Consider the following 57,671-nt stretch of genomic DNA (forward strand, 5'->3'; position numbering starts at 1 on the left):
CCTGCTCGGCGTCGCGTTCTGGGTGTCGATCGTCCCGCTGCTCTGGGCCATCGGCCTCGGCATTCACGCGCTCGTCGCGTTCACCGCGCACGAGGACGACTGGGCGGAGGAGGCCGAGCAGATGCGGTGGTGGCACGAGCAGCATCGCCGCAGGCACGAGGTGGCCATGGCGAGGGCGATCGGGAAGGACTGGCGCCCTGGTGCGGTCCCACGCCAGCGCATCGGCGCGGCGGAGGAGGGGGACCGCCGGGGCAAGCTGCGCGTCGAGACGGACACCGCGCGCTCCGCGGCGGAGCAGGCCGAGGAAGAGGCCGCGGTCGCGGTGAACAAGCCACAGCGGCGGCGGCGCTGACGTGGGGGCCGCGCCGCCCACAGCCTGATGAGGCGCCGGGCCGGCATGCGCTAAGCTCGCCTCCGGAGGGTCTATGTCCCAGCTGAACTTCATCGCCCGCTCGCTCGCGCCGCTCCAGGCGCTTCCGTCCTTCCTTCGCACGCGCGCGCAAAGCGTGCTGTTCCAGCGCATGGTGCCGTTCACCGGGACCGCCGGGGTCCAGTTCGACGAGGTAAGCTCGGATCGGGTGGCGCTGCGGCTCGCCAACGGGGGAAGGGTGCGGAACCACATCGGCGGGGTGCACGCCGCCGCGGCGGGGCTCCTGGCCGAGACGGCGACCGGCTTCGTCGTCGCCGTCAACCTGCCCGAAGACAAGCTGCCGCTCCTGCGCAGCATGAAGATCGACTACACGCGCCGCGCCCGAGGCGGCCTTCGCGCGGTCGCGACCCTCACGCCAGAGCAACGCCAGTCCTTTCTGGACCAGCCGAAGGGGGACGTGACAGTCGCCGTCACGGTGACGGACGAGAGCGGCGCGTCGCCGATGGAGTGCGAGTTCGTCTGGGCCTGGGTGACCAAGGGGGTGTGACGCCGCGGCGCGAGTGGTCAGTTGCGGCGGAGGCGCTCGATCTCGGCCAGCGCCTCGGCGAGCTGGCGCTCCAGGTCCGACGCGCGCTTGGCCTCGTCCGCAGCGCGCTTGGCCTCGTCCGCAGCGCGCCTGGCCTCCGCCTCGGCGCGCCTGGCCTCCGCCTCGGCGCGAAGCTCGGCCTCCTCGGCGCGGCTAGCCTCGTCCGCGGCGCGCAGCTCCGCCTCGTCCTTGCGCGCGAGCACGTCGTCGAGCATCACGCCGAGCCGCGCGATCAGCTCATCCGCCTCTTCCAGCTTCGCCGTCCCGCTGAAGAAGCGCAGCTTCGAGCCCTCCACCGCGAGCTCCAGCCCGAGCACCTGCGACGCGAACCGTCCTGCCTGGGGCAGGACGGGCTGGTAGCTCCGCGCCCTGCGCGCCGTGTCGGCCGGCGGGAGCCTGTACCCGCGGAGGCTCAGCCGGCGCCGGTCGAAGATGAAGTACTCGGAGATGCCGAGCCGGGCGTAACGCTCGACGTTGGTCTCGAAATCCTTCGTCAGGTTGCCCGCGTAGGCCACCTCCAGGACCAGATCGAGCCCCTTGCGCTCCGCGCCGACGACCCATTTCATCCTCTCGCCAGGCTCCACGTCGAGGACGGCGAGCAGATCCGGCGCGAAGGCAGGCTCGTCCGGGTAGAACACCGCGAGGTTCGAGGACAGGTAGACCCTCCGCCCGCTCCGGCGGAAATACGCGTCGAGCGTCGCGATCACCTGCGCCGCAGCCACACGGTGCGGATCGCCCTCGGGCGGTTCGAGCTCGAACTCGGACGGAAGCATGTCCACGACCCGCGCGCGCTCCTCGTCGGTCATGCGCTCCCACGTCGCCTCGGAAGGGGCGCGCGGGTCGTCGGGATCGAACGCGTAGCCGTGCTCGAGCGCCTGCCGCATAGGCCCTCATCCTAGCATTTCCCAGGATCCTCGGCCTGCGAGCGCGCAGGCGCAGGCCTCAGCGCGGCGCTCGGAGCGTCAGGAGAGCGTCAGGATCTCGCAGCCGTCCCGCGTGACGAGCACGGTGTGCTCGAACTGCGCCGAGAGGCTGCCGTCCTCCGTGACCATGGTCCACCCGTCGTCGAGCGTGCGGATGCGGTGCGAGCCCAGGTTGACCATCGGCTCGATCGTGATGGCCATCCCGGCGCGGAGCCGCATGCCCGCCCCGCGCACCCCGGTGTGCGCGACGTGCGGCGGCAGGTGCATCCTCCGCCCGATGCCGTGCCCGCCGACCTCGCGGACCACGCCGCACCCCTCCGCCCGCGCGATCTCCTCGATGGCCGCGCCGATGTCGCCGAGCCGCGCCCCGTCGCGCACGACGGCGATGCCCGCGTCCCGGCAGCGCCTGGCGACGTCCACCACGTGCAGCGCCTCGGGGCTCGGGTCCCCGATGAAGAACGTCGCGGAGGTGTCGCCGTGGTAGCCGCCGAGCTCCGTGGTCACGTCGACGTTGACGATGTCGCCCGGCAGGAGCACCTCGTCGCGCCGCGGGATCCCGTGGCATACGACGTGGTTCCGGCTTGTGCACACGGCCGCAGGGAAGCCCTTGTAGCCGAGCTGACTGGGGCGGCCGCCGCGCCGCGCTGTGTCCTCGCGCACCCACTGATCGATGTCCGCCGTCGTCACGAAGGGCTGGAGCCGCGCCCCGACGGCCGAGAGCGTCGCCGCCGCCGCGCGCCCTGCGCGCCGCATCGCCTCGCACGCGTGAGGCCTGAGGAGTTCCACGTTCATGCCAGGCGTATGCGCGCGCAGCGAGCGGCCATCCAATACCGTTTTGATCTCGGGTCCTCGCGCGCGGCTCCCCGCGCGCGGGGTTCGGGCTAGAATCGGCGCGTGAGCCTCTCGCAGATCCGTTACTTCATCGCCGTCGCCGAGGAGGGCCACGTCGGCCGCGCCGCTCGCCGCCTCCACATCGCGCAGCCGCCCCTCAGCCGGCAGATCCGCGGCCTGGAGGACGAGCTCGGCGCGCAGCTGTTCGAGCGCACCGCGCGCGGCATGCGGCTCCTGCCGGCCGGCGCGGCGTTCCTCGATCACGCCCGCACCATCGTCGCGCAGGTCGACGCGGCCGTCGCCGATGTGCGCGGCTACGGCGCCGCGCCTCCCCCGGGCGATCTCGACGCCGGCCACCGCCAGCGCGCCGACCTGGGGTAGGGTGCCTCGCGTGGAACCAGGGGAGCGGCATGGGCTACGACGCTGAGCTCACGCTGGCCGTCGATGCGGCGCGCCGCGCTGGCGCGCTCCTCCGCGCGGAGTTCCACCGCCCGGGCGGCCCACGCGGCGCCGGGACGAGCGCCGACGTCGACGTGGAGGTCGAGCTCCTGCTGCGCGACGCGCTCACCGGGGCCACCCCCTACGCGTTCCTCGGCGAGGAGACCGGCGCCCTGGACGGCGTGGACCCGTCGCACCGCTGGGTCGTCGATCCGCACGACGGCACCGCGTCCTTCCTGCACGGCTACCGTGGCGCCTCGGTCTCCATCGGCCTCCTCCGCGAGGGCACCCCGGTGCTCGGCGTCGTCTTCGCGTACGCCTATCCCGACGACGACGGCGATCTCATCGCCTGGGCCGAGGGCGCCGGGCCGATCCGGCGCAACGGCGCCGCCGTCTCGTCGTCGCTCGCCGGCGGCGCGCTCGATCGCTACGCCGTCGTGCTGCTCTCGCAGTCGGCGGATTACCTCCCCGCCCGCAACGCCCGCTGCGTCGCCCCCGCGCGGTTCCTCGCCCTCCCGAGCCTCGCCTACCGGCTCGCCCTGGCCGCGGCCGGCGAGGGCGTCGCCGCGGTCTCGCTCAGCCGGCCCCGCAGCTGGGACTACGCCGCCGGGCACGCGCTCGTGCGCGCCGCGGGCGGCGAGCTCGTCGACGACGACGGCGCGCCCATCACCTACACCGCGCAGGGTGACGGCGAGGTCTGCCGCCTGTTCGGCGGCGCCCCCGCGGTCGTGCGCGAGCTCGCGCGCCGCCCGTGGAACGCCGTCATCCACGGCCGCATCCCGCCGCCGCAGGGCACGTACGGGCTGCTGCGCCCCTCGCACAGCCTGCTCGTCGAGGGCGCTGGCACGCTCTCACGCGCCCAGGGCTGCCTGCTCGGCCAGCTCGCGGGGGACGCGCTCGGCGCGCTCGTCGAGTTCCGCACGGCGGAGGCGATCGCGCCGCTCTACCCGGACGGCGTCCGCGACCTCGCCGACGGCGGCACGTGGGGCACGCTGGCCGGGCAGCCGACCGACGACTCCGAGATGGCGCTCATGCTCGCGCGCTCGATCGTCCGCAAGCGCGGCTTCGTCGCGGAGGCCGCGCTCGACGCCTACGTGCACTGGTACGGCTCAAGCCCGTTCGACATCGGCAACACCACGGCGGCCGCGCTCAGGGCCGCCGCGGGCGCGCCGCTGCCCGGCGCGCGGCGCGAGCGCGCCCGCGCCGCCGCGAGCCTGACCAGCGAGGCGAACGGCTCGGTGATGCGCGCGGCGCCCCTCGGCGTCCTCGGCGCGGGCCGCCCGCGGGAGGCCGCGGCCTGGGCGCGCGACGACAGCGCGCTCACGCACCCCCACCCGGTCTGCTGCGCCGCCTCCGCCGCGTTCGTCGCGGCCATCGCGGCGGCGGTGGGCGGCGCAGGCGTCGAGGGTGCCTTCGCGGCCGCCCTCGACGAGGCGGAGGGGAGCGGCGAGCGCGCGGTCGTCGCCGCGCTCACGGCCGCGCGCAGCGCCCCGCCCCGGAGCTTCTCGCACCAGGCCGGCTGGGTCCTCATCGCCCTGCAGAACGCCTTCCACCAGCTCCTCCACGCGCCCTCGCTCGAGCGGGGCCTCATCGACACGGTGATGGCCGGCGGCGACACCGACACGAACGCCGCGATCGCCGGCGCGCTGCTCGGCGCGGCGCACGGCCGGGACGCCGTCCCTGACCGCTTCCGCCGCCTCGTGCTCAGCTGTCGCCCGCTCCCCGAGGCAGGGGCGAAGCACCGGCGTCCGCCCGAGCTCTGGCCGGTCGACGCGATGCTCCTCGCCGAGGCGCTCCTCGCCGCCGGCCAGCGCGCGCAGCCCGACGAGCGCGACTCGTCGGAGTTCTTTTGATGAGCTAAAAGCACAACAAATTCATTAACTTATCACCCATCCATGAGCCTCTTCAGGAGGATGAGGTTCTCCCCCGCGGCGCCGCGCGCAAGGGCGTGCAGGGAGCGCTCCCGGAGCCTCGCTCGATCGGCAGGCCGAGACGCCGCTCACCCCCCCGTGGGGCGCTCCAGGTGCCCGCCGAACTTGTGCCGCATCGCGGAGAGGACCTTCTCGGCGAAGGTGTGATCGTGGCGTGAGCGGAAGCGCGCGTAGAGCGCCGAGGACAGCACCTCGGCGGGGACGGCCTCCTCGATCGCCGCCATCACGGTCCAGCGGCCCTCGCCGGAGTCCTGCACGAACCCGCTGTACCCGGCGAGCTCCGGGCTCTCGGCGAGGGCGATCGCGGTGAGGTCGAGCAGCCACGAACCCACCACGCTGCCCCGCCGCCAGACCTCGGCGATCTCGCCGAGGTCGAACGCGTACCGGTGCTCCTCGGGCAGGCGCTCCGTGGCGGCGTTCTTGAGGATGTCGAACCCCTCCGCGTAGGCCTGCATGAGGCCGTACTCGATGCCGTTGTGGACCATCTTCACGAAGTGCCCGGCGCCGACCGGGCCGCAGTGCAGGTAGCCCTCCTCCGACGTGCTCTGCGCGCCGCCCTGGGCCTCCTGCCTGCCCGGCGTGCGCGGGATGTCCCCCGGCCCCGGCGCGAGCGTCCGCAGGATCGGCTGCACCAGGGCGAACGCCTCGGGGGCGCCGCCCACCATGAGGCAGTAGCCGCGGTCGATCCCCCACACGCCGCCGCTCGTCCCCACGTCGACGTAACGGATGCCCTTCGGGGCGAGCGCCCTGGCGCGGCGGACGTCGTCCTTGAAGTAGGTGTTGCCCCCGTCGATGATCACGTCGCCCTCGCCGAGCTGCTCGCCGAGCTCTCCGACGACGCGCTCGGTGGGCGCGCCCGCGGGCAGCATGACCCAGACCACGCGCGGCGACTCGAGCTGCGCCACCGCGTCGCCCAGGGAAGAGGCCGTCGCCGCGCCCTCCTCGCCGAGCCGCTTCACGCTGTCCTGGTTCAGATCGAACGCGACGACCTCGTGGCCGCCGCGCATGAGCCGGCGCGCCATGTTGGCGCCCATCCTGCCGAGTCCGATCATCGCGAGCTTCATCCGTCACGCTCCTGTGTGGGACCGCGGGCGTATCACAGCGGGCGGCGCGCGGCGCGCGGCGCGGTCGACACCGCTCCGGTCCGGGCGCTCCTCCGGCTGCGGCGGCTACCGGCGCGCCGGCTGCGCCTGCTGCCGCAGCGCGCCCACCGCGTGCTCGAGCGCGCTCTTCAGCGTGCTGAACACCGGGATCCCGTCGAGGCTGCCGCCGGACTCCAGGATGCGCCCGACCATCGCCGTCGGGACGCCGGAGACGATGCACTGGCTGCCGAGCAGCCTCGTCGCCGCGAAGATCCGCAGCAGGTGATCGATGGTCGAGGTGTCCGCCGCCTGCGCGCCGGTGAGGTCCACGATCATGAAGCGGGCGCCGTGCCGGACCACCGCGTCGAGCACCTCTTCCATCATGCGGGCCGCCCTCGCGCTGTCGATCGTGCCGATCACCGGCAGCGTGAGCACGCCGTCCCACACCTGGATGATCGGCGTCGACATCTCGAGCATCGCCTCGTGCGCCGCGCGGACCCGATCGAGCTGCAGGCGCAGCTCGATCTGGACCCGCTCGAGCTCGTCGTTCTGCTCGCGCAGCTGCGCGCTCGCGGCGGCGAGGTCGAGCGAGTTCTTGAGCGTCGTGTACGTGGCCCCGACGTACAGCGCGTACGTGGTCGCGCTCGCCAGCGCCTTCCGGTCGATCTGGCGCTGGTCTTCCAGGGCGAAGAGCATCGTGCCGATGGTCTTCTTGTAGACCTGGATCGGCACGTGGAAAACGACGTCGGGGTCGTCCGCGAGGAGCCACGCGCGCGCGCGATCCGCCTCGCGCGCCTCGTCCCACGGCCCCCTGAACCACGCGGGGCGCTGCGCCTCCAGCGCCGCGACCATCCAGGCGTCCACGACGACGCCGCCGCCCTCGGGCGCCCCGTACTCGAAGGTGCCGCGCTGGTACCTCGCCGCGATCCTGGCGCCGCCGCCGTCGTTGGCGAGCACGACGCAGAGCCGCTGGGACGGGACGATCCAGCGCGCGCTCGCGCAGACCTCTTCCCACAGCGACCGCAGGTCCGGCTGGTTGGCGAGCTTGAGGAGGATCTCGTTGAGGACGCCGAGGACGATCCATCCGCCGCCGCCGGCTTCGGGGGGCTGGCCAGGCTCTGGCGTCAGCATCAGCGATCGTCGGATCTCGGCACGGTGAACACTCCTCGCGCTCAGCGCGCAGCCGCATCCTACCGCGCAATCCGCCCGCGGTGGAGGGGCTCTTGCCCGCGGCGGCGGGCTGGGCTCGCGCGGCGCGGTGCACCCCGCGCGCGGCCGCTGCGTGCTACCGCTAGGGCATGAAGATCAAGGCACGTGACGGCAAGGTCTACGAGGTCGCGCCCGCTCCGCCCGGCGGCAGCCACGAGGTGCGGCTCGACGGCAAGGTGGTCGGCTCGTTCGTGCTCCTCCCCGACGAGACGCAGGTCACCGTGAAGAGCAAGCCCGCCACGGACGCGCTCCTCGTGGACATCGCCGATCGGTTCGTCGCCGAAGGCGGCGCCCCCATGGGGATCAGCTGATCCTGCGCCCGCCGGGCTCCCCGGCTGCATCCGCGCCGCCGAGCCTGCCCGCCTCGCCGCGGCCTCGCGCGAGCGCGCAGACCCGCCGCAGGGCTCCCGGACGTTGAAAGCCGTCGCGACAGCGTGATATGCACGGGCCGGTTTCTCGGGTCCAGACGCGCTGTCGAACAGGAGTCCAGATGGCCGACCAACAGCATGGCGAGCGCTGTCCCAAGGCGCCGCGAGGCGATCACAAGTACGAGGACGTCATCCTCGCGGCGGACAACGGCAAGCTCTACTACCTGCGCCGGGAGGACTACATCCGGCCCGAGAACGAGCTGACCGCGGAGAACTGCGGGCACTGTTACGACCGGGCGATGGAGCTCCTCAAGCAGGGCGTCGCGCTGGGCTGGATCCGGCCCCGACCGGGCAACCAGGCCTGCTACCTGGTCAACCTGGCGAGCCTGCGCCGGGTGACGCCGTTCGAGCCCGCGACGTGGAGACAGGAGGGGCCGGATCCCATGCAGGACCTCCTCGCGGCCTCCGAGTGGGCCGACCAGGCAGCCACCCACGCCACGGCGGCCGCGCTGGCGCGCGAGCTCGGCGAACCGGGCGAGGCGATGATCGCGGCCAAGCAGACGCTCCATGCCGCGGAGCAGAGCGTCAAGGACGCGCAGGCGGCCATCGAGCACCTCGTCGCGGGCGACAAGGACCAGTGAGCGCGGCAGCGGGCCCCTCGCCGGAGCGGGCCGCGGTCCGCGCCGCCAAGGGGTTCCGGGAGGGCACGCACCGGCTCGTCCCGCCCGCCGAGACCATCGCGCGCGTCGCGCCGCACCTGTCCGCGTTCGGCATCACCCGGGTGGCCGACGTCACCGGCCTCGATGTCATCGGCCTGCCCGTCGTCATGGTGTGCCGGCCCAACGCAGCCTCGCTCGCGGTCTCCCAGGGCAAAGGGCTCACGCTCGACGCGGCGCGGGCGTCCGGGCTCATGGAGTCGATCGAGTCCTACCACGCCGAGCACGTCGACCTGCCGCTCCGGCTCGCGAGCCACCGGGATCTCGCGCGCGCCGCTGCCGTGGTCGACGTCGCCGCGCTGCCGCGCCTCTCGGTCGGCGCCGCGCGCGAGCACCACCGGGTGCTCTGGATCGAGGGGCGCGATCTCCTCCGCGACGAGGCCGTGTGGGTCCCTTATGAAATGGTGCACACGAACTACACGCTGCCGCTGCCGGCGGGCAGCGGCTCGTTCGTGATGAGCTCGAACGGCCTCGCCTCGGGCAATCACCTGCTCGAGGCCGTGAGCCACGGCATCTGCGAGGTCGTCGAGCGCGACGCGACAACGCTCTTCCGCGCCGGCGGCGAGGCCGAGATCCCTGGCTCCCGGCTCGATCTCGCCACGGTCGACGACCCCGGGTGCCGCCACGTCCTCGACCTCTACGAGGCCGCCGGCGTCGCCGTGGGCGTCTGGGAGACCACGACCGACGTCGGCCTCCCTGCGTTCCTCTGCCTGATCGTCGATCGCGCGCCGGATCCGTTCCGCCGCCTCTACGCGACCGAGGGGATGGGCTGTCACCCGAGCCGGAGCGTCGCGCTGCTCCGGGCGCTCACCGAGGCCGCGCAGAGCCGGCTCACGTTCATCGCCGGCTCCCGCGACGACGGCGACCGCGATCGCTTCGAGCGGGCGCGCCACGCGGACGCCATCCAGCGCGCCCGCGAGCAGATCGCCGGCGTCCGCGGCCCGCTCCGCGGCTTCCGCGACGTCCCGTCGCTCGAGGGCGAGACCTTCGACGACGACGTCGCCGCGGAGCTCGCGTGCCTCCGGCGCGCCGGCGTCGAGCGCGTCGTCGTCGTCGACGTGAGCAAGCCCGGGCTCGGCATCTCCGTCGTCCGGGTGATCATCCCGGGCCTGGAGTCGATCGACGACGTGCCCGGCTTCGTCCCGGGGCCCCGGGCCCGGGCGCGCGCCGCCGCACGCGCGGCGGCTGCGGCGAGGAGCGCGGCCACCGCGTGAGCGTCATCGTCTTCACGGGCCCCACGCTCCCGGCCGCGGACGGCGCCGCGCTGCTCGACGGCGCCGTGTTCCTGCCGCCGGTCGCGCAGGGCGACGTGTACCGGGCCACGCTCGAGAAGCCGTGGGCCATCGGGATCGTCGACGGCTACTTCGAGCGCCTGCCCTCGGTCTGGCACAAGGAGATCCTCTGGGCCATGGCGCACGGCGTCCACGTCTTCGGCAGCGCCAGCATGGGCGCGCTGCGGGCCGCCGAGCTCCACCCGTTCGGCATGACCGGCGTCGGCGCCGTGTTCGAGGCGTTCCAGAGCGGCGCGCTGACCGACGACGACGAGGTCGCGATCGCCCACGCCGCCGCCGAGGACGGCTACCGGCCGCTCTCCGACGCGATGGTGAACATCCGCGCCACGCTCGCCGCCGCGGTCGCGGCGTCGATCCTCCGGGAGGAGACCGCCGCGGGGCTCGTCTCGCTGGCCAAGCGCACGTTCTACGCGCAGCGCAGCTTCGCGCGGCTGCTCGCGGAGGGCGCCGCGGCCGGCGCGAGCCCCGAGGAGCTCGACGCCCTCCGGCGCTTCTTGCCGGACGGGCGCGTGGATCAGAAGCGGCGCGACGCCGTCGCGATGCTGGAGGCGATCGCGGCGCTGCGCGCGCGCGACCCCGGCCCGCTCAGGGTGACGTACCACTTCGCCTATACCGACGTCTGGGACCAGGCGTGCCGGCGCGCCGGCCGCGGCAGCGTGGCCGCCACGCAGGGCGCCCGCGCCGGGGCCGCGCCGGCCCAGCGTCCGGGCGCCGAGCCGGCCGGCGCGCGATCACGGCGCGCGCAGGGCGGGCTGCAGCCGGAGCTGCTCCTCGACGAGCTCCGGCTGGAAGGGCCGCTCTCCTATACGAACGCCGTCCAGGGGGCCCTCGCGCGGGCGCTCGCCCTGAGCGAGGCGCGGCGCCACGGGGTCGAGGTCCCCGTCGAGCTCTTCGAGGAGATCCTCGCGCAGGTCCGGCGGGAGCGGGGGCTGCTCACGCCCGAGAGCACGCTCGCCTGGCTCACGGAGCAGGCGCTCGACGTCGAGGGCCTCACGCTGCTCGTCCAGCGGGAGGCGCGGCTGCGGTGGGCGCAGGCCGTCTTCGGGATCGAGGTGGAGCGGCTCCTGGTCGACCACCTGCGCATGACGGGCCGCTACGGCGAGCTCGCCGCGCGGGCCCTTCGCAAGCAGGAGGTCCTCTCCGCGGCAGGCGTCGAGGCGCCCGCGCTCGAGGACCTCGGCCTGACGCGGCAAGCGCTGCTGGCGTGGTATTTCACGGAGATCGCCGGCCGCCCGCTCCCGGCCTACCTCGACGGTTACGCGGCCGCGCTGGGGCTCGACGATCAGGACGAGCTGCTCCTCGTCATCGCCCGCGAGTACGAGCACAGGCGGCGCGGCGAGAGGCCGCCGGCCGACGGCTGACCGCTCACGCGCCGGGGCGCCCGAGCGATCGCGCGGCGTAGGCGCGGAGCGGCGTGAGCGCGATGGGCAGCGCCGACAGGACCGGGCGCATGTCGATGACCTTGCCCTCCACGCAGTGGAGCATCAGCGCGTCGAACGACTGCGCCAGCGAGTCGACGCCGCGCTTCGGGTCCCGCGCCGCGGCGCGGCGCTCCCGCAGATCGGCCTCGCCGACGCGCTCGACGGAGAAGGCGCGGCCGGTCAGCTCCTCGAACACCGCGATCACCTGGTTGTGGCTGAGCGCCTCCGGGCCACCCAGCTCGAAGGAGCGCCCCAGCGCCCGCGGGTTGTCGATGCAGGCGATCGCCGCGTCGGCCACGTCGCCGAGCGCGATCCAGCTGATCGGGCCGTCTCCGGCGCCATAGACGCGCGCCTTGGCCGCCTCCACGTCGAACCCGAGCGCCGGGCTCAGCCAGATCTCCATGAAGTAGGTGGGCTGCAGGATCGTGAAGGGCAGGCCGCTCGCCCGGAGCTCCCGCTCCACCGCGCGCTTCGCGTCCTGCAAGGGGAACTCGTCGGCGATCTCCGGGAAAGAGATGTAGATGAAGTGCCCGACCGACGCCGCCTTCGCCGCGGCGACCAGCGCGAGCGAGCCGTCCCGGTCCACGCTCTCGATCGAGTCGCCGTCTTGCCGCGACAGCGTCGAGCTGGCCGTCTCGATCACGACGCTGACCCCCTGGCACGCCCGATCGAGCGACGCGCGGTCCTTCAGATCGCCGCGCACGAGCTCGACCCCCATCTCCCGGAGCCGGGCCACCTTCGCCGGGTCCGATCCCTCCCGGTAGAGACCTCGCACCGCGCGCCCGGCCTCGCGGAGACGCCGGCAGATCTCTGCACCCAGAACCCCTGTTGCTCCGACGATCAGGATCATCGCTCCTCCTCTCGCTCGCAGGCCCGCAGCATAGGCCGAACGGAGGGGCAGCGGGCGCGCTCGCTGGGTCAGAGGTAGCCGTGCTCCCGGGCGGAGGCGACGAGCGCCTCGAGGGCAGCCCGGCTCAGCTCGGGCGGCCCGCCGCCGCGGGCCACGGCGACGACCCGATCGAGCCGCTCATCGAGCGCGCCCGTGAAGCGGTGCTGCTTCACGTCGTGGAGCGCCTCGGCCTGCTCCACGGCCGCGGCGAGGCGATCGCGCTCGAGGTGCACCGCGAGGAGCACGAGGCGCGCTGTCCACTCGAACGGGAACGGCGTCGCCAGCTCCGTCCAGGAGTGGAGGGCCGCCCCGGCGCGGCGCACGATCTCCTCCTCCGGCGCCCCCTCGGACCACGCGCACCAGGCCAGGTGGGCCTCGGCGGCCCCCATGTAGTCGCGCATGTGCCCCAGCGCGGCGACCTCCAGGCTCCGCAGCGCCATGGACCGCACCTCCGCGCGCTGGCGGCGCAGCCGGTGGATCATCGTCCTGTAGGTGAGCGCGCGCGACTGCACGATCACGTTGCCCATCCGCTCTGCGGCGCTCAGCGAGCTCACGAGGTACGCTTCGGAGGTGTCGAGCGCGCCGTGCCAGAGATTGACGAAGCCGCCCGAGAAGTGCGCGGACGCGATGAGCTGCGGATCGCCCGTGGCCTCGCTGGCCGCGATGTACGAGCGGACGTGCCGCACGGCGAGCTCCGAGGCCTGGTACCGCTCGCTGCGGATCTGCATCAGCATGAGGCCGTAGAAGAACTGCGCCTGCCGGACGGGCCCCGCGTACCGCTCGACCATCGGCTGGATCGCCTCGACCTGCGCCCTCAGCGCGTCGAGCTGACCCATGAAGTAGTAGACCTCGAGCCGGTCGATCTTCGCCTGCATCCACTCGTGCCACCACGCCTCGGAGCGGCTCGCGGTGGGCTCGTCGGGGCCGAGGCTCGCGTCGGCCTCGGCGTAGGCGGCGAGCGCCTGCCCGTGCTGGAGGTGCGTCGCCCAGGTCTTGCCGCGCTTGCGGTGCAGCCGGGCTCGGTCCACCCGCGCCGCCCGGTCGAGCCGCGAGAGCGCCTCGACGTAGGCCCGCCGCGCGTCGTCCTGCTTGCCCGTGATGGCGAGCACGTCGCCGATCCGCTCCTCGAGGGCCGCGCGCCGCGCGTCGTCGTCCACGCCGGGCGCTCCCGGCGCCTCCGCGCGCCGGCTCACCTCGGCGATCGCCGCGCGGTAGAGCGCGATCGCGTCGCTGTTCGCGTAGACGGAGCGCGCGCGATCGCCGGCCTCCGTCAGGTGCGCGATCGCCTTGTCGTGCACCCCGGCCCTCGAGAAGTGGTGCGCGAGCACCGGGGCGCGATCGGCGGCGCCCTCGGACAGGGTCGCCTCGATCCGCTCGGCGGCGCGCCGGTGCAGCTCGCGCAGGCGCCCGTCCGGGATCTGCTTGTAGGCGATCTCCCGGATCTTGTCGTGGACGAAGCGGAGCCGCCCCTCGCCGGCCTCCTCGAAGATCTGGCGCACGCGGAGCTCCCGGAGCGCCTCCATCCACGCCTCCTCGCCGATGCCGGACGTGCCGAGGAGCAGCGCGCCGTCGAGCTCGCGGCCGAGCACCGCGGCGATCTGCACGAGCTCCGCGCTGGCCGGCTGCAAGGCGCGCAGGCGCCGCTGGATCAGGCTCTCCAGCGAGCGCGGCATGGGCATCGCCATCGCCTGCTCGAGCGCCTCCGTCTGCCACGCGCCCGTCGCGTCGCGGGCGAGGAGCCCCGCGTCGATCGCCATGTGCAGGTACTCGGCGATGAAGAACGGATTGCCGGCCGAGTGCCGGAACAGCAGCTCGTCGAAGTGCCTCGGCGACTCGGGCAGCGCGAGCATCTCGCGGGCCATGGCGCCGGCGCTCGCCTGAGAGAGCCGGCCGAGCTCCACGCTGACGACCTCCGGGGCGCGCGCGATTGCGTCGAGCTCGGGGCGCAGCTCGTCCATCCTGTAGGCGCCGAGGACGAGCACGCCCGCGGCCTTCAGGGAGCCGGGGGACAGCTCGTCCAGGAGGCCGAGCGACAGCTCGTCGGCCCACTGCAGATCGTCGAGCAGGAGGAGGAGCGGCGCGGCCTCGGCCATGGCGAACAGGACCTCCCGCATGCACCGGAAGAGCCGCGCGCGCGCAGCCTGCGCGGGCAGCGGCGGCAGCGGCGGGCGCTGCACGGCGTAGGGGAGGTCGGCGAGGGACGCCTCGTAGGGCTCGAGCGCCCTGCCGCGCTCGCCGAAGATGCGCTCGGTCTCCGCGGTCCCGAGGGCGCGGCAGCGATCGGCGGCCTCGGTCAGGCACGACCGGAACAGGTGCAGCGGCGCGGCCTTGACGGCGCCGTCATCGGCGCCGATCGCCACGCAGCGCCCGGTCATCACGGCGGCGCCGCGCGCCTTTGCGTCGCGCGCGACCTCCATGATGAGGCGCGTCTTGCCGGCGCCGCTCTCGCCGCCCACGAGCACCTTGCCTCCGCGCCGCCGGTCGACGAGCGCGTCCACCTCCCGCCCCAGGCGGCGCAGCGTCGCGTCACGCCCGGTCAGCTGGGGCCGGTACAGGTACGGCGATGGCCGGGGCAGGGGAACCGGGTCGTGCCGGTCGGCGCCGAGCGCCTCGAGCGCGCGCGCCACGTCTTCCGCGTAGCCCAGCCGGTCGCGTGGCTCCTTCGCGAGCAGCCGCAGGACGAGCGCGTCGAGCTCCGGCGGGACATGGGGCGCGAGGCTGGAGGGCGGCTGCGGCGCGGCCTTGAGGTGGTACCGGCCGAGCTCCGAGTCGGGGATCCCAGGGAACGGCGTGCTGCCGGTGAGGCACTGGTAGAGGATGCAGCCGAGCGCGTAGAGATCGGAGCGCGCGTCGGTCAGCTTGCCCAGGATCTGCTCGGGCGCCATGTACGCGAGCGTCCCCATGACCTCCCGGTCGACCGCGAGCTCCTCGCGGCCCTCTGCGCCGCCGAAGCTCCCGGCGATGCCGAGATCCACGAGCACGGGCAGGTCGCCGTCGCGCAGGAAGACGTTGGCCGGCTTGAGATCGCGGTGCACGAGCCCCTGGCCGTGGAGGTACGCGAGGGGCGCGCAGAGCCGGCGGACCAGCGTGAGCATGGGGCGGATCGCGTCGCGCGGCGCAAGCGAGCGCGGGCCGGCGCTCGCGGGCTGCGAAGCGGGCGCGCTCACCGGCGCCGTCTCGGCGGATCGCACCTCGTGCCAGATCTCCTGGATGCAGGTCTGGAGGGTGCGGCCTTCGAGGAGCTCCATCGCGTACCAGGGCAGTCCATCCGAGACGCCCTGGTCCACGATCCGCACGATGCCGGGGTGGCTGAGGCGGCCCAGCGCGTAGATCTCGCGCCGGATGCTCGCGATGGTGAGCTCGCTCGCGCTGAAGATGGTCTTGATCGCCGCCGTCTGGCCGGTCTCTGCGTGCTTGCCGCGGTAGACGACGCCCATCCCTCCTTGCCCGAGCTTCCCGAGCAGCCGGTAAGGGCCGAACTGCGTGCTCGGCGCGGCCCTTGAGCTCGGCGGGGCGTGGCCTGCGAAGCGGGTCGCGTCGTCCGCCGAGGCGGGCGAGCGCGTCTCTGCGGCGACCGCGATGCGCACGCGGCGGACGGTGCTCTGATCGCTCGCGACGCCGGTGGCGTCCTGACGGCGCTCCTCCCCGGGCGCACCGGCGTGGCCCGTCGCAGGCGCGGTGTCCGGCAGCCTGGGCGGCGGCGGCGTAGGGGTCACCCTCTCCTCGTCCCCGCCGGGCGACGGTGGCTGCTGCTTTGGGTCGACCATGGGATCAGGTCCGATGAGACACGTCGGACATGTCGTGGATCCGCCTCGGGTGCCGTCCGGGGCGATGGTACACGAGGGCCGTCCGGTGTCGCTAGGCGTGAGCGCGCGGTGGGGGAGGCCGGAGGAGGCTGCGATGCGGAGCGTGAAGGAGCGCTGCTCGAGCGGCGTTTGCCGCCCGTTCACGGCGCGCTCGCCAGCCTCACCTCGCGGAGGACCTCTGCAGGGCTGAAGCAGGCGACGGCGGGCGACGCCCCCTTGACGCGCTCCCGCAGGCGCGCCGCGAGCGCCTCGGCGCGGGCCGCGTCCGGCGCGCTCGCGCCCAGCATGCGCTGGCCGCGATGGCTGTACTCGATGAAGCGGTATTTCGAGCCGTCGGCCCACCCCGAGAGCGCGTCACGGGTCGCGGGATAGTCGTAGTCCGCGGGCGCTGACTTGCTGACGGCGAAGAGGATCACGAACGGCGACGCGCAGCTCGAGGAGAGCGCGGCCGGCGCTGCGCTCGCGGCCCCGGCGTCCTGCGCTCTGGCGTCCGGCGCGACGACGCGAACGCGTGAGAGCGGTGGGCCGAGGGCCCGTGTCCGGCGAGCGGCATATGGCAGCGCGCGCAGGGCACGTCGGCGTAGGCCGACGCGGCGTGCTCGGTCAGCGTGAGCTGCATCGGCTCTGGCGCGCGGCGGGCTGCGTGGTCTGGAAAGGCGAACTCGTGGCACCCTCCGCACGCCGCGGCCGACGCGAAGCGCGGATCGCGCAGCACGGGGTGGGGAACAGACGGAGAAGCCGGGGAAGACGGGGAAGACGAGGAAGCCGGGGAGGGGGAGCCCTGGTCCTCGCCGCCCGGCGCGGGAGCGGCCAGCGGAGCGCCGTCCACCACGTGGCAGGTGACGCACGCGACGCCGAGCTCGGCACGCTCCGGCGGAGGAGGCCGTGAAGAGCGGGCCTCGGGCGCGTGGCAGCCGCGGCAGAACGGCAGCGGCTCCTTTGCGAGCGCCGCCTGGAAGGGCGCGTCGACGTAGGCGCGCTGGTGCTTCGACCCGCGCCACTCGCGCGCGATCTCCGCGTGGCACCGCTCGCAATCGCGGTTCACGGCCACGGGATCGAGGCTCCGGGGCGGCTCGGGGACGGGCATGCGCGGCGCGGCCCTGCGGCTGCTCGTCGTGCTCGGCGCGAGCGTCAGGGCGATGGCGAGGAGCAGCGCGGCGGGGAGCTTGGCCGGCAGGCGTCCCTCGTGGTCCATCGACCACAACGATTGCTTCAGCCGCTTCCGCGCGGCGAGCGGAGCCGCTGCCCTGCGTCTGCACGCTGGCATCCGGCCGTCCGTGCAATCGGGCGGGCGTCCTGGGCTATCCAGCCCAGGGAGAGGTCTGTAAACTCACCGGAGCAGACTGCAGCTCTGTGCGCGCATGCCGAAGCCGGTTCGTCTCTTCATCTCGTCTGCCCCGGAGGACGCCGCGTTGCGTGCCGAGGTCGAGGTCCACCTGAGGCCCATCGAGCGCATCGGGTTGATCGAGGTCTGGCACGACGACCGGATCGCCGCAGGGGGAGAACCGGCGGCGGAAGCGCGCGCGCAGATCGAGGCGGCTGAGGTGGTGGTGCTGCTGGTGAGTCCCGCTTTCCTCGCCTCCGATCGTCACTTCGATGAGGAGGCAGCGCGCGCTCTCGCCCGGCGCGCCGCAGGCGAGGTGGTGGTCGTGCCCGTGCCTGTCCGACCTTGCGACTGGGGTTGGACCGAGTTCGGCAAGCTTGCTCCGCTCCCCGAGGGCGGGCGGCCTGTCGAGGGCTGGACGGTTCGGGACGAGGCCTGGACCGAGGTGGTGCGCGGCTTGCGCGCCGTGGTCGAAGGCGTGATGAGCCGGCGGGCGGCTCCGGGAGGACGGAGCGCCCTGGCCGCAGGGTTGCCACCGGCGGAGCTGTGCATCGGCCGGGGCTTGGAGGTGGAGGCCACCGTCGCGGCGCTGGTGCGCGAACCGCCGGGACGCGTGCTGCTCCTCGGCGCTGCGGGCGTCGGCAAGAGCACGGTCAGCCTGGCGGTCCTGCACCGCCCGGAGGTGGTGGCTCGCTTCGGGGAGCGGCGCTTCTTCGTACGGCTCGATGCTGCGCCAGATGCCGAGTCTGCAGCCGTCGCGCTGGCTGGCGCGCTGCGCGTCCCCTCCGGGCCGGATCTGTGGCAGCGGGCGATGTCGTTCCTCGCAGCAGGCCCGGCCGTGCTCGTGCTGGACAATCTGGAGACGCCCTGGGATGGCGACGATCAGCCTGGGACCGAAGCGTTGCTCGCGGAGCTCGCGGCCGTGCCGCACCTGTCTCTCATGGCGTCGGTGCGCGGCGCGGGCCGGCCGGGGAGGGTGACCTGGAATTCGCCGATTGAGCTCCGACCGCTGCGACGTGCCGAGGCGGAGGCAGTGTTCTGCGCCATCGCGGGCGAGGAGCACCGGAGCAAGCCGGCGCTCTCGGCGCTGCTTTCCCTGATGGAGGGTATTCCGCTGGCGATCGCGCTGCTCGCACACGCGACCCACGGAAACGACCTCATCAACCTGAAGGACGAGTGGGAGGCGCGCCGCACGGCGGTGCTGGAGCGCGACGGCGGAGCGCACGATCGGCTCCGGAGCTGGAAGGCGTCGCTGGAGCTTTCGATCGGCTCGCCGCGGATGACAGCCGGCGCGCGTCGGCTGCTCTCGGTGCTGGCGGTGCTGCCGGACGGAATCGCGCAGCGGGATCTCGCGGTGCTCCTGCCGGGAATGGGACCGGCGGCGGCGCGCGCGCTGGCGCAGGTGGGGCTGGCCTACTTCGAGGGCGGCCGGCTCAAGATGCTCTCGCCGGTGCGCGAGTACGTGGCAGCGGAGTACCCGCCGATCGTGGAGGACCTAGGGCGGGCGATGGAGCACTATGAGGACCTCACGTGCACGCTCGGGCCAGTGCCGGGGAGCCGCGGCGGCACAGAGGCGGCGGCGCGGCTCGCGCCGGAGACAGCGAACCTGGATTCGGTGATCCGACGCGGGCTCACGGAGGTCGAAGCGGGGCGATGGATCGACGCGGCGGCGGCGCTGACCAACTTCGCGCGTTTTTCCGGGCATGCGGCTTCATTGCCCCTTGGCCGGGCGCTGGAGGTGGCGCAGCGCACCGGGGACGGACGGCGAGAGGCGCTGTGCGCCCAGAGCCTTGGAGACGTCGCGCTCTCACGCTCTCAGCACGACGAGGCGAGAGCGCGCTACCAGCAAGCCCTGCCGCTCTATCGGCAGGTGGGGGATGTGTTCGGTGAGGCCGACTGCATCAAGAGCCTCGGAGACATCGCGCTGAGACGTTCGCAGCACGACGAGGCGAGGACGCGCTACCAGCAAGCCCTGCCGCTCTACCGGCAGGTGGGGGATGTGCTCGGTGAGGCCGATTGCATCAAGAGCCTCGGAGACATCGCAGTGAGACGTTCGCAGCACGACGAGGCGAGAGCGCGCTACCAGCAAGCCCTGCCGCTCTACCGGCAGGTGGGGGATGTGCTCGGTGAGGCCGACTGCATCAAGCGCCTTGGAAACCTCGCGCTCTTGCGTGCGCAGCACGACGAGGCGAGGACGCGCTACCAAGAAGTGCTGCCGCTCTACCGGCAGGTGGGGGATGTGCGCGGTGAGGCCAACTGCATCAAGAGCCTCGGAGACATCGCATTGAAACGTTCGCAGCACGACGAGGCGAGAGCGCGCTACCAGGAAGCGCTATGGCTCTACCGGCAGGTGGGGGCCGTGCTCGGTGAGGCCAACTGCATCCAGAGCCTTGGGCACGTCGCGCGGGAGCGTTCGATGCACGATGAGGCGAAGGCGCGGTACCAGGAGGCACTGCCTCTCTATCGGCAGGTGGGGTCTGTGCTCGGTGAGGCCGACTGTATCAAGAGCGTTGGAGACATCGCGCTGGAGCGTTCACAGCACGACGAGGCGAGGGCGCGCTACCAGGAAGTGCTGCCTCTCTATCGGCAGGTGGGGTCTGTGCGCGGTGAGGCCAACTGTATCAAGAGCGTTGGAGACATCGCGCTGGAACGTTCGCAGCACGACGAGGCGAGGGCGCGATACCAGGAGGCCCTGCCGCTCTACCGGCAGCTGGGGTCTGTGCACGGCGAGGCCAATTGCATCAAGAGCCTTGGAGACATCGCGCTGGAGCGCTCGCAGTACGACGAGGCGAGGGCGCGCTACCAGGAAGCGCTGCCGCTCCACCGGCAGGTGGGGTCTGTGCGCGGCGAAGCCGACTGTATCAGGCGCCTTGGAGAGATCGCGCAAGCCCACCGCGATGCCAGCGCAGCCCGTGCTCGCTACGAAGAAGCCCTCGCGCTGTACCAGCGCATCCCGGAGCCCTGCTCGATCGGCCGGACCCATCACCGTCTTGCCACCATCGCGCCCGACGCTGCCACCCAGCGCCAGCATGTCGAGGCTGCGCGCAGCGCATGGCAAAGGATCGATCGGACAGACCTGATCGCTCGTTTGGACCAAGACTTCCCCTCCTGAGCTCTGGCGACGCCGCACGGTCGTCCGGGAGCGAGCGTACCAGCGGTAACTCCTCGCTCGCGTGGCCAACCTCGGCCTTTCGTGGATCGACCTGAGCTACGGCTGCTGGCGTCTCGAGGGCGGAGCCTTCCCCGGCCGACCCGGACGTCGCCCGTCCTCTTGGGCCTGGGCGTACGGCGTCGGGCTCCGCGTCGGCACCCACCGGGCTCGGCTCTGCCGCAGCCGGCGCCTCCGCCGCCTGGCCCCGCGCCGCCGCCGGCCGCCAAGCCTCGATGGGCGCGAGCAGCTGCTGCGCGATCTCCGGCGTCCCGGGGCGCCCGCCGCTCGCGACCGAGCGCCGAGAGAAATCGTTAATGCCGCCATCTGCCTGAAAGCCCGCAGCGTCCCCTTGAAACCGGCTCCACCACGCGCGGCGTCACCACGAATGCGGACGGTGACGGCGCGAAGGCGCTGCTCGAGCCCGCCCCAGACGATATGACCGCCGGACCCGTAGCCCGCGTCACGTACCCGGCCGTTCACCCCACGGCGCGTGCCCTACCGTTCACTGTGCGCCGTGTACCCCGCTGTTCACTGCCCATCGCGTATCCCGTTGTTCACTACGCGTTGTGTACCCCGCTGTTCACTGCCCATCGCGTATCCCGCTGTTCACTGCGCGCCGTGTACCCGCTGTTCACTGCGTGTCACGTATCCCGTTGTTCACTGCGCATCACGGCGTCACGGCGTCACGGCGCCGTGCAACAGAAACAGCTGCACGCGAGCGCACACCAGCGAACCAAAAACCTCTCACGGTTGTTGTATGTTGTCTAAACTAAGAATATAAGAAGAATCATGCGATACTTCCATACGAGCGCTGCTGGCGCTTGCCTCTCTCTCCTCGTGCTCGCAGGGATCCCCGGAACGGCGTTCGGGGCACCGACCGCGATCACGTTCACCATCAACCACGCCGATTGCGGCGCCGGCGCGTTCTCGCTGTACCTGAATGGGGTCCACCTCGACACGGTCGCGAGCACCAACGGCTGCGATTGCAATACGGCGACGCTCCAGAGGACGTTCACCGAGCCCGACGTCCTCGCCCTCTACAATCCCGCGGCATGCAATGATCTCCAGGTCGATGTCGTCGATGGCGGGTCGACGGCCGTCGGCTTCGCCCGTGTGTACGTCGAGGCGACCGAAGGAGCGTCGCTCCTCTGCCTGTACGATGCGGTCTCCGGCCCGATCCCCTGCGCGGATCGCGACGTCTGCGACGGCTACGAGATCGGGCTGTCGTCGCTCTCGAGCGACGACGGCGACGATATCGCCCCGGGCCTGGGCGCGGGCTGCGACAACTGCGCCAACCGCGACAACCCGGACCAGGCCGACGCGGACGGAGACGGGATCGGCGACGCCTGCGATCCTTGTCCGCTCGGCGATAGCGACGGCGATTCGTTCTGCGATGCGATCGACAACTGCGCCAGCGTCGCCAACTGGGACCAGACCGACAGCGACCTCGACGGGATCGGCGACGCCTGCGACAACTGCCCCGCTGCCGCGAATCCAGACCAGCTCGACAGCGATGCTGACGGCCTCGGGGACGCGTGCAAAGACGTGTGCGTCACCCTGCAGCGGGGCGTCTTCGGCGCGGTCGAGGACGCCGATATCTGGGAAGCCTTCCCTCGCTACAGCGACGGCCACATCCCGTACAACTACTCTGGCGACACCCGCGGCGCGCGCAAGCAGGCGCTCTATCGGTTCGGGCTCGACGGCATCCCCGCCGGGGCCACCGTCACGTCGGCAGAGTTCGGCGTCGTCGCCTTCGGATCGAGCGACCAGACCGTCCGCGCTCACCGGATCACCGCGCCGTGGCGCGAAGACACCGTGACCTGGCAGGACTTCGCCGCGAGCTACGACAAGGCCGCCGCGGCGGAGCTCACCTATGTCGGCCCCTATGCCATGAGCGCCGATCTGACCGGGCTCGTCCAGGCGTGGGTCGACGGCACGACCCCGAACTACGGCTTCCTCGTCGAGGAAGGTCCGGACGGGCGCACGTCGTACCGCTCGAGCGATCACCCGCTCCAGAGCGACCGCCCCTGGCTCGAGGTCTGTTATCTCGCCCGCTGATCCATTCCGCGCGGGGGCTCCTCCGCCCCATGACCCACGCCACGCAGCCGCTCCTCGGCGCTCCGATCCACGCCGCGCGGCCGCTCCTCCGCCCCGTCGTCCGCCGGGTAGGGCTTCCCGAGCGCCGCGGGAGGCGTCGCGTCGAACGCGCGCAGGAGCGGGCGGCGCGCGGCGCTGGGCAGCAGCGCGGAGGCGCGCTCCAGGAGCCCGCTCGAGGTGAGCCCGAGGACCGCGATCATCAGCGCGAACGGCGCCACGCTGAAGACCTGCGTCGGCACCGAGGGGAGCGCGCTCTGGCCGAGGCTCGCCGCCGACGAGAGCACCCCGAAGAGGTACGCGCCGAGCGCCGCCCGCACCGGATGGAAGCCGCCGAAGATCACGATCGCCAGCGCGATCCAGCCGTAGCCCGCCGTGTGGCGGTGGCTCCAGCCCGCCTTGAAATCGAGCGAGTACGCCGCGCCGGCGATGCCCACGAGCGCCCCGCCCACGAGCGTCGCCGCCGTGCGCACCCGCGTCACATGCGCCCCGCGCGCGTGCGCCGCCGCCGGCTGCTCGCCCACCGCGCGGAGGAGGAGCCCCGCGCGCGTGCGATAAAGGAAGAGCCACGCGCCGGCGACGAGGACGTAGCTGCCGTACACCACGGGATCGCTCTGGAACAGCAGCGGCCCCACGAGCGGCACGTCCCGCAGCACCGGGATCGACGCCGCCGACACCGTCGGGCCAGGGACGCGCACGTACGGGCCGCCGAGCACCGACGAGAGATCCGCGCAGAGCATCGCCAGGACGAAGCCGACCGCGATCTGGGAGCGGCCAAGGTAGATCCCGCCGATCGCCACGACGAGCGCGACGAGCGCCCCGGTCGCGGCCGCGGCGGCGAAGCCGGCGAGGACGCTCCCGGTCGACAGGGCGGCCGCGAAGCCGACCATCGCCGAGAGCATCATCGCGCCCTCGGCCGAGAGGTTGATGACCCCGGCCCGCTCGGTCAGCGTCTCGCCGACCGCCGCATAGACGAGCGGCGTCGACGCCGCGAGCGCGGTCGCGAGCAGCGAGAGGAGCTCGGCGCCGCCGTCGCTCATGAGGGCTGCTCCTCCCATCCGAGGCGTCGTTCCATCACGCCTGCCCCCATCGGCCTCGTCCCTTCGGGCCTCGTCCCATCAGGCCACCTCCGACCGGCCGCCGCCGCGCGCCGCCCTGGGAGACAGGAGCGCGAACAGGACGAGCGCGCCCTGGAGCACGCCCGCCAGCGAGGACTCCATCCCGAGGGTCATCGGGAGCTCCAGGCTGCCGACGTTGAGCGCGCTGAAGAACAGGGCGATCGGCGCGACGAGCGCGGCGCGCCGGCCGGCGAGCATCACAACGAGCAGCGAGAGGAAGCCGAGGCTGCTCGAGACGCTCGGGATGAGCCGGTGGAACGTGCCGAGCACCTGCAGCGCGCCGGCGACGCCGGCGAGCGCGCCGGAGACCGCGAACGCGAGCAGCACCTGCCGCGCCGCGAGCACGCCGAGCACCTCCGCGGCCGGCGGGCTCAGCCCCACCGCCCGCAGCCGGAGCCCGAGGTGGGTCCGCCCGAGCACGACGGCGGTCCCGAGGAGCGAGAGGACCCCGAGCAGGAGCGCGACGGGGCTCAGATCGGTGCCGCCCAGCGTGGAGAGCCAGAGCGCGCCGTCGAGCGGCTCGGTGCCGGCCATGGAGGCGACGCCGGGGCGCTTCCACGGGCCGAAGACGAGGTACAGGACCAGACCCTGGGCGACGAAGTTCATGCCGAGGCCCGCGAAGATCTCGCTCACCCGGACGCGCGTGTGCAGCGCGCCCGTGAGGGCGCCCCAGAGCACCCCGCCGAGCGCGCCCGCGCCGACGCAGAGCGCGACGACGGCCCCCGCCGGGAGGTGCGGCCACAGGGCGCGCGCCGCGCCCGTGGCGCAGACGGCGCCGAGGACGAACTGCCCCTCGACGCCGAGGTGGTACAGGCCGGCGCGGAACGTGAAGAGCAGGCCGCTCCCGCAGAGGAGCAGCGGCGCCAGCGTGGCGAGCACCCGCGCGGCGCGGTCCGTGGAGCCGAACGCGCCCTGCCACAGGCCCGCGGCCACCGCCGCCGGCGAGGCGCCGAGGAGCGCGCAGAGGCCCGCCACGAGCGCGAACGCCAGGGCGAGCGGCGCGAGGCGGAGGAGGAGGGAGACGGCCCCGCGGCGCGCGGCGGTCGCCGATCGTCGAGCGGCCGGATCGGAGCTCATCGGTCGGACCCCGCGGGCGCCGGGGGCGGCGCAGGTGCAGCGAGCGCCGAGGGCAGGGCGGCGTCGTCGAGCTCGCCGCCGATCATCCGCCCGAGCCGGTCCAGGGTGAGGTCGGCGGCGCCGACGGGCGGCGAGACGCGCCCGCCGCTGAACACGAGCACACGGTCGCTGTAGCGCATCAGCTCGTCGAGATCGGACGACGCGAACAGGAGCGCCGCGCCGGCACGGCACCGCGCGAGGAGCTGCTCCCAGACCCAGCGCGCCGACGCGATGTCGAGCCCCCGGGTCGGCTGCTCCAGGAGGAGCAGCGCGAGATCCGCGGGGAGGAGCGCGAGCTGGGTGCGCTGCTGATTGCCGCCGGAGAGCCGCTCGACGGGCGTGTCGGGCCGGCCCCGGATCCGGAGCGCCTCGATCGCCCGCTCGGCGGCGCGCCGGATCTCCCGCGGGCGCAGGAAGAGCCCGCGCCGCGGTGCGCGCAGCGCGACGTGCTCCTCGATGGAGAGGCCCGCGATGAGGCCCTCGCGGCGGCGATCGGCGGGCAGGTAGCCCACGCCGGCGCGCAGGAAGGCCGGGTAGGGGCGGCCGGTCAGGTCGGCCCCGCCCACGACGACGCGCCCCCGCCGCGCCCGGAGCAGCCCCGCGCAGGCGCGCAGCAGGAGGCGCTGGCCGCTCCCCTCGAGGCCCGCGAGCCCGATCACCTCGCCGCGGCGGACGGCGAGGCGGGCGATGTGCACGTTGAGCCGGTGATCGCCGAACGCCACGCCCTCGAGGGCGAGCGCGTCGCCCCCGCTCGGCTCGGGGCTCGGCTCGGGGAGGCGCTCCAGGGGCGCGAGCGCCGCGCCGCCGCTGCCCGCCTCGGGGGATCGCTCCTGAGACGCGAGCGCCTCGCCGAACATCAGCGCGACGAGGCGATCGGCCCCGGCCGGCATCTCCGCCTCTCCCGCCACCTTGCCGTGCCGCAGCACCGTCACGCGATCGCAGAGCGCCTCGACGTCCGAGAGCTTGTGCGACACGAGGACGATCGCCTTGCCGTCCGCCTTGAGCCGCCGCAGCGCGGAGAACAGGGCTTCCTGCTGCGCCCCGGAGATCCCCGTCGTGGGCTCGTCCAGGAGCAGCGCTCGGACGCCCAGCGAGAGGAGCCGCAAGAGCTCGATCTGCTGGCGCTCCCCGAGCGTGAGCCGGGCGACGTGCTCGTCCGGGTCGACGGAGAAGCCGAAGCGCGCCGCGAGCGCGAGCAGCTCCTCGCGCGCCGCGCGCCGGGGGAGGAAGACGCCCGCGGCCCGGCCGTGGCCCGAGAGCAGCGAACGCGCGCCGCCGCCCGCGCCGGCCGCGCGGGGCCGGGCGACGAGGTAGCTCTCCAGGACGGTGAGCGGCGGGAAATCGAGCGGCTCCTGGTGGAGCACGCCGACGCCGGCGGCGAGCGCGTCCGCCGGGCTCGCGAGCGCCACCGGGCGGCCATCGAAGAGCAATCGGCCCGCGTCCGGCCGGACGAGCCCGCCCAGGATCCGGAGGAGCGTGCTCTTGCCGGCGCCGTTCTCGCCGAGCAATCCGTGGACGGCGCCAGCCTGGATCGTCAGCGACACGCCGTCGTTGGCCTTGACCGGGCCGAACCGCTTCGCGACGCGCTCGATCTCGATCCGCATGGATCACCGCCCCGAGGCGGCTACTTGCTCGGCCCGGTGATCCCCCGGACCAGCTGCGGCAGATACCAGATCTGCTGGGGCGTCGCGGCCTCGCCGTCCTTCAGGAACTCGGTCCCGTCCTGGAACTTGAGCGGCCCCTTGAAGAGGTCGAGCCCGTTGGCGAGCTCGATGACGAACGCGCCGAGCGGCGCCTGCGCCTCTCCCAGCGCGGCGCCGGGCCCGAAGCCGACGACCGACGAATCGCCGTTCAGGTCGCGGAAGTCCGGCCCTTGCCAGACGAACTCGCTCGCGTACTTGCCCGCGCGCGCCTTCTCGATCGTGTCGCGGTAGAGCGGCGCCCAGTTGTAGTACGCGACGCCGAGGCAGATCTCCGGCGCCAGGTCGCAGCCGGCCTTGTGATCGTAATGGACGTACTTGACCTTCTTGCCGGCGCCGCTCGCCTTCTTGGCCTGCAGCGCTGCCTCGGGCGTGTCGAGCCCGGTCATCAGCACGTCGAAGCCGCCGCCGATGAAGTCGTCAGCCACCTTGGTGGGGTCGAGGGTGACGCCCGGGATGTTGAACCAGAAGCCGATCCACGTGACCTTGAACGTGAGATCCTCCGGCTTCTTCTTCTGGTACTTCTCCCAGCAGTACCGCGCGCCGAGGTACGCCGCGGTGACCAGCCGGCGGGTCTCGTCGTTCACGAGCGGGCCGACAACCCCGATCTTGCCCGTCTCGGTGCCGAGCGCCGCGGCGCACCCGGCGATGTGCTGGGCCGCCTCGATACGCCCCATGAAGTTGCCCAGGTTGGGCTGGGGCTTGTGGTTCTTGCCCTCCTTCCAGGCGTAATCGCCGGAGACGTGGATGACCGTGACCTCCGGGTGCTTGCGCGCGGTCTCGAGGGCGTCGTCCTTGTAATCGTCGGAGTTGTAGACGACGAACCGCGCGCCCCGGGAGATGAGATCGTCCGCGACCTGGGACCCCTTCACGTTCGGGCGGTCGGACGGGTTCACCTTGTCGACATACTCGAAGCCGACGTCCGGCATCTTGGCGAGGACCGACCGGATCCCGTCGTAATGCGCCTGGTTCCACCCTTTGTCGTTGTAAGGGCCGACCAGCACCATGCCGACCTTGTACGCGGCGGCCGGCGCAGCGCTCGCCGGCGCCGCGGCGCCGGGGCCGGCGGTCTTGTCCGAGGGCGGGCTCGCGCTCGTCGATGAGCCCTGGCACGCGCCGGCCAGCAGCGACAGCGCAACGGTGAGGACGGCGGGCAGGCGGGCAGCCGGGCGCGGGACAGCGAAGGCCTCAGGCGACTTCGGCGGGCGATGTGTCACCCAGGCATCGTGGGCGGGAATGTCGCAGGGTGTCAAGAACCACCGAGACGGACGACGCCGAGCGCAGGTGTGCTCGGCGTCATCCATGTTTCACTGCGGTATCTCGATCACGTCTTCGCAGGTGAAGTCGACCCCCAGGGCCGCTTCGGGGTCCGCCTGGATCGTGGCGCACGTGCTGTCGCAGAGCACGATCTGGCTCGGGTTCGCGGCGCTGTCGTAACGCCAGGCGTTCTCGCTGGCGCACTCCTGGTCGTAGGAGAGCGCCGTCGGGTTACCTCCGCCGCTCTGGTACGTCACGCGGACCCGCTGCGCGTCGAAGGTCCGCCCGTCGGGAGCGGGCGGGATCTCGACCGTGCAGGAGACGGACGCGCCGCGGATCGCGTCGATCGCGGCCTTGAAGGCGGCCGAGGTCGCCCCGGGATTGCCCGTGTCGATCAGGTAGGCTTGCCCCGTCCCGCCCGCGTCGGCGATGTCGTGCAGGTTGTCGAGGTCGTGGGGCGCGCCCTCGACTGGCGGGTTGTCGACCCCGATGACGTAGGTCGGGACGCCGTCCCCGAGCGCGCCGGCCGCCGCGTCCGCCACGGGCTGGATCCTGTTGGCCCGATCGCCGCAGCCCGCAGGATAGCCGTCCGTGACGAGGACGATGGCGTACCTGCCAGGCGTGGCCCGCCGCTGGGCCTCGACGAACGAGATCGTCCCCTGCATGACGAACAACGTGGGCGTGCCGCCGCGCCAGTCGGCGCCCGGCGCCGGCGTGACGGCGTCGATCGCGTCGGCGAAGCGCGCAGAGGGCAGCGCTGTCATCGGGACCTCCGGTGTCTCGTAGGTCTCGGCCGAGCACTTCTCGTCGCGGTCCTCGTCCTCGCTCGGAAAGAACCTGAGCGACGCGTTGATGCCCTCGGAGAGGGGATCATTGAAGAACTGCTTCGTCGCCGCGACGACGGGCTCCCACTTGAGGTCCCTGTCGTACCAGGGCTCGTCGCCCATGCCCATGCTGCCGGACACGTCGAACGCGAAGGCCAGGTACACGGGCTGGAGGTCGGCGCTGGCCGACTGGGTGGCGCACGCTCCACCTTGGCCCGAAGAGCTGCCGTTGCTCGAGGAGCCGCCTTGCCCCGAGGAGCCGTTTGCGCCCGGACCGCCCGATCCGAAATCGCCGGTGCTGGAGCTCGTGAAGCCTCCCTGGCCAGAGCTCCCGCTCCCCGGGCCGCCGCTCTGCGAGCTCCCGTCGCCGTCGCTGGCGCCATTGCCCCCACATCCAACGCCGATCGCACCCACTGTCAGCAACACAATGGCCATCGTGGGCAATCTCATAAGTCGAATCCTCCATGAAGCGCGGCCCGGCGCGCGTCGCCGGCACCAAAGCCGTCGATTCTGCGTAGGGCACCCGAAGCAGACACGGCTGTGAAGCTCGCTCCCCGATGCCCTGGCATCCAGCAAGCATAGCTGACGGAGGTGGGGGCTGGACGACGCATAGCGCCGAAATGATGCGCCGCAGCCGGGCGGACGCTGCCATGCTGCATATGGTGCGATGTGGATTCCTGTCGCACCGCGGCCTCCGCTGTGGCCGGCGGCGCCGGCACGAGGGGGCCCAGAGCGCCGCGCGCCACGCATTCCGGCGTGCGGCCATGCCGGCTCAAATCACCCGGATGGCGAGCTTGCGGAGGTGGTGATGATCGAGGGCGAGGTGGGGCGTCGGCGGCCTGGGTCAGGGAAAAAGTCAGGGCGATCTCGGCATGGAAGCAGCCGGACCCGCTACCCCAACCTGGGTCGGGTCGCCGCGAGAGCGGACAGGACCTGCGCGGTACCTGCGCCGCGTCGTGGCGGCGGAGATCCTGGTCGTCATCGAGTCGAACCAGCCGGTGGCCGAGATCGGGCCGGTCACCGCCTCAGCTGGCGGAGCCGGCCCCTTTGGTCTCTGTACTGGCTGGCAGCGGTGAGCGAGAGCCTCCGAGGAGGCTCTCCGTATTGCTCCACTGCGGGAGCGGGGGCGTTCAGCGCGCAGCGATAAAGTGAATTTACCTTCGCCCATTACACTCCGACGCCCTCGCACGACGCCGGCCGCTTCCGCGCAGAGCCGACGGCTGCGGCGAGACGGGCGCGTTGGCGCGCGTTCAGCGCGCGGCGGATGCGCCGTTGCCAGCTGTCGCGACGCCCGACCACGTCATCCAGAGCACGGGCGGCCGCGTCGTTCGTGTCAGATGGGCTTCGACGAGGACGTGCTCCGCTCCGTGCTTCGCATCGTCGAGGAGGCCCGTGGATGCTCCCCGCCTGCATCGCCGTCTGTTCGCGAAGCGATCGGTCGGGTCACCCGCCCGTGCAGAAAGGCGCACCTCAGGACACCGCCGACTCGGTGGCGGTCGGCTCCGCCTCGGCTTGCGGCCGGCGGCGTCGGCGCGGCGGAGCGCGCCGGGCGGAGCGGGTGCGTCTCGACGCGCCAGATGCCGTCGTCCGTCAGGCGGATCGCCGCGAACCTGGCGACGCCGTCGATGGGGCCGTCGGTCTCGTGGCCGCTACCCCAACCTGGGTCGGGTGGCGCAGCGCCGCTCGGCGAGAGCTTGACGAAGGAGATATCCTGTCCTCGCTTGGAGACGAAGAGCATCGCGTCATCGGTCTTGAAGACCTCGCCGACGCTACCGGCCGCGACGCACCGGCCATTCGAGATGTTCAGGTTGACCGACTGGTTCCAGAGGTACTTACCGTCGCGAGCGAACTCCGCGAGGAACGCCGCGTAGGATGTCTGTGGCGGAGAGGCTGAGGGATCGGGAAGTCACGCGGCATCTCGCCCCACGCTGGGGTAGACGTAAGATCCCATCCACTATCCTGATCAAACCCTCAGATAGGCTTATCACTTCATCGAGATAGCGAAGCACTGGGGCATTGCGCTCCGACTGCTCGTTCCCACGCTCGCGAGGCGTTACCAGGGGCAGTCCGGCAGCGGCGCGTGGTATGTGCGCTCCGTGTGCTTCAGGACCGTGGCGAGGTGCTCGCGGACGATGCCGTGGAGCACGGTGTCGTGTGGGCGTCGGACGGCGACCTGGACGAGCGGGTCGAGGCCGTCCTGGCAAACCTCCTCGCCGGCGGGCCGGAGGCTGTTCGCGCTGCAAAGGAACTTATGCGCGAGCGTCCCTGGGGCCAAGAGGCCGCCCGCATCGCCGCCATCCGCGAGCAAGCGCCGCAGGCCAGGACGAACTACGCGCCTTCCTGGAAGAGCGGACAACAAGCTTCGTTGAGCGCTGCCCGAGGCATAGCGCTCGCGTCCGACCACGCGTTGAACCTACGCTGAGGCGCAATAACGTCTCCCACAGTATGGCCAGAGAGTCGTCTTGACCGAACGAGGTTCCTAAATCCTACAAGTCGTCCCCTTGCGCGTTCTCCGCGGTGGTGTAGTCTGGCAGCGAATTGCCGAAGGGCGCTGAAGGGACGGGGTGGACTGCGGTATCACCGTCCGTGCCCTTACCGGCTGGGGTCCGCTTCGATCGATTCGGGGCAGCGTTGAAGCGGAGCGTTCGGGCTGCTTTCGCATGCCCCTGTACCGAAGGAGTCACCCATGCGTAGTTCTTTACAGACCATCGTGGTGCGAACGGCAGCGGTTATGGCCTCGCTCGCGATGGCGACCACGGCGCTCGCCGCCAGCCCGCACTTCATCAACGCGTCAGCAGCCCTGATGGGCAGCAACCTGGTGGTTTCGTGGAAGGAGGCCGGCGTCGGCAACAATCAGCTCATCAGTTATCACGCGGACGCACTCGCAACGGCCACGTACGTGTGCGTCAACAGGGGCGGCGCTAATCCTTCGGCTTCGAACAAGACGACCTCCACAGGCCTGGTGAGCGCGACTGGCACGTTCAGCTCGGGCAAGAACGGCAATATCACCGCCTCGCTCACGATAATGCCGCCTCTTCCGCCGGCCACCTTCTCGTGCCCATCCGGGCAGTCGGAGGAGCTCGCGGAGGTAGTCTACACGAACGTGTCAATCACGGATCAGACGAACGGCGTCATGGAGTCCATCCCGGGCACCTTCGACACTGGATGCCTCCTGCCGAACGTGCGTGGAGCCTGTTAGAACGCCAAATAGGTCGAACCCCGAGAAGATCAAACCGGGTAGCCCCGGGCGGCTGCCCGCCCGGGGCCGCTACGGTTCCGGACGTGCGGGAGTACCGCATCCAGTTCTTCGAACTTGCGGGTTCGCCAGGTGTCATGGAGCAGGTGGCGAGCGGCACCACATCGAGAGCCTCGCCATCGATGAAGTGAGCGTGGCCTGCCTTGCGAAGCTACCACCGCTGCACCGTGACCCCTTCGACCGAATGCTGATCTGTCAGGCCATCCGCCACGATCTCGTATTGGCCACCGCGGACGGCGCGATGCGTGGTTACACCGTCGAGGTTCCAGGTACGCCTTGGCAGCGGCCGCGTTGACCCGCTGCGTCCAGGCGGTGCCATCGCGGCGACGAGTCACTTACAAGGGTTCCGTCGATTTCGTGATGGAAACCTCCCGCCGGACCTGCCGTTCACTCACACGCTCGGGCTGACCCGTCGCGCCGCGCTCCTCAGGACGCCGCCGCCTCGGTGGCGGTCGGCTCCGCCTCGGCCGGGGCCGGCGGCGAGGGCGCGGCAGAGCGTGCAGGGCGGAGCGGGTGCGTCTCGACACGCCAGATACCGTCCTCCGTCAGCCGGATCGCCGCGAACCTGGCGACGCCGTCGAGGTGGCCGTCGGTCTCGTGGCCGAGCGTCGACGAGGGGTGCGCGTACACGCTGACGCGGCCGCCGCTCTTCGAGCGGTAGTGGCCGAAGAACGCGAGGTGCTTGTGCCCGTGGAGCACGAGCGCGCTGTTCTTCTTCGGGTTCTTCTGCTGATACGCCGCGAGCATCTCGAGGAGGCGCGGGCCATCCATCGCGATCATGAACGTGTCGTTGAGCGAGATCGGCCCCGCGAGGCGCGCCACGTGGTGGTGCAGGAGCACGATGACGGGCCCGGACCCCCGCCTCAGCGCGCGGGCGAGGCGCCGGAGCTGCGCGCCGCCGATCTGCCCGATCGCGTTCGACCCCACGAACCGCGAGCGGTAACGGTTGGAGTTGAGGCCGAAGATCCGGATACCCCCCTCGAGATCGAGCCGCCTCGGATACAGGCCGGCGATCGCGCGCAGCCGCCGCCGCGCGCGCTTGCGGGCCGGGACGTGAAGGGGAGGCTGGAAGGGGCCGCGCTCAACGCGGGTGAGCACCTCGATGAAGCGCTGCTCGCGCTCCGCCCGCTTCGTGAGGTACGGGTCCGGCGCCGTGCCGACGTTGATGGCGACATCGTGGTTGCCAGGCACCATGAGCACCTGCGAGGAGGCCGGTATGCCGGAGAGCGCCGCCTCGAGCTCGTCCCACTGCGCCTCTTCCCCGAGATCGGTCATGTCGCCCGTCAGCGCGACGAGCGGCGGCTTCATGGCGGCGATCTCCGCCACGAGCCGCCGGAGGCGGCCTGTCAGCTCGGCGGTGTCGGGGCGAGAGACCCCGTCCGGCCACGCGGCAGAGCCCTCCTCGATCTCGTACGGCTCGCGGCCGCCCGCCGTGATGTGGAGATCGGAGATCTGGCAGAGGACGAGCCGCCCGCCGGGGATCGCGTCGCCGGGATCGGGGAAGAGCGTCGCCGCGCCGCCATACCGCAGGATCACGCGGGTCGCCTCGCCCAGGGCAGACGCGAGCCACGCATAGAGCGAGACCCCGAGCGCGAGCGCCGCGAGCGCCGTGCACCCGGCCAGGACGAGCGCGGCCCCGCCCCCGAAGGAGAGCCGGCCGCCCGCGGGGAACAAGGACGCGAGGAAGGAGAGGAACGACCCATCCAGCCACGCGGAGAGCCAGGCGGGCACCCCGATATCGAGCAGGTGCACGGCGAGCCCGCCGGCGCCGCAGGCCGCGGCGAGGACGACGACCATCAGGATCAGGCGATCGCGGACGACGTCGATGACGTCGACGACCTCGCCGAGCCTCCCCCGGAACGACGAGCGGAAGTAGCGGCTCCCGTAGGAGATCTTCTTCCATGTCTCCGGCCGCCACACGCGGCCTTGGCTCGCGACGCTCGAGACGACGAGGACCGGGGCGACGACCAGCGCGAGCAGGACGAGCACCGGCAGGAGCGCCAGGTAGAGGACTCGGAGGGCCGCCCTTCGCGCCATGCCTCATTTGACGTGCCCCGGGCAGGACCGTCAAGGAGCGGCTCGGTCGGCGAGCGCCCCGAAAGTTGCCGGAATCGATGGATGCTCGTAGCAGTAAGCGCGAGCTCGCGCGCCGATGTCCTGCACCGAGACGCCGATAGAGCCGCCCTGCACCCCGCGATCACCCGCGTCGAGCGACCCGCCGCCGGCGCTCTCGACCGGCGCGCGCGCGGCCCCTGCGCGCCGGCGCGGCAGAGCCGCGGCCCTCGTCGTTGCGGGCGCTGCCGGCGCGGGAGCGGCCGTGTGGACCAGCGCGGCCGTGGCCGTGTGGAGCGGGGCGCCCGCGGCGGCGGCGCGCAGCGCGGCGCCGCTCGTGGCGAGCGCGGCGAGCGCGCTGCCGGAGGGCGCGCCGACAGCGCCACCAGAGCGCGTGACGCTCACGGCGGATGACGAGGACGACGAGCCCGGCACGCTGGAAGAGCAGCGCCTGCGGCTGTTCGCGCGGATGCGGCGCGAGCTCGCGCTCCCCGACGAGGCGATGCGGCAGGTCGAGGCGATCTTCGCGGCGTCGACGGTGCTCGGCCAGGGCAACCCCGCGCTGACGCGCCACCCGATGTCGCGCTCGGAGTGCCGCCGCATTCGAGCGCTCTCGGGCGTCGAGCCGGCGCGCGAGCCGGCCTGCGGCGCGCCGGGGATGGTGCCGCTCTTCGATCCCACGCGCGGTCAGACCGCGGCGGACGCCCCCGTGTGCATCGATCAGCTCGAGTTCCCGAACGTGCCCTGCGAGTACCCCGTCGTGCACGTCCGGGCGCGCGAGGCGGCGCTCCTGTGCAGGGCGGTCGGGAAACGGATCTGCGATGCGCACGAGTGGGAGGGGGCGTGCGCCGGCGCCCTCCGGGATCCGGACGTCGAGTACGAGTGGGCGCGGCCCCGGAACGAGGCGAGCTGGCACCACAACCTCCTGCGCGAGAAGGTGTGGAGCTACGGCCCCGCAAAGAACCACGCGCTCTGCGGGACCGGGAGCTACCGCACGCCGGGCTGTCCAGGCGGCGGGTGGGACCGCTGCGGCTCCAACACGTATCCGGCCGGCGCGTTCCCCGCGTGCCGGAGCAGCCTCGGTGTCTTCGATCTGCACGGCAACGTCGCCGAGCACATGAGCCTGCCCATCCTGCCCGAGGAGCTCGCGCGGTACGGCGATCGGGGCTTCACCGAGATGAAGGGCAGCTGGTTCGCGTTCTCGTCGATGGAGGTCCACGCCGACGACTGCCGCTTTCGCGCCCCCGACTGGCACGCGACGCGCCTCATGAGCAGGGGCAGCCACGCCAACTACCACCTTGGATTCCGCTGCTGCAAGGACATCGCGCCGCCAGACGGCGCCGAGCGAGGCGAGGGCGTCGACCACCGGGGCGCCAGCGGCGCGCAGAGATAAGGACATCACGAAGAGGCGGCGGCGATCAGGCCTCCCGGAGCCCATCATGGCGAGCGGAGCGCGGCCCGCGGCGTGCGCCGGGCCCTTCCGTCTCGCTCGATATGCGCACGCGCCCTCCGGAGAAAAGTCCTTCAGTTCGCCGGCCGTGGTTGGGCCGCCGGATGCGCACACGACGTGCGTACAATGAGCGGCTGGAGCCATCCACATAGATTTGACCACATGATCCCACGTGCGCGCAGTGGGTGGTCTACAGGCGCAGGATCTCGCTGACGCGGCTCGTTTCGAGCGCCCGCCGCGAAGTTACGGTGGCGGAGGCAGAAGATTACGGCCCGAGGCGATCGATTCGTGTCGTGCCTCTGTTGATGCTGATGCACAAACGGCGCAGCCTGAGCACGTCAGGCGCAGAGGGTCCGACCTCGTGCGCAGGTTGCGGCCCGGTCAGACGAGCGGCGGGGAGGCACCGCGCGCCGTCGCCAGCGGGCCTCGCGCGGGGCTCGGCGGCTCTCGTTCACGACGGCCGCGGGGCGTGCGGGAGCGCAGGTGCTCTGCTCGAAAGCCCGCGAGAGCGGCGCTCGGCGCCTGCCGCCGAGGCGTTGAGTTCGCCATCTCCAGCATGCGGCGCGCGGGCCGCGGGCGGTACGCCCTCCGATCGGGGGCCGTCCCGCCGGTCTCCGCGTTGAGAACCCGGAAAACCAAGGCCGGCGTCGATCCAGAGAATGCCTTTTTGCGGATGCGGCAAGGCCAGTGACACGAGCTCGTAGCGGCAGTGTCTGCACACGAGGGCTGAGGCACACACCCTGCTCTTCGATGAGCCCAAGGTGGCTCGGACCTTCCGGCCATCACGGGATATTGAGGAGGACGACACATGCTCTCGATTCATGGCAAGGTGCTGGGGCTCGCGGTGGTGATGGCGGCGCTGGGCACGGGGTGCGCCGTTGATGCGGCGAGCGACGCGGATCTCGACGAGGCCGGCATCGACGAGGTCGAGCAGGTCGATTCGACCACCGCGGCGCTCGAGGCTGGCGCGTCGGCGAGGGGCGGGTATCAGGGGCCGTATGGTGGCAAGGGCGGGCCGATCGGCGCGCAGGGCCCGATGGACCTCGGCCAGGGGCCTGTCGGCGTGCAGGGACCGGCGAGCCCTGGCCTGCAAGCGCCGGTCGGCCAGCTGGGGCAGGGGCCTGTCGGCCAGGGGCCTGTCGGCCAGGGGCCTGTCGGCCAGGGGCCTGTCGGCCAGGGGCCTATCGGCCAGGGGCCCGTGGGCGGGCCGGGCGGCGTGCCGGGCGTCGGCGGCGTGCCGGGCGTCGGCGGCGTGCCGTTCGGTGGTGGCTTCGGTGGCTTCGGCGGCTTCGGCGTGCCTGCCGCGCTCATCTCGACTTGCACCACCTTCAACACCGCGTTCGTTCCCGACTGCTTCCCGTGCAACAACTTCGGTCCCCCCTGCTGCTGCAACCGGCCCCACAACCCCTGCAATCCGGCGGGCATCGGTGGGCCGCTCAACGGCGGGTTCTCGGCCGGCCCCTGCGGTGGCGGGTGGCCGGGCCCCTGCGGCGGCGCTGGGTTCGCGGGGAGCCCCTGCGGCGGCGCTGGGTTCGCGGGGAGCCCCTGGGGCGGCGCCGGGTTCGCGGGGAGCCCCTGCGGCGGTGCCGGGTTCGCGGGGAACCCCTGGGGCGGCGCCGGGTTCTCGGGGGGCTGCGGCAACAACAACGGGTTCGGCTGGTAGCGACGGGGCCTCGGGCCTCGGCTGCTAGCGCCGACCCCGGCGGCCAGCGGACGGCGGGGACGTGACGGCAGCGCTCGAACGGCTGCAACGGCAGAGGCTGGGCCCGCGCCGGCGGGGGCGACCCATGTGAGGTGAGGTCGTCGCCGCCAGCGCGGGTCGCGGACGCAGGGGGGACGGTGCCACACGGCCGTGCCCCAGCGGCTCGCGCGGGATGGCGGCGTGGCGAGAGGATGGATGGCCGGTGAGGGTGGTGAGGTGAGACGCGCTGCGCCGCGGGAGCGCGGCGCGGTCCGCGAAATTGCACCCGAATGCAGCGAGGCCGCGCCGGCGGCGTGCACCGCCTTCACGGGCGTTGCTACGCCGTGCGCAATCCCTTAGAGTGGCCCTAACGCTGTGATCGGCACGATCATCGACGGCAAATATCAGATACGCAAGCTCCTCGGCGAGGGCGCCATGGGCTCGGTTTACGAGGCCGAGCACACGGGGACCGGCCGGCGCTGCGCCGTGAAGGTGATCAGCTCGGCCGATCTCACCCGCGACCCGAAGGTCGTGAGCCGCTTCCAGCGCGAGGCGCGCGCGGCAGGCGCGATCGACACACAGCACATCACGCAGGTGCTCGACGCCGGCGTCGATCGCGGCTCGAACCTGCCGTTCCTCGCGATGGAGTTCCTCGCGGGCGAGGATGTCCACGAGCTCATCAAGCGCGTCGGACCGCTCGCGCCCGACCTCGCGCTGCGCATCGTCGCGCAGTCGTGCATCGGGCTCCAGAAGGCGCACGAGGCGAGCGTCGTCCACCGCGACATCAAGCCGCACAACCTGTTCCTCGCGCGCCGCGACGCCGGCGAGATCCTCGTCAAGCTGCTCGATTTCGGGATCGCCAAGGTGAAGATGGACCGGGCGAACGAGACCGAGAGCGCCGATCTGACGCGCACCGGGAACCTGATCGGCTCGCCGCTCTACATGTCGCCGGAGCAGGCGCGCGGCCAGAAGGAGATCGACCACCGCACCGACATCTGGTCGCTCGGCGCCGTGCTCTACCAGCTGCTGACCGGGCGGACGCCGTACCATCACATCACCGCGCTCGGTGAGCTGATCATCGCGATCTGCTCGGATCCTCCGCCGCAGGTGCAGGACTTCGCCCCGTGGGTGGCGCCCGAGATCGCGGCGATCGTGCACCGATGCCTCCTCCAGGCCCCCGGGCAGCGCTACCAGAGCGCGCAGGAGATGTTCGGCGCCATCCGGCCGCTCCTCCCGTACGGCTGGGGCATCCACGAGAGCATGCTCGTGCCGCTGCCGGAGGCCGTGCACCGGCAGTCCGCGCCGCGGCTCGCGGCGAACGCGCCGCAGGGTGGCGCGTACGCCGCGATCTCGCCGGCGAACCAGAGCGGCGGTTACCCCGCGATCTCGCCGGCGAACCAGAGCGGCGGTTACCCCGCGATCTCGCCGGCGAACCAGAGCGGCGGTTACCCCGCGGTCCCGCAGGAGCACCGCGGAGGCTACTCGTCGTTCGCGCCTCCCCCGCTCCAGAACGGGCCGCCAGCGGCGATCGTTCCGGCCACCAACCATGCTGGCGCCGCGACGACGGGGGCGCTCACGCAGTCGCACCGCGGAACGCAGCCCGGGGTGCCGCGGGTGCCGGTGGTGGCCGGCGCCGCGCTCGCCGCCGCGGTCATCGCGGCCGGCGTGTACTTCATCAGCCGGCCCTCGGCGGAGCCGGTCGTGCAGCCAGAGGCGAAGGCGACCGTCGAGACGCTCCCGCCTGCGGCGGCCACGCTGACGTCGACCGCGCCGACGCCGGCCGCGACGCCGACGACGCCGGAGGTGGTCGCGGCGGCGGTCGAGCCGCAGCCGAAGCGCGTTCAGGTCGTCATCCTGCCCGCCGACGCCTCGGTCGAGGTCGAAGGCAAGCGCGTGACGACGCGCAACGGCATCCTCGATATCACCGGGCCGCCCGGGAGCGTGCACAGGGTGCGCGTCTTCAAGAAGGGGGGAGGCGAGGCCATGGCCGACGTCGTGGTGACCGACACCGGCGCGTTGCCGCCGAAGGTCGAGCTCACGCCGACGTCGGGGAAGGGCGGTCCTGCGGCATCGGCGAAGAGCGCCTCGGCCGCGTCGCCAGCGCCTCCGCCCGCGCCCACGACCCCCAAGGGGATCATCGACAACACCGACGAGTTCGGAAAGTAGCAGCGGAACGACAGGCTGAGTACGGTGCTCGATCGAATGGATCTGCGTACGCGGCGCGGCGGCTCTCGTCCTCTCTCCCTCGCGCGGCGTCCCCGCGCGGCGCCGCGGCTGCGCGCGCTCTCGGCCGCGATCGCGGCCGCGGTCGCCGCCGGCCCGGCGCTCGCGCAGCCGGCGCCGCCGGCCGCGGGCGCCGCGGAAGCCGGCGCGCCGGCCAGGGAGGGCGCCGCGCCGGCCACGGGCGCTGCGGTGCCGGCCGAGGAGGCGCCCGTCTCCGAGACGGACCGGCAGGTGGCGCGGCTCCACTTCGAGAAGGGGCTCACGCTGCTGCGCGAGGAGGCCTGGGGCCCTGCGCTCGCGGAGTTCCTCCTCTCGCGCAAGCTCTTCCCGACGCGCGTGGCCACGAACAACGCCGCGATCGCGCTGCGCAAGCTCCAGCGCTACGACGAGGCGCTCGAGATGTTCGAGACCTTCCTCCGCGATTTCACCATGTCGGCCGCCGAGCGCGCTGCCGCGCAGCGGGAGATCGCCGAGCTGCGGGCGCTCGTGGGGACGCTCGACATCACGAACGCGGAGCCCGGGGCGTCCATCGTGGTGAGCGGCGAGGAGCGCGGGCAGTACCCGCCCGTCAAGCCGATCCGCGTGGCGGCGGGCACGCACGTCCTCCGCGTCTTCAAGGAAGGCTACGAGCCGGTGGAGACGCGCGTCGACGTCGCCGGCGGGCAGACCGTCACGGTCAACGCGAAGCTCCGCAGGCTGACCCGCTCCGGCCGGCTGCGCGTGGTGGAGCGCGCCGGCAAGACGGTCGACGTGCTCGTGGACAACGTGGTCGTGGGGCAGACCCCGTGGATCGGCGCGCTGTCGGTCGGCGACCACATGGTGGCGCTGCGCGGCGCGGGGAAGCTCGGGACGCAGCCGACGGCGGCGCCGGTGAAGCCTCAGGAGCTCACGACGCTGTCGCTGCTCGCCGAGGATCTCGACGCCTCGCTGCGGGTCGACCCCACGCCGCCCGGCGCGAGCGTGTGGATCAACTCGGTCAACGTGGGCAACGGCGTCTGGCTCGGCCGGCTCAAGGTCGGCACGCACCGGGTCGAGGTGAAGGCCGACGGGTTCGTCACCGGGACGCGCACGGTGACGCTGCAGAAGGGCCAGCGCCAGAGCCTCGACGTGGGGCTCGAGCGCGACGAGGACGCGGATATCTGGCGCAAGCCGCCGAAGATCACGCTCGACGTGAGCGCCTCGTTCCTGCTGGCGCCGACGCTGGGCGGCGAGATCACGGACGGCTGCGACTCGGGCTGCTCCAGCTCGCTCGGCCTCGGCGGGCTCGGGATGATCCACGGGGGCTACGAGCTCGGCTCGGGGATCGGCGTCGGGATCGAGCTCGGCGGCCTGTTCGCGGCGCAGCAGCTCGACGAGCGCTCGGCGGCGCTCAGGCCGGTCGGCTACCGGGATCCGCTCGACGGCACGGCGAGCGACACGCTTCGCCTGGGCGGCTTCCTGGCCGGCGCGACGTTCGGATACCACTTCGGCGAGCGCTTCCCGGCGCTGCTCCGGCTGGGCGCGGGGGTGCTCGTGGGCGAGGTCCGCGACGAGCGGACCGGCAGGTTCAGGACGACCGGCGGGGAGTCGTTCAACACGTTCCCGGTGGTCGACTTCGCCTCGGCGACCTACTTCTACGCGGATCCTGAGGTGCGCCTCGGCCTGCGGCTCGGAGAGCGGTGGGAGGTCGCCGGTAGCGTGAAGCTGCTTCTCCTGATCGGCCTCAGCAAGCCGAAGTGGGACAGGACGATCGAGCTGGCGGCGGCGAGCGACGGGATCGGCACGTACGAGCCGGAGTCGCTCATGGGCGATTTCGTCCTGATGATCGCGCCTGGGGCGAGCCTGCGTTACCAGTTCTGACGAGACCCGAGCCGGTGCGCCGCGCGCGGTCGCGAGGCTCCGCTCCGCGTCGCGTGCTCCCGATCCCGCTCGGCGCTGCTCGTACCTGACGAGGCGTGGCACCGATGTGTGGGCGCGCCTCGTCTGCCCTTGGCAACCTAGCGATGGGAGGTCCGCCGGCGGCGAAGCCCGGCCAGCGCTGCGGCGACGCCGAGGAGGAGGGAGAGGCGCGCGGCATTGCGCTCGACGGGGGCGCCGACGACGCCGCAGGAGCAGGACGGGACCTCCGACGGATCGATCTGCGGGACGCACTGGTTCGCGAGGTTGCACACCATGCCATCGACGCAGTCGGCCACCGATCTGCACGGTGAGGCGCAGGCGCTGCCGCCCGGCGGGCAGGCGTACGGGGTGCAGTCCGTGTCGGCGCCCGGGGACCGGAGCGTGTGCGCGCCGTCGCAGCTCGGTCCGATCTCCTCGAGGTCGGCGCAGACGCCGTCGAGGCAGACGAAGTCCTGGATGCAGTCGTCGTCGGAGGCGCAGGAGGTCTTGCAGGCGGTCTCGTCCGCGCACTTGAACCCGCCGCAGCGCTCGACCACCGGATCCTTCTCGCCGCCGTCTCCAGCGCAGAAGAAGCGCGTGAGCGTCGCGGGACCCACGATGCAGCCCTCGTCCGGGCAGGAGCACGTGAAGGTCCTCGCGACCGCCCCCTCCACGGGGAACATGCACTTGGCATCCGTGGCGCCGCCGCAGTAGCCGGCGCACGCGCCGTCACCGGGGCACGCCTCGCGCTGGAAGGTGCCGCCCTCGTTCGGGTGCGGCGATTCGTGGTCGACGGGCGTCCCGACGTTCGTGCACCTGCCGACGTTGTTCACCACGTCGCATGCCTGACACTGGCCATCGCACGCGAAATCGCAGCAGAATCCGTCGACGCAGTGGCCGGAGATGCACTGGCGATCGCGAGCGCACTCGGCGCCGTTGGCGAGTCGATCGAGGCACAGACCCGACCCGGGCGGTGCGCCGCCGGATCCGGCGGACGCGCCGCCTGCACCAGCGCCGCCCGATCCAGCGGACGCGCCGACTGCACCAGCGCCGCCCGATCCGGCGGACGCGCCGCCAGCGCCCGCGCCACCCGATCCAGCGGATGCGCCGACTGCACCAGCGCCACCCGACCCAGCGGATGCGCCCCCTGCGCCACCTGCACCTCCGCCGCCTCCAGCGGATGCGCCGCCTGCACCAGCGCCACCCGATCCAGCGGATGCGCCGCCCGCACCGCCCGACCCAGCGGACGCGCCGCCTGCGCCGCCTGCGCCCGCGCCGCCACCACCCGTCCCGGAGGATGCACCTCCGGCGCCGCCGGCCTCGCCGCAGGCGTCCGGATCGCCGACGCCGACGTCGCACCAACCGCTCTCGTCACAGCCGCAGTCGTCAAGGCAATAGAGAATGCACCTGTTGTTGCTGCCGCAGCGGCCCGGCTTGCAGTCCTTGGTGGATTCATGAGCCAGCGCGTGCCCCAGGCCATCGCAGCGGTTGTGCACTTCGATCTGGTTGACGCAGACGATCGGGAGCTCCGTGTCGAGCTTCGCAGGACCACAGGTGCCATCGCTGCCCGTCCCCTTGCCCGACGCCGTGCACGAGAAGCACTCCTGATCGCACGCCTCGTTGCAGCAGACGTTCTCCGTATCGGAGCAATGCCCCGATGCACACTCCTGATCGTGCGCGCACGCCTCGCCGTTCGCCTTGATGAGCAGCTGCGCGCTGGCGAGCGGCTGCGTGCTCGTCGCCCCGATGCCGCCCGCGACGAGCACCGCCCGGCCTGCGACGCGGTCCGTGCCGGCGTTGACGACGACGGCGACGTGCTCACGACGAGCCTCCTGTGCAAGCGAACCGGCAGGCAGGCTGAGGGGGCTGAACTTCCTGGTCAGCGGATCGTAGATGGCGGCGCTCGAGAGCGAGGTCGTGCCGTCGAACCCGCCGGCGATGAGGACGTCGCCCGTCGGCAGCAGGCTCGCCGTGTGGTTGGCGCGCGCGTTCGCCATGGAGATCGGCGTCGGCTGCAGCTCGAAGCCCCGCTTCGTCGGATCGGTCACGCCGTCGTGGTAGATGTCGATGGTGCGGACGTAGGCGCCCGCAGAGACCCGGGTGGTACCTCCGACGAGGATCACCTCGCCTGAATCGAGCGACGTCGCCGTCTGACCGCCCAGCGCCTCCGTGCGGTCGATGAGCGTCGCCGTGTGGAAGCCGCGGAGGGCGCTCATCTGCGCCGTCATCGGGGTCGCGGAGGGCGAGAGGACGGAGATCGGCCGGAAAACGCCCTCGTCCTCGTGGAAGATCTCGGCCGAGGTGAGCGCTGCGCCCGAGAGGACGAAGCCGCCTGCGACGAGCACATTCCCCTTCTTCAGGCGGACCGCCGTGTGGGCGTGGCGCGAGGTCGCCATGCTGCCCACGGCGGCGAGCGTGCTCGTGACGGGCGCTCCGCCGTTCGGTCCGAAGGAGCTGAACGTGTAGAGGGAAGCGGTGCTCGTGGGCTGGTTGAGCGGATCCGCGAGGCCGCCCGCGACCAGGACCTCGCCAGGAACGAGGAGGGTGGCCGAGTGATTGAACCGGCCCAGCGAGGCCCCCGCGTCCCTGACGAACTGGCCGGTGGCCGGGTTGTAGACCTCGATGGCGGCGACCGGCGTGCCGCTCGTGCGCTGGCTGCTGCCGCCCACGACGACGACCGCCGGCGGCGGAGGCGCAGGATCCGACGGCGCGGCCGGGGCGAGCTTCGTGACCGCCGTGGCGGTGTGGGCGCCGCGCGCGACGTCCATCGCGTCGGTGCTCGCGAACGTGCGGTCGAGCGGGAAGTACAGCTCCGCCGTCGCCAGCGCGCCCCCGGACGCGTCGAACCCGCCCGCGAAGAGCACGGGGCTCGCAGGGTTCGCCGGGTCGATCACGGTGGCGGTGTGACGGGCGCGCGGCGTGATCATCTGGTTCGTCGTGGCGATCCACTGCGGGTCGAGGAGCGCCGGGTACTGAACGCCGGCGGGCTGCCATCCGACGATCACCGTGCACGCCGGCGCGCCCGGCGGGGTGACCGGCCGGCCCCACGGGGCGCGAGGGCTCGTGTCGACGGCGCAGCCCTCGACGGAGAGCGAGGCCGGAAGGCGCGCGCCGGTCGCGTCGACGAGGTAGGGGGGCGCGACGCGCAGGCGGGGCGAGCCGCCGGCGTCGAGGAACTCGAGCGTACGCTCCACGAGGCGGAGGCCCGAGGCGGCGGTGACATCGACCCGGTAGCGGAGCTCCTTGCGCGCTGGCTCCTGCTCGAAGACGACGAAGTCCTCGGTGCCGTTCGGGAGGACGCGGTGCAGGACGTCGCGTGCGCCGCCTTCGGCGCGCAGCGCGCCTGCGTAGAGGACGAGGCCGCTGTCGACCGCCGCCGGCACGTCGGCGGCGTCGACGAGGGAGAAGGCGATCGAGACGCGAGACGCGCCATCGGCGAGGCGCACCGGACCGGCGGCGCGCGCCGGGAGCTCGACGGACGCCGCGGCCCCCTCCGGGGCTGCCGCGCGCAGGGCGCCGGCCGGGGTCGGCGCGACGATCTTGACGGGGCTCGCCGCGATGGCGTCGGCGAAGCGCGCGCGGATCGCGGCGATGCGGGCGCGCGCTCCGGGCGGCGCAGCCTGGGGTGACGCGGCGCCGGGCTGGGGGGAGCGGCGCGAGGCGCCCTCGTCGGAGCAGCCAAGGACCTGGGGGAGAATGGCGCACGCAGAGAGCAGCGCAGCCGTTCGCAGCCTGAAGCCGAGTCGCAGCACGCGGTGGTTTCGCAAGGGTCGTTCCGTGGTCGGCGCGGCGCGCGCGACGTGAGGGGGCGGATCTGGGCCATCCTAACAGAAGGCGGCCCGCAGCCGAACAGCGAGGCGGCGCGGCGCGTCGCCAGAGCGGCGCGGCGCTCCTCCGACGTGGCGTCCGACAGGGGACGCGGCGGCGGGCCATCGCCGCTCCCTTGGGCGCGCGGCCGAGGAAAACCTCCCCAGGAGGAGGGCGAAACTGGGTAGGCTTACGGGGGCGCTGTCGCGTACGGCGCGATCTGTCTGGAGGAGCCGCGATGACTTTCCCCGCCTTGCCCTGGATGTCCCGCCACCTCGCGCACGCCGGCGCCGCGCGACGCGGGATCTTGCCGCTGCTCGCGGGCCTGCTCGCGCTCGTGGCGCTCGCGCCCCGGCCGGCGAGCGCGACGCTGTGGGACACGGACAACGACGAGGTCGCGAACGCCGTCGACAACTGCCCTGGGGTCAGCAACCGAAGCCAGTACGACGGCGATGGCGACGGTCTGGGCGACGCCTGCGACGATGACGACGACAACGACGGCATCTCGGATGACGCGGATCTCGACGACGACAACGACGGGCTAGCGGACACTGCCGACAAGTGTCCGACGATTCCCACGCCCATGGCAGCGGATCCAGACGCTGACAGCGATAACGACGGCGTGCCGAACGTCTGCGACAACTGCGACACGGACCGCAACGAGGATCAGCTCGACAGCGATAGCGACGGGCGCGGGAACATCTGCGAGACCGACAACGACGCGGATGGCGACACCGACTTCAACGACAATTGCCTCAACGTCTCGAACGCCGACCAGCGCAATGCCGATGGCGACAACTACGGCGACGTCTGCGACAACTGCCCTGGTGCATCCAACAACGATCAGCGGGACAGAGACAACGATGGCGTCGGAGACGACTGCGATAACTGCGCAAACGCACCGAACACCGATCAGCACAACCCTGACGGCGACCTCTTCGGCGACGTGTGCGACAACTGTCCTGACGCGGCCAATACCAACCAGAATGACAGGGATCATGACGGGATCGGCGACGCGTGCGACAACTGCCCGGACTCGGCGACGACGAACCAGGCTGACGGCGATGGCGACGGGGTCGGCGACGCGTGCGACAACTGCCCGGACACGCCCAACCGCGGCCAGGAAGACGTGGATCACGACGGGGTCGGCGACGCGTGCGACAACTGCCGAGACCGCGCGAACACGGACCAGGCGAACAGGGACGGCGACACGGTCGGCGACGCGTGCGACAACTGCCCTGGCTCGCGCAACGACGACCAGGTTGACGACGACCGTGACGGGACGGGCGACGCGTGCGACAACTGCCTGGGCCGCCAGAACGATCAGCAAAACGAGGACGGCGACGCCTTCGGAAACGCGTGCGACCTCTGCCCGTACGTGGCAACCCTGACCCAGGTCGACACCGACGGCGACGGCTTCGGTGACGCGTGCGACAACTGCCCACGCCTCATCACCGCGAACCAGGCCGATGGCGACGGGGACAATGTCGGCAACGCGTGCGACAATTGCCCTGAGGTCGCCAACGCCGACCAGATCGACAGCGACGGCGACGGCCTCGGCAACGCGTGCGACAACTGCGCCAGCATCGCCAACGCCGGCCAGCTCGACGATGATCACGATGGGGTCGGCAACGTCTGCGACAATTGCCCCTCGACGCCGAACAGGCCGAGCGGGACGAACGCGCAGGACGACAGCGATGGGGACCGGATAGGCGACGCGTGCGACAACTGCCCGACCACGGCGAACGCGAGCCAGACGAACACCGACGCTGCCACCGGCGACACGCTGGGCGACGCGTGCGATGACGACGACGACGCCGACGGCGTGCCCGACACCGCCGACAACTGCCCGACCGAGCCGAACACGAGCCAGCGCAACACGGACCGGAACCTGCCCGGCGGCGACGCGCTGGGCGACGCGTGCGACAACGACGACGACGCCGACGGCGTACCCGACGCCACCGACAACTGTCCGCTCCAGCGCAACCTCGATCAGACGAACACGGACGAGGACCTGACCGACGGCGACGGGTTCGGCGACGCGTGCGATGACGACGACGACGCCGACGGCGTGCCCGATGTGAACGACAATTGCGTCACGACGCCGAACAGCGCCCAGGCCAACACCGATCTGCACCTGCCCGGCGGCGACGCGCTGGGCGACGCATGCGACACCGACGACGACGCCGACGGCGTACCCGACGCCGCCGACAACTGCCAGTTCGCACCGAACAGCACGCAGATCAACACCGACCAGAGCCTCGCCGGTGGCGACGCGCTGGGCGACGCGTGCGACACCGACGACGACGCCGACGGCGTGCCCGACGCCACCGACAACTGCATCACCACCCCGAACCCGGGGCAGGAGAACAACCCGAAGAACGGGCCCGAAGACGCGCTTGGCGACGCGTGCGACGATGACGACGACAACGATCGCGTCCTCGACGTCGACGACAACTGCCAGTACGACATCAACACCAACCAGGTCAACACCGACCGCGCCCATGGCGATGGCGATGACGCCGGCGACGTCTGCGACGACGACGACGACGACGATCTCCTCACGGACGCGGAGGAGGCGGCGCTCCGGACCGATCCGACGAGCGTCGACTCCGACGGCGACACCATCGGGGACTTCGAGGAGGTGTTGAACCGCGACAATCCCGCCGATCCGGTCAACAACACCGACGATGACGCGTTCATCGACGCCGTGGACCCTGACAGCGACGGCGACGAGGTGCTCGACTCCGAAGAGGCCGGGGATGCTCTGCTGAACACGCCGGCAGTCGACACAGACGGCGATGGGACGCCGGACTACCGGGACACCGACTCGGACGACGATGGCGTGCTCGACGGCGACGACAACTGCCGCCTCATGCAGAACCCGCCGCCTGCGCCGGGCGAGCCGCAGGTCGACACCGATGGCGACGGCAAGGGCGACGTGTGCGACGGCGACTCGGACAACGACGGCAAGCTCGACGTCGACGACAACTGCCCGAGCGTGGCGAACGCCGGGCAGGAGGACGCCGACCGCGACGGCACCGGCGACGCGTGTGATCCAGACGGCGATCCGGACGCCGACGGGGTGATCAACGACGACGACAACTGCGATTTCGCGGCGAACCCGCCGCCTGCGCCGGGCGAGCCGCAGTCCGACCTCGACAACGACGGCCTCGGCGATCCCTGCGATGATGACGCCGACGGCGACTCGATAGCGAACGCGGACGACAATTGCCCGCTGATCGTGAATGCCCAGCAGGAAGACGCCGACGGCGACCGCCACGGCGACGTCTGCGACAATTGCCCGCTCCTCGCGAACCCTGGGCAGGAAGACACGAACGGCGATGATCTCGGCGATGCCTGCGATCCCGACGGCGACGGTGAGGTGACCGAGACCGACAACTGCCCGAGCGTGGCGAACCCCGAGCAGACCGACACGGACAAGGACGGCGTGGGCGATGCTTGCGAGACGCCGGATACGACCAGCGGCGGCGGCGGAGGGGCCGGGGGAGCGGGCGGCGCTGGCGGCATGGGCGGCGCCGGCGGTGAGGCCGTGACGACGACGACGGCGACGAGCGGCGGCGGGACGTCGCCCGATTTCCAAGGCGGCTGCGACTGCCGCATGGGACGTACGCCGATGCCCCGGGAGGCGTGGGGGATGCTGCTGATCCTCGCCGCCGTGCTCCGGCGGGGAGGCCGGCGGCAGCCGCGACGGGCGGCGTGATTCCACGCCGCGGAAACTGGGCTCTGGCGATCAGCTGAGATATACGCCCGGCGAGGCGCGGCGGCTCCTCGTCGACGCAGCCGTCCGATATCGTCAATCTTGGTTAGCGAGGCGCAGCTCCGTGTGATACGGGCTCAGCCGCCATTCAGGCGAATGAGGCGTACGAAAGTACGCCGCAGCCGCCCAACGAGGCGGATGAGCCCGCAGCGCACGAAGATGCGCCCCGTTAACTACGGAGCTTCAAGGAGGACCCTCATGCAGGCATCTCGGTGGATCGCGGTGTGGATGGCGATGGGCGCATTCGTCATCGCCGGTACGGGCGCGGGATGCGGCGATGACGAGACCACGGGGGGCGCGACGACCTCGAGCTCGACGACGACCACCACCACGGGTGACGGCAGCACGAGCAGCGCGGGAACAGGCGGCTCCGGCGGCGCGGGAACAGGCGGCTCCGGCGGCGCGGGAACAGGCGGCTCCGGCGGCACGGGAACGGGCGGCTCCGGCGGTGCGGAAACAGGCGGCGCGGGAGCGGGCGGCTCCGGCGGCGCCGGCGGCACATCGGCCGAGAGCTTCAACTTCACCCTCCGCGGCACCGGTTACGTTCCCGCCTACACCGCTGGCGACATGGTCTACGTGGCCGTCGTCGCCGCCGGGGACGCCGCGCCGGCCCTGAGCGCTTCGGACGCGATCGAGGCCGACGGCACGTTCACCGTGACGGGGCAGATACCCGGCGACAAAGCGTACAAGATGCACTGGTACGTGGACCTTTCCCAGAATGGGACTTGCGACGCAGCTCCCACGGATCACGTCTGGACACAGGACATCCCCACCGTCACGGCGGATATCACGCGCAGCGTCGTACCCAACAGCGCCTTCGGCGACTGTCCGTGAGGCGCCGCGCGCGGCGATCCCATAGCCGTTGAATCTCCCTGGCGCGTCGCGCGCCCTCTGCGCACCGTCGTCCCGTGGCCACCCCGGTGGCAAAGTCAAACGCGGCGAGAGCGCGGGGCGCTGACCGCCACCTGGACCTCGCCCAGGATCGCCGCGGCCAGGGAAGGCGGATGTTGCCCGCCGCCTCACCCGCCCGCTATCGTGCCCGGCCGATGAGGCCTTCCTCCGTCGCAGCAGTCGCGTCCACGGCCGTCCTCATGACGCTCGCCGGCGCCTCGCGCGGTCAATCCACCGGCGGGTTCTCCCTCGACCGGTTCGAGCCGGCGCCCGCTGGAGACGCCTTCTTCGGCGTGCCCTCTCCGGCCGCTCCCGGCCACCTCGCGCCGCGCGCGTACGTGATGCTCGATTACGCCCACCGCCCCATCCACACCAGCGGCGACACCCCCGTCGACCTCGTCTCCTCGCAGACGTTCCTCCGCCTCGACGCCTCGCTCGCGCTGTGGGATCGCCTGCTGCTCTCGATCGACGCCCCCCTCGCCGTCGCGCAAGGGGGCGACGATCCAGGCATCCCCGGCGTCGAGTTCACCGAGCTGACGGCCCCCGAGCTCGGCGACCTCCGCTTCGGCGCGCGCCTCCGCGTGCTCGGGAAAGACGCAGGCCCGTTCCAGCTCGGCATCGGCGGCTACCTGTTCGCGCCCACCGGCTCGCCGGCGCAGTACACCGGCGACGCCGAGGCCCGCGGCGCCGTCCACGCGAGCCTCGGCGGGCGCGTCGGCTCGGCGGAGTCGTCGCTCGGCTTCCTGTGGAGCGCGAGCGGCGGCGTCGAGCTCGGTGGCGGCCCCAACCGGCCGCAGCGGCTCACGTTCGGCGGCGCCGCGGGGCTCCTGATCGGCGGCGATCTCCTCCAGCTCGGCGCCGAGGCGTACGGCGGGGCGCCGCTCGGCGAGGAGCTCCTGCTCTCGAGCACGCCGGTGCAGCGCGACCAGGCGAGCGTCAACGCCGAGCTGCTCTTCGGCGCCAAGCTGCGCGTCCTCGACGGCCTCACGTTCGGCGCCGCGGTCGGGCCGGGCCTGACGAACGCCATCGGCACACCGCCGGTCCGCGCGGTCGGCATGGTCGGCTGGACGCCGCTGCCGAAGCCGGCCCCGGAGCGCGCTCAGACCGCCGCCGTCGCGGGCGACAAGGACGACGACGGCATCAACGACGACATCGACGCCTGCCCCGACGTGAAGGGCGATCCGTCGCCCGATCGCGCGAAGGACGGATGTCCTCCGGCGGATCGCGACGGGGACACGGTGCTCGACATCGACGACGCGTGCCCGACCACCCCGGGCGCCCGCAGCGCCGACGCCACGCAGAACGGCTGCCCCGAAGACTCGGACGACGATGGCTTCCACGACGGCATCGACGCCTGCCCCACCGTGCGCGGCGGGGCGAGCGACGACCCGAAGAAGGTCGGCTGCCCTGGCGACGCGGACGGCGATGGCATCGCCGACGCCTCGGACGCCTGCCCCAAGGTCAAGGGACCGGCGAACCGGGACCCGAAGCAGAACGGCTGCCCCGACGATCCGGATGGAGACGGCGTCCGCGGCGCCGCGGACGCCTGCCCGAACGAGCGGGGGCCCTCCGACCCCGATCCACGACAGAACGGCTGCCCCAGGTTCGTTCGCGTCAACACCGACGAGATCAAGACGTCCAAGCCGGTGCAGTTCGTCGTCTACGGCAAGACGCGCACGGAGACGGTCGATCCCATCTCCGACGAGATCCTGTACGAGGTGCGCGACGCCATCCAGCAGAGCCCGGACATCGAGCTCATCGAGGTGCAAGGCCACACCGACGACAACGGGACCGAGGAGTACAACCTCCGCCTGTCGCAGCAGCGCGCGGACGCGGTCCTCTCGTGGCTCGTGGCCGCCGGGGTGCCCCGGGAGAAGCTCGTCGCCAAGGGCTACGGCTTCGAGCAGCCGCTCGGGGACAACCGCGTCAAGACAGGGCGCCAGAAGAACCGCCGCGTGCAGTTCGTGATCGTCAAGCGCAAGGGAAAGCCCTAGCGGGCAAGCGGCGGCGGGCGGCGGTGTGGTGCAACGACCACGACAACGAGCGACACAACGCCCAAGACACCACAAATCCCGACAGCCGCCCAGACGCGCAGACGCCGATACCTCGCAGTCCAGGGCGATCGCAGCGTCGCGGCACGTCATGCTGCGCCGCGCCCGCAGGCGCCTCCGCCATCACCCGACCCCCGGCCGTGACCGTTCCCTGACGGCCATGGACGGGCGCGTGTGTCACCTTATCGAATGCTCCATACGGTGGCGATCTCAGATATCCATCTTTGCGAGCTCGAGCCGGGTGACGGCCTGTGGATGCGCTACCGCCAGGCTCCTTACTCCCCCGACAGCGAGGTCGCGGCGATGCTGGACGCGCTCCGGGACGAGATGAGGCAGGGCACGGCGCGCGGCGCCGGGCGCGATGAGCTCACGCTCGTGCTCAACGGCGACGTCTTCGACTTCGATGCGCCGCGCGTGATCGATCAGCAGAGCGTCTTTCACGATCTCCCCCGCAGCGCCGAGCACGCGGTCCCTGCGATGGCGGCGATCCTCGCGGATCACCCGGTGTTCATCGAGGCGCTCGGCCGCGTCGTCGCGGACGGGCACACCGTCGTGTTCATCTCCGGCAACCACGACGTCCAGCTCACGTTGCCCGAGGTGCGCGACCTGGTCCGGGCCCGCGTCGTCGAGGCGGCGCTCGCGGCGCTGGGCGACGCGTCGCTCTCCGGCGCCCCGCACGCGCGCGCGGCGCTGGGCGCGCGCGTCGTGTTTCGCGCGTGGTTCCACAAGACGCCCGACGGCATCATCGTGGAGCACGGCAACCAGTACGACGCCTATTGCAGCTACCGGTACCCCATGGTCCCGTTCGGGCGGAAACCGGGCGAGATCCAGCCCACCATGGGCTCGCTCGTGTGCCGGCTGCTCGTGTCGCGGATGGGCTACTTCAACCCGCACGTGGACTCCTCGTTCATGCTGTCCGCGTTCGGGTACCTCGCGCACTGGGCGCGTTACTACATGTTCTCCGGCCGCTCGCTCGCGGGGGCGTGGGCGCTCGGCGCGCTCCGCACGCTCGTCGAGCTCGTGCGCCGGCGCGAGCCGGAGCGGCGCGCTCGCCTGCGCGAGAGCCTCGCCGCCGCGGCGCAGGAGACGGGCGCCCCGCTCCGCGCCGTGGCCCGTCACGCCCGCCTGTTCGCGCCCCCGGCCGAGGATCGGCTGGGGCTCGTCGCGCGCGAGCTGTGGCTCGATCGGGCCGCGCTGGGGCTGCTCGCGGTCGCGGTGGCGCTCGTGTGGCTGCTGCTCGCCCCGCTCTGGCTCGCGCCGGCGGCGCTCGTCGCGCCGGCGGCGCTCATCGTCTATGAGCGCCTCGTGCCGAAGCTCCCGCTCGACGCGACGTGGCAGCGCGTCAGTCGCGCCGCGCGCCAGGTCGCCCGCGCCCATCGCGCCAGAGCGGTCGTCTTCGGTCACACGCACACGCCCGAGGGCACCTGGGAGGGCGGGCTGTTCTTCGGCAACACCGGCTCATGGTCCGCCGCCTTCGAGGACGTGGCCTGCACGAAGCCGGTCTTCGCCGCGCGCCCCCTGGTCTGGCTGAGATCCGAGCCGGGGGCGGGCAGCGCCGCGCGCCTCTCGGGAGGCCTCGTGACCTGGAAGAACGGCCGCTTCGAGGCCCTCGCGGCCAGCGTACCGCCCCCTGCCGGGCAGCGCAGCGAGCCGCAGGGCGCCCATCCGGCTCTCCAGTCGCCCGCGACCGCTGCGCTGCGCACCTGACGCGCGTAACGCGGATGACGCACGCGCCCAAGCAGGCCGGCGCTCTTCGCCCGAATTGAGCGCCTTCCTGACTTGCGCGAGGCGTCCCGCCGCTGGATGCTCCGGGCATCGACACGCGTCCCGCTGACGAGGAAGCTCTGTGAACCCCCCGCTCCATATCGAAGCCGCCGGTGAAAGCGACGTTGGCCACCAGCGCGAGCACAACGAGGACAGCTTCGCGGTCGATCTGGATCTCGGCCTCTTCGTCGTCGCGGACGGCATCGGCGGCGCCGCCGGTGGGGAGGTCGCGTCGCGGATGGCGGTCGACATCGTGCGCTCGTACTGCAAGGACGGCGAGGGCGAGATCACCCAGCCGACGGGGTACGACGAGGAGGTGACGCCCCTCGAGCTGCGCCTGGTCTCGTCCATCTGGCGCGCCAACGAGCGCATCTTCGAGGTCGGGCAGCGCGACCCGCTCTGCTACGGCATGGGGACGACGTTCGCGGGCGTCTACGTCGACGGGAGCTCGGCGTGCATCGCGCACGTCGGCGACAGCCGCGTCTACCGCTACCGAAAGCACAGGCTGGAGCGGCTGACCGAGGATCACTCGCTCTGGAACGAGCACCTGCACAGCGGCGAGCAGCTGCCGGACGATGTGGATCCTCTGCTCGCCCGCAACGTCGTGACGCGCGCGCTCGGGATGGGGAAGACCGTCGACGTGGCCACGCGCGTCGAGCGGCCCGAGGCCGGAGATCTGCTGCTGATCTGCTCCGACGGGCTCTCCGGCCCGGTCTCCGAGCCGGAGATCGCCGAGCTGCTCGCGCAGGAGAGCGACCTCGCCGCGACGGCGCGGTCCCTCATCGACCGCGCCAACCAGCACGGCGGCCCCGACAACGTCACGTGCGTGCTCGTGCGGTGGAACGCCGGCGGCTGACGCGGCAGACAGCGCCGCGCCAGAGCGGGATGCAGGCTCGTGTGAACCGGGCTCAGCCGCCGGGCAAGCGAGTGAGGCGCGCGAAGGTAGGCCTCGACGAGCCGAACGACGGGGATGAGCCCGCAGCGCACGACGATGCGCCCTGCTCTACGGGAGCGTCTTGAGCCGGAGCAGATCGGCGGACCTCGTCATGTCGCTGGCGAGCGTGCCCGGGGTCGCGTCGTCGCTCTCGTGCTCCACGAGCGAGAACAGCCTCCCGAACGGCGTCGCGAGCTGCTCGTCGGTCGGCTCCGCCTCGCTCCACCCCTCCGGAAGCGGCGGCAGCGCGTCGCCTTCGATCGCGTCGTACGCGCTCGACAGCCGCTCGAAGCCGTCGAGCACCGCCTTGTCGACCTCCGCGCCTTCGGCGCCCTTGGTCAGGATCCACGGCTGGAAGGCCTCGTAGGTCGCCACGCCGGCCGCGACGTTCGCGCGCATGTCGGCGAGCGTGTACTGCGCGTAGCGCGACTCCTCCTCTCCGGTCGCCGCCTTGCTTGTCTTCTCCACCTGCTCCGCGATCGAGGCGATGACCCCGCGGTAGGCCGACGGCGCGTCGAGCGCCAGCGAGCGGAAATCCGATTGCATCTTCGCCGCGTCGGCCGCGAGGCGCGCGCAGAGCTCGTCCTTGAACGAGGCGGCCTCGGCCTCGGTGGCAGGGAAGGCGGCCTCGCTGTAGTTGTCGAGCTCGGACTCGAAGGCGAGGACGGGCTCCGGGATCGCGTCGGCCCAGAGGATGCGCTCGATGGCGTGCACGCCGGTCACCCCCTCACCGTCGAAGAGGTCGTCGTCGGCCTCGACCTCGATGAACGCGTCGTAGCGGGCATCCGTCGAGTAGTCGAGATCCGGAAAGACGACCGCGATGGCTCCTTCGATGCTCTCGTAGGCTTGCCGTGCCTTCTTCCACTCGGCCTTCATGGCATCGACGGCCTCCTTGTCGCTCGTCGCGCTCCACCCGTCGGCATCTGGCGCGGGCGCGGCCGCCTGAAGCGCAGCCGTGGCGGCGGCGAACTGGTCGATGTTGCCCTGGATGAAGGTCTTCACGTCGGACACGGCCTGCTGCTCGTACTCCGCGTCGGTGAGCAGCGTCTCGTTGTCGCTTCCACACGCAGGAAGCGAGAGGGCGGCGGCGGCGATGGCCAGACCGGACCGCAAGCGGGCGGGGATGTGCATGATGTTCGAGCTCCTTGTCACCGCTCGCGCGGGGCGAGCGCGCGATGTGGATTGGTGCGCGTGCGTCGCGGTGGACGTCGATCAGAGCGAGCGCACGAAGTCGATGAGCGCCCCGCGATCCTCGTAGGAGAGCGCGCGGAACGCGGCGACCGAAGCCGCGGCCTCCGAGCCGGGGCCGTCGTGGAGCAAGATGGCCTGCTCGATGGTCCTGGCGCGGCCGTCGTGGAGGTACGCGGTGCTGTGGCGCACGCCGATGAGCGGCGCCGTCCGCCAGGCGACGGAGCTGGCCGACTCGTCGGCCAGCCCGTCGGCGAGATCGGGGCCGAGGTCGTGCAGGAGGAAATCCGTGTAGACGGGAGCGTCGATGTCCGCGAGCTGCGCGATCGGGTAATCGGCGCGCGTCCTCAGCGAGGGGACATGGCAAGCGGCGCAGTCGGCCTCGACGAAGAGCGCCTGGCCGCGCGCGTCGGCGGGCGCGCGCCTCGGGATCTCGAGCAAGCGCATGTAGTCGGCGACGGCGTTCACCGTGTCGATGACCACGTCCTCGCCCGGCTTGGCGTCGTCCGTGAGCCCGTCCGGGTTCGGCAGCTCGTCCGGCCGGAGCGGCGAGGTGATGCCCATGTCGCCCTGGTAGGCGTCGGCCGTGAAGTCGTCGAGCGTGGCGACGCGCGCCTTGAACCCGAAGCGGCCGATGAGGTTCTCGTCGCCCTCGACGAAGGCGCTGAACGACTCGTCCCCGCTCTTCTTCGAGTGGAACACCACGCGGTTGATGCGCCCGTGGATGGCGTCGCCGCGCGCGGCCTGCTCGGCCGCGACCCGCTCGATCTCGGCGTCGTCGACCGCCTCCATGTAGCCGCGCCCGAACACCGGCGGGCCGAGGCGCTTCGAGACCTTGATCGTCGCCTCGCTCTCGGGCTCCGAGAGCGTCGTCGCCCCCCCGACGGCGTAGGGCCGCAACGTGTGGCCGTAGGGGAGCCCCCCCTGATCCGCCGCCGGCGTCACGCCGTCGTCCTCGACGAGCGCCATCTTCTGGACCGCGCCCGGGCCGCGCGAGGCGCCGTCGTGGCAGCCGGCGCACGCCGCGCGGATGTAGAGCGGCCCGAGGCCGTCGCGCTCGCGAAAGACGAAATCGAAGAGCGCGTCGCCGTCCTTGAACCGAGCCACCTGCTCCGCAGAAGCGTCGTGCAGCGGGACGTCGGTGAGGTCATCGCCGATCAGCTCGATGCCAGCCAGAGGATCGTCGGGGGCGGGCTCCGAACCGCAACCCATGTTGAAGACCAGCGGGAGCGCGAGAAACAGGGCAAATCGTGACATGTCGTCGCCCGGAACCGTAGCCGTAAATGAAAGTCAGTGTCAATAACCACGGCGGCGCGCTCGCCGTGCTGGTGTGCAGGATCGCGCACGGGCGGATCCCTCCTCCTTGCGAAGCGTGGCGGAGGCTCGGGCGTTACATTGCCCGAGCCGGCGCGGACGGGCTCACGCTGGAGGGCAGCGGATGAAGCAGCGAGATGACGAGCGGCGCGCGGCCTTGAAGGCCCTCCGGGACGGATTGCGGGAGATCGAGCGGAACGAGGAGCGCCGCGCGGCGCACAAGGAGCTCAGCGCCAGCTGGCTCCGGTACATGGGTCCCGGCTATGGCAACGACGTCTGCTCGATGTGCGGCGCGCTGCTCGAGCGGGGCACGGCCTACATGCACTGCGCGCCCTGCCTGGCGACGCGCGGGATCGACGAGCAGGCGCTGCTCGGCGTGTGCGCGCAGGCGATGGCGGAGGACTGGCCGTTCGAGGATCGCCGGCTCGACGGCGGGCGCTGGGCGCGCGCGCTGATCGCATTCTGGCGGAACCACGTCGATCCGATGGAGTCGAAGGCGATCCCGTACCGGAACAACACGCTCCAGTCTGCCTTCTACTACATGAAGCGGCGCCTCGCAGAGGCGGGGGTCGCGGAGATCTGGACCGTGCCTGACGAGAGCCAGCGCGGGCTCGATCCTGCGATGGTCGTGCGGGCCCGCAGCGGGGCGCTGGCGATCGGCGTCGCCACCCAGCGGCGCATCGCGACGGCCGACGATGGCGCGCGCGGCGCGCACATCGCGCTGTTCGACGAGTTCCTCCGCCTCGCGGGCGCGCGGGAGGGCTTCCTGGTGGTCGAGAAGCTGAGCCGACGCGCGCGGCGCGACACGCCCGTTCGGGAGATCGCGGTGACCACCGCGGAGGGAAGGCGCGTGACGCAGCTCCGCTGCATGCAGGAGGATCGGAGCTGGCCCGCGCCGGCGGCGCCGGGTTAGCGCGGGCCTCACGCCGCGTTACTGCCTGAATTGCTCCTCGATATCGTAGATCTCCGCCGCCAC

The 57,671-nt window shown here is 72.2% G+C and carries 40 protein-coding genes (2 of these 40 cut by a window edge); 22 read left to right on the forward strand and 18 right to left on the reverse strand.

The genetic code is table 11. The features are described 5' to 3' along the window. Both POL72_RS28785 and POL72_RS28790 read left to right on the forward strand, forming a co-directional pair. Positions 1 to 352, forward strand: partial view of a protein kinase domain-containing protein gene (locus POL72_RS28785; RefSeq protein WP_272099110.1) — the 3' end only. It extends 1,289 nt beyond the left edge of the window; 352 of the gene's 1,641 nt are visible here — the last part of the coding sequence; the start codon falls outside the window, past its left edge; it ends in the stop codon at positions 350 to 352. 73 nt (positions 353 to 425) lie between these two features. Continuing rightward, complete coding sequence (locus tag POL72_RS28790) at positions 426 to 917, forward strand: hotdog fold domain-containing protein (RefSeq protein ID WP_272099112.1); 492 nt, start codon at positions 426 to 428, stop codon at positions 915 to 917. Between the two features lie 17 nt (positions 918 to 934). Here POL72_RS28790 and POL72_RS28795 read toward each other — a convergent pair whose 3' ends face one another. Then, positions 935 to 1,840 carry a Uma2 family endonuclease gene (locus POL72_RS28795; RefSeq protein ID WP_272099114.1) on the reverse strand — a complete coding sequence of 302 codons (906 nt, stop codon included), beginning with the start codon at positions 1,838 to 1,840 and terminating at the stop codon, positions 935 to 937. A 78-nt stretch (positions 1,841 to 1,918) separates the two neighbouring features. Continuing rightward, entirely contained in the window at positions 1,919 to 2,671 is a 753-nt protein-coding gene (gene map, locus POL72_RS28800) for a type I methionyl aminopeptidase (protein ID WP_272099116.1), read from the reverse strand. Between the two features lie 102 nt (positions 2,672 to 2,773). On the opposite strand from map, the gene POL72_RS28805 reads away from it, so the two are divergent. Together POL72_RS28805 and POL72_RS28810 are read left to right on the forward strand one after the other, a co-directional pair. Then, positions 2,774 to 3,091, forward strand: coding sequence for a LysR family transcriptional regulator (locus POL72_RS28805; protein WP_012236172.1), 318 nt, complete (start codon positions 2,774 to 2,776; stop codon positions 3,089 to 3,091). Positions 3,092 to 3,120: 29 nt separating this feature from the next. Further along, positions 3,121 to 5,001, forward strand: coding sequence for an inositol monophosphatase family protein (locus POL72_RS28810; RefSeq protein WP_272099119.1), 1,881 nt, complete (start codon positions 3,121 to 3,123; stop codon positions 4,999 to 5,001). Positions 5,002 to 5,147: 146 nt separating this feature from the next. Here POL72_RS28810 and gnd read toward each other — a convergent pair whose 3' ends face one another. Together gnd and POL72_RS28820 are read right to left on the reverse strand one after the other, a co-directional pair. Beyond that, positions 5,148 to 6,143 carry a phosphogluconate dehydrogenase (NAD(+)-dependent, decarboxylating) gene (gnd, locus tag POL72_RS28815; RefSeq protein WP_272099121.1) on the reverse strand — a complete coding sequence of 332 codons (996 nt, stop codon included), beginning with the start codon at positions 6,141 to 6,143 and terminating at the stop codon, positions 5,148 to 5,150. Positions 6,144 to 6,248: 105 nt separating this feature from the next. Further along, positions 6,249 to 7,292, reverse strand: coding sequence for an STAS domain-containing protein (locus tag POL72_RS28820; protein ID WP_272099122.1), 1,044 nt, complete (start codon positions 7,290 to 7,292; stop codon positions 6,249 to 6,251). Positions 7,293 to 7,459: 167 nt separating this feature from the next. Here POL72_RS28820 and POL72_RS28825 point away from each other — a divergent pair, with 167 nt between their 5' ends. From POL72_RS28825 to POL72_RS28840, 4 genes are all read left to right on the forward strand, one after another. After that, the gene (locus POL72_RS28825; RefSeq protein ID WP_012236178.1) at positions 7,460 to 7,681 is read left to right on the forward strand and encodes a hypothetical protein; all 222 of its coding nucleotides are present in this window, start codon (positions 7,460 to 7,462) and stop codon (positions 7,679 to 7,681) included. Between the two features lie 179 nt (positions 7,682 to 7,860). Continuing rightward, positions 7,861 to 8,379, forward strand: a complete 519-nt coding sequence (locus tag POL72_RS28830; RefSeq protein ID WP_272099124.1) for a hypothetical protein — start codon at positions 7,861 to 7,863, stop codon at positions 8,377 to 8,379. After that, on the forward strand, positions 8,376 to 9,668 hold the full coding sequence (locus POL72_RS28835; RefSeq protein WP_272099126.1) for a YcaO-like family protein: 1,293 nt from the start codon (positions 8,376 to 8,378) through the stop codon (positions 9,666 to 9,668). Before POL72_RS28830 ends, POL72_RS28835 begins: the two co-directional genes overlap by 4 nt. Further along, entirely contained in the window at positions 9,665 to 11,107 is a 1,443-nt protein-coding gene (locus POL72_RS28840; RefSeq protein ID WP_272099128.1) for a TfuA-like protein, read from the forward strand. Before POL72_RS28835 ends, POL72_RS28840 begins: the two co-directional genes overlap by 4 nt. Positions 11,108 to 11,111: 4 nt before the next feature. On the opposite strand, the gene POL72_RS28845 is transcribed toward POL72_RS28840, so the two are convergent. The 4 genes from POL72_RS28845 to POL72_RS28860 all read right to left on the reverse strand — a co-directional run bounded on the left by POL72_RS28845 (position 11,112) and on the right by POL72_RS28860 (position 17,057). Beyond that, entirely contained in the window at positions 11,112 to 12,017 is a 906-nt protein-coding gene (locus POL72_RS28845) for an SDR family oxidoreductase (RefSeq protein WP_272099130.1), read from the reverse strand. A 68-nt stretch (positions 12,018 to 12,085) separates the two neighbouring features. Then, the gene (locus POL72_RS28850) at positions 12,086 to 15,772 is read right to left on the reverse strand and encodes a serine/threonine-protein kinase (protein WP_272099132.1); all 3,687 of its coding nucleotides are present in this window, start codon (positions 15,770 to 15,772) and stop codon (positions 12,086 to 12,088) included. Between the two features lie 230 nt (positions 15,773 to 16,002). Then, entirely contained in the window at positions 16,003 to 16,278 is a 276-nt protein-coding gene (locus POL72_RS28855; protein ID WP_272099134.1) for a hypothetical protein, read from the reverse strand. Then, positions 16,275 to 17,057 carry a multiheme c-type cytochrome gene (locus POL72_RS28860; protein WP_272099136.1) on the reverse strand — a complete coding sequence of 261 codons (783 nt, stop codon included), beginning with the start codon at positions 17,055 to 17,057 and terminating at the stop codon, positions 16,275 to 16,277. Before POL72_RS28860 ends, POL72_RS28855 begins: the two co-directional genes overlap by 4 nt. Positions 17,058 to 17,223: 166 nt before the next feature. Between POL72_RS28860 and POL72_RS28865 the strand changes: the two genes are divergently transcribed. Together POL72_RS28865 and POL72_RS28870 are read left to right on the forward strand one after the other, a co-directional pair. Further along, on the forward strand, positions 17,224 to 20,298 hold the full coding sequence (locus POL72_RS28865; RefSeq protein WP_373372249.1) for a tetratricopeptide repeat protein: 3,075 nt from the start codon (positions 17,224 to 17,226) through the stop codon (positions 20,296 to 20,298). A gap of 828 nt (positions 20,299 to 21,126) precedes the next feature. Continuing rightward, positions 21,127 to 22,395, forward strand: coding sequence for a DNRLRE domain-containing protein (locus POL72_RS28870; RefSeq protein ID WP_272099139.1), 1,269 nt, complete (start codon positions 21,127 to 21,129; stop codon positions 22,393 to 22,395). Here POL72_RS28870 and POL72_RS28875 read toward each other — a convergent pair. The 5 genes from POL72_RS28875 to POL72_RS28895 form a co-directional block, all read right to left on the reverse strand. Next, a complete protein-coding gene (locus POL72_RS28875) occupies positions 22,380 to 23,471 on the reverse strand; it encodes an ABC transporter permease (protein WP_272099141.1) in 1,092 nt (363 codons plus the stop codon). The genes POL72_RS28870 and POL72_RS28875 overlap by 16 nt on opposite strands. 78 nt (positions 23,472 to 23,549) lie before the next feature. Next, a complete protein-coding gene (locus POL72_RS28880; protein ID WP_272099143.1) occupies positions 23,550 to 24,626 on the reverse strand; it encodes an ABC transporter permease in 1,077 nt (358 codons plus the stop codon). Next, positions 24,623 to 26,269 (reverse strand): ABC transporter ATP-binding protein, encoded by a 1,647-nt coding sequence (locus POL72_RS28885; protein ID WP_272099145.1) that lies wholly within the window; start codon positions 26,267 to 26,269, stop codon positions 24,623 to 24,625. The genes POL72_RS28880 and POL72_RS28885 overlap by 4 nt, the downstream gene beginning before the upstream one ends. Before the next feature lie 20 nt (positions 26,270 to 26,289). Continuing rightward, complete coding sequence (locus tag POL72_RS28890; RefSeq protein WP_272099147.1) at positions 26,290 to 27,582, reverse strand: BMP family lipoprotein; 1,293 nt, start codon at positions 27,580 to 27,582, stop codon at positions 26,290 to 26,292. Between the two features lie 90 nt (positions 27,583 to 27,672). After that, positions 27,673 to 28,896 carry a vWA domain-containing protein gene (locus tag POL72_RS28895; RefSeq protein WP_272099148.1) on the reverse strand — a complete coding sequence of 408 codons (1,224 nt, stop codon included), beginning with the start codon at positions 28,894 to 28,896 and terminating at the stop codon, positions 27,673 to 27,675. A gap of 1,648 nt (positions 28,897 to 30,544) precedes the next feature. Here POL72_RS28895 and POL72_RS28900 point away from each other — a divergent pair. Both POL72_RS28900 and POL72_RS28905 read left to right on the forward strand, forming a co-directional pair. Further along, entirely contained in the window at positions 30,545 to 30,868 is a 324-nt protein-coding gene (locus tag POL72_RS28900; RefSeq protein ID WP_272099150.1) for a Clp protease/crotonase-like domain-containing protein, read from the forward strand. A 264-nt stretch (positions 30,869 to 31,132) separates the two neighbouring features. Then, positions 31,133 to 31,645 (forward strand): hypothetical protein, encoded by a 513-nt coding sequence (locus POL72_RS28905; protein ID WP_272099152.1) that lies wholly within the window; start codon positions 31,133 to 31,135, stop codon positions 31,643 to 31,645. A 483-nt stretch (positions 31,646 to 32,128) separates the two neighbouring features. Here POL72_RS28905 and POL72_RS28910 read toward each other — a convergent pair whose 3' ends face one another. After that, complete coding sequence (locus tag POL72_RS28910) at positions 32,129 to 33,739, reverse strand: metallophosphoesterase family protein (RefSeq protein ID WP_272099154.1); 1,611 nt, start codon at positions 33,737 to 33,739, stop codon at positions 32,129 to 32,131. A gap of 115 nt (positions 33,740 to 33,854) precedes the next feature. Between POL72_RS28910 and POL72_RS28915 the strand changes: the two genes are divergently transcribed. The 4 genes from POL72_RS28915 (at position 33,855) to POL72_RS28930 (ending at position 40,947) form a co-directional block, all read left to right on the forward strand. Next, entirely contained in the window at positions 33,855 to 35,147 is a 1,293-nt protein-coding gene (locus POL72_RS28915) for an SUMF1/EgtB/PvdO family nonheme iron enzyme (RefSeq protein WP_272099156.1), read from the forward strand. An 865-nt stretch (positions 35,148 to 36,012) separates the two neighbouring features. Beyond that, positions 36,013 to 36,867, forward strand: coding sequence for a hypothetical protein (locus POL72_RS28920; RefSeq protein ID WP_272099158.1), 855 nt, complete (start codon positions 36,013 to 36,015; stop codon positions 36,865 to 36,867). A gap of 393 nt (positions 36,868 to 37,260) precedes the next feature. Beyond that, positions 37,261 to 39,051, forward strand: coding sequence for a serine/threonine protein kinase (locus POL72_RS28925; RefSeq protein WP_272099160.1), 1,791 nt, complete (start codon positions 37,261 to 37,263; stop codon positions 39,049 to 39,051). A 36-nt stretch (positions 39,052 to 39,087) separates the two neighbouring features. Then, positions 39,088 to 40,947: a PEGA domain-containing protein gene (locus POL72_RS28930; protein ID WP_272099162.1), complete on the forward strand. Its 1,860-nt coding sequence runs from the start codon at positions 39,088 to 39,090 to the stop codon at positions 40,945 to 40,947. Between the two features lie 137 nt (positions 40,948 to 41,084). On the opposite strand, the gene POL72_RS28935 is transcribed toward POL72_RS28930, so the two are convergent. Further along, positions 41,085 to 44,732 carry a Kelch repeat-containing protein gene (locus POL72_RS28935; protein WP_272099164.1) on the reverse strand — a complete coding sequence of 1,216 codons (3,648 nt, stop codon included), beginning with the start codon at positions 44,730 to 44,732 and terminating at the stop codon, positions 41,085 to 41,087. A 278-nt stretch (positions 44,733 to 45,010) separates the two neighbouring features. On the opposite strand from POL72_RS28935, the gene POL72_RS28940 reads away from it, so the two are divergent. The 5 genes from POL72_RS28940 to POL72_RS28960 all read left to right on the forward strand — a co-directional run bounded on the left by POL72_RS28940 (position 45,011) and on the right by POL72_RS28960 (position 54,115). Further along, positions 45,011 to 48,496 (forward strand): thrombospondin type 3 repeat-containing protein, encoded by a 3,486-nt coding sequence (locus POL72_RS28940; RefSeq protein ID WP_272099166.1) that lies wholly within the window; start codon positions 45,011 to 45,013, stop codon positions 48,494 to 48,496. A 255-nt stretch (positions 48,497 to 48,751) separates the two neighbouring features. Further along, positions 48,752 to 49,387 carry a hypothetical protein gene (locus POL72_RS28945; protein ID WP_272099167.1) on the forward strand — a complete coding sequence of 212 codons (636 nt, stop codon included), beginning with the start codon at positions 48,752 to 48,754 and terminating at the stop codon, positions 49,385 to 49,387. Between the two features lie 212 nt (positions 49,388 to 49,599). Beyond that, the gene (locus tag POL72_RS28950) at positions 49,600 to 51,438 is read left to right on the forward strand and encodes an OmpA family protein (RefSeq protein ID WP_272099169.1); all 1,839 of its coding nucleotides are present in this window, start codon (positions 49,600 to 49,602) and stop codon (positions 51,436 to 51,438) included. Between the two features lie 258 nt (positions 51,439 to 51,696). Further along, entirely contained in the window at positions 51,697 to 53,202 is a 1,506-nt protein-coding gene (locus POL72_RS28955; RefSeq protein ID WP_272099170.1) for a metallophosphoesterase family protein, read from the forward strand. A gap of 139 nt (positions 53,203 to 53,341) precedes the next feature. Continuing rightward, on the forward strand, positions 53,342 to 54,115 hold the full coding sequence (locus POL72_RS28960; RefSeq protein ID WP_272099171.1) for a PP2C family protein-serine/threonine phosphatase: 774 nt from the start codon (positions 53,342 to 53,344) through the stop codon (positions 54,113 to 54,115). 147 nt (positions 54,116 to 54,262) lie between these two features. Here POL72_RS28960 and POL72_RS28965 read toward each other — a convergent pair whose 3' ends face one another. Next, positions 54,263 to 55,324: an EfeM/EfeO family lipoprotein gene (locus POL72_RS28965; protein WP_272099173.1), complete on the reverse strand. Its 1,062-nt coding sequence runs from the start codon at positions 55,322 to 55,324 to the stop codon at positions 54,263 to 54,265. Between the two features lie 81 nt (positions 55,325 to 55,405). Further along, entirely contained in the window at positions 55,406 to 56,638 is a 1,233-nt protein-coding gene (locus tag POL72_RS28970; RefSeq protein WP_272099175.1) for a di-heme oxidoredictase family protein, read from the reverse strand. A gap of 181 nt (positions 56,639 to 56,819) precedes the next feature. On the opposite strand from POL72_RS28970, the gene POL72_RS28975 reads away from it, so the two are divergent. Then, positions 56,820 to 57,608, forward strand: a complete 789-nt coding sequence (locus POL72_RS28975) for a hypothetical protein (RefSeq protein WP_272099177.1) — start codon at positions 56,820 to 56,822, stop codon at positions 57,606 to 57,608. 18 nt (positions 57,609 to 57,626) lie between these two features. Here POL72_RS28975 and POL72_RS28980 read toward each other — a convergent pair whose 3' ends face one another. Continuing rightward, a protein-coding gene (locus tag POL72_RS28980) for a PGRS family protein (protein WP_272099179.1) crosses the window boundary here: on the reverse strand, positions 57,627 to 57,671 show its 3' end. It continues 1,464 nt past the right edge of the window; 45 of the gene's 1,509 nt are visible here — the last part of the coding sequence; its start codon lies off the right edge, out of view — the gene reads right to left on this strand; it ends in the stop codon at positions 57,627 to 57,629.

The sequence above is a fragment of the Sorangium aterium genome (assembly GCF_028368935.1).
GTDB classification, from domain to species: domain Bacteria; phylum Myxococcota_A; class Polyangia; order Polyangiales; family Polyangiaceae; genus Sorangium; species Sorangium atrum.

Excerpts from the sequence above, each read along its gene's own strand:
- POL72_RS28825 (WP_012236178.1), top strand. The coding sequence starts at position 7,460 with ATGAAGATCAAGGCACGTGACGGCAAGGTCTACGAGGTCGCGCCCGCT.
- POL72_RS28810 (WP_272099119.1), top strand. The coding sequence starts at position 3,121 with ATGGGCTACGACGCTGAGCTCACGCTGGCCGTCGATGCGGCGCGCCGC.
- POL72_RS28940 (WP_272099166.1), top strand. The coding sequence starts at position 45,011 with ATGACTTTCCCCGCCTTGCCCTGGATGTCCCGCCACCTCGCGCACGCC.
- POL72_RS28910 (WP_272099154.1), bottom strand. The coding sequence starts at position 33,739 with ATGGCGCGAAGGGCGGCCCTCCGAGTCCTCTACCTGGCGCTCCTGCCG.
- map (WP_272099116.1), bottom strand. The coding sequence starts at position 2,671 with ATGAACGTGGAACTCCTCAGGCCTCACGCGTGCGAGGCGATGCGGCGC.
- POL72_RS28820 (WP_272099122.1), bottom strand. The coding sequence starts at position 7,292 with ATGCTGACGCCAGAGCCTGGCCAGCCCCCCGAAGCCGGCGGCGGCGGA.
- POL72_RS28830 (WP_272099124.1), top strand. The coding sequence starts at position 7,861 with ATGGCCGACCAACAGCATGGCGAGCGCTGTCCCAAGGCGCCGCGAGGC.
- POL72_RS28885 (WP_272099145.1), bottom strand. The coding sequence starts at position 26,269 with ATGCGGATCGAGATCGAGCGCGTCGCGAAGCGGTTCGGCCCGGTCAAG.
- POL72_RS28875 (WP_272099141.1), bottom strand. The coding sequence starts at position 23,471 with ATGAGCGACGGCGGCGCCGAGCTCCTCTCGCTGCTCGCGACCGCGCTC.
- POL72_RS28930 (WP_272099162.1), top strand. The coding sequence starts at position 39,088 with ATGGATCTGCGTACGCGGCGCGGCGGCTCTCGTCCTCTCTCCCTCGCG.
- POL72_RS28795 (WP_272099114.1), bottom strand. The coding sequence starts at position 1,840 with ATGCGGCAGGCGCTCGAGCACGGCTACGCGTTCGATCCCGACGACCCG.
- POL72_RS28950 (WP_272099169.1), top strand. The coding sequence starts at position 49,600 with ATGAGGCCTTCCTCCGTCGCAGCAGTCGCGTCCACGGCCGTCCTCATG.
- POL72_RS28970 (WP_272099175.1), bottom strand. The coding sequence starts at position 56,638 with ATGTCACGATTTGCCCTGTTTCTCGCGCTCCCGCTGGTCTTCAACATG.
- POL72_RS28920 (WP_272099158.1), top strand. The coding sequence starts at position 36,013 with ATGCTCTCGATTCATGGCAAGGTGCTGGGGCTCGCGGTGGTGATGGCG.
- POL72_RS28905 (WP_272099152.1), top strand. The coding sequence starts at position 31,133 with ATGCGTAGTTCTTTACAGACCATCGTGGTGCGAACGGCAGCGGTTATG.
- POL72_RS28790 (WP_272099112.1), top strand. The coding sequence starts at position 426 with ATGTCCCAGCTGAACTTCATCGCCCGCTCGCTCGCGCCGCTCCAGGCG.
- POL72_RS28975 (WP_272099177.1), top strand. The coding sequence starts at position 56,820 with ATGAAGCAGCGAGATGACGAGCGGCGCGCGGCCTTGAAGGCCCTCCGG.
- gnd (WP_272099121.1), bottom strand. The coding sequence starts at position 6,143 with ATGAAGCTCGCGATGATCGGACTCGGCAGGATGGGCGCCAACATGGCG.
- POL72_RS28915 (WP_272099156.1), top strand. The coding sequence starts at position 33,855 with ATGTCCTGCACCGAGACGCCGATAGAGCCGCCCTGCACCCCGCGATCA.
- POL72_RS28965 (WP_272099173.1), bottom strand. The coding sequence starts at position 55,324 with ATGCACATCCCCGCCCGCTTGCGGTCCGGTCTGGCCATCGCCGCCGCC.
- POL72_RS28845 (WP_272099130.1), bottom strand. The coding sequence starts at position 12,017 with ATGATCCTGATCGTCGGAGCAACAGGGGTTCTGGGTGCAGAGATCTGC.
- POL72_RS28945 (WP_272099167.1), top strand. The coding sequence starts at position 48,752 with ATGCAGGCATCTCGGTGGATCGCGGTGTGGATGGCGATGGGCGCATTC.
- POL72_RS28870 (WP_272099139.1), top strand. The coding sequence starts at position 21,127 with ATGCGATACTTCCATACGAGCGCTGCTGGCGCTTGCCTCTCTCTCCTC.
- POL72_RS28880 (WP_272099143.1), bottom strand. The coding sequence starts at position 24,626 with ATGAGCTCCGATCCGGCCGCTCGACGATCGGCGACCGCCGCGCGCCGC.
- POL72_RS28895 (WP_272099148.1), bottom strand. The coding sequence starts at position 28,896 with ATGAGATTGCCCACGATGGCCATTGTGTTGCTGACAGTGGGTGCGATC.
- POL72_RS28860 (WP_272099136.1), bottom strand. The coding sequence starts at position 17,057 with ATGGACCACGAGGGACGCCTGCCGGCCAAGCTCCCCGCCGCGCTGCTC.
- POL72_RS28865 (WP_373372249.1), top strand. The coding sequence starts at position 17,224 with ATGCCGAAGCCGGTTCGTCTCTTCATCTCGTCTGCCCCGGAGGACGCC.